Raw genomic sequence first — 57,671 nt, 5'->3', positions numbered from 1 at the left:
GTGAAAAGGATCCATAGAATAGAAATCCGCCTTCCCGAACAGTTTTTCTTGCTCTTGATAATACATGGATGCTATCTTCTGAAAGCTCCGGTCTGTCGGTTGCAAGACAGAAGGACGGTGATAGCCGCACCAAAGAGGAAGTTCAGCAATATCGAGATGCAATTTCTTCCCTGCATTATGGGGGACCATACCTGCATAACCTGGGAATACAGGGCGCATGCCATACGCCTTCATCCGATCCAAAATCTTCTTCCCCAAAGACAGTCGGAAAACATACCATGAATCAGGATTGGGACCTCCCCAACCTTCCAGATTCCCCATTGCCCACCATGCCACAAAAGCAGGACCGGCAATAAAACTATTGATTTCTGCCTTAGTATACCCCAATCGATGGAGGAGATTATACCAGACACACTCCTCGCCCACAATATCCAAAGGCATATTGATGCCATGCAAAGCCATCCAGTCAATCTCCTGTTGCCACCTGTTCCAGTCCCAGAAAGCCATCGTATAAGAGAAAGTACAATAATTCAAATAATAGCGTTCTTTCAGAGTTGTCTCGTGTCGTTCAGGTTGTTTGACAGGAGGAAGAATCCGAGGCAATTTAGCTTTCATCCCGTTCCATGAGAGGTGTATGCCGGCATAGTATTTCAGGTACCAGTTGATGCCTGTAGCCACACAGATATAATTATTGCCGCAGACTTTTATCTTCTGTCCGGACTGACTGAGTTCAAAGTAATCTTCAAGTCCATCCTTCTTGATTTCGATGACAAACTTTTTTGATGCACCTTTATCTATCCGCTCCAAAAGTCCGGTGATCGGATTAGCGAAGGCCACAACTGGAAAAAGACACATTACAATAAATCCTATTAGTTTTTTCATTATTTGCTCACCTTTTAGTCGATCATCCGATTTGCTTCGGAAGACCTATTTCCTTAACATGCCTCTCAAAATTCTCACGATCACTTATAGCTCCATTTTTAACACGAGCACGATAATTATAGATCGTATTCACAGAATAGTTCAGAAATTCAGCGATTTTACTACTGTCCTCAATGCCGAGACGAATAAGAGCAAATATACGAAGTGGGGTATTTAATCTTGAAGGATCTGCTAATATAATACGACTTTCAGGACGAAGCAATGCATTGAATTCCTCTATGAAATTTGGGAACAAGCGAAAAAAGGAAGTATCAAAATTCGAGTATAGTTCTTTTAGTTCTTCCTCTTTCCATTCTATAGAACGAGTCTCTTCTAAGAGTTCAGGTATCTGACGATTTCTAAGACCACGATTGACATGCTTCCTGAACTTATCCATTTTTTCAATATATTCCGAACACATACTCTGGAAACGGCCTATATATTCTTCCTTCACTTTACTACTATCAGTTAATTTCTGATTAAGCACGGACAACTTGGTATTCGTTTTCGTTAATTCAAGATTTAAGGTAGATAGTTGTCCATTTATATCACGAAGATTACTTTGGGCGAGAGAGAGCCTCTTACGCTGGCGGTTAACAAAGAAAAGAGAAAGTAATAATAAAACAGCTAAAATACTAATCATAACTATCAACCAAAATAATTGGTAAGTTCTGCGTTCTATTAATAGTTTATAATTATTAGCGACAGAAGTCAGCAAAGGTGAAATCTGCCAATTACGTTGTCTTGAACCGAATTTAGCGGCACAACTACTTGCGAAACTAATATAACGATAAGACCGGTCAACCTCGCCTTGAACCATCATCTGATTAGCAATCTCCCACATGGAACCTTGATCCATGACTCCATTACGGACATCTGATAAAGCTGATTGGGTCAACCAATACATCATCTGTAGCGTATCCTTTTGAGCTTTATATTCAAGATAGCGATAGAGCGCCACTAAAGCGTAACGATGTGAACCCTTTTTTACTTGTCCTAACCAAGCTGTATTTAATGCCATAGAACGTTTTAGTTGATGCGCATTCATCAAATTCAATTCCTTTATCTGATAATAAGGGTCTGAATACGGCAATATATACTGAAACATCAGATTCTGAAAATATTTCGCTTTTTGGGCATACAATGCCCGAAAAGTTGCTAACTGGGCATAATAGCTTAATTCATTATATACATTATAGTATGCCCAATAATAGATGCCGCGTCCTTTACGAGTCAAATATTCTGTTCGCACACTGTCAAGGACATTAAATGCCTCTTGATACATTCCAGTCTTGGAACACTGCAAAGAAATCAAAGATCTATATTCTTCGGCCTGATTTCTATGCCCCATAGCTAACGCCAAATTTACACACTGATTAAGATGGAAAATCGCAGAATCATTGATAAAAGGAATATATTCATATGCCAAATCCCTATGTATAAGAAGACGTTCTGATAAACTTTGCGCTTTCTGCAGTCGACCATTGAGCTTTTTTATACGTTTCTGTCGGATAGAAACATAATAGTTTATATGTGCAATAGCATTATCCAGACCTTTGTACATAGGGTCCAAATTTATTTTCTTGGCACAACTCAATAGCGGGAAGAGCAGAAAAATCAGAAATAGCATTATCTTAACATGAAGATGCTTCATATCCGAGTACCTTTTGAAGCCATTTATACCAAGCCTCTCTAGCAAAACAACATAAACTGACAAATCAATGGTATTATCTAATGCAAAAGTACAATAAAAAGATAAGGGGACAAAATCTTCTTTAAGAAAATTTGTCCCCTTGACTGTCAAACGGTCATACAATTATTTCTATTTCATATTATTTCTTTTGAAATACTCTGATGTAATCCACTTCCATAGTAGTAGGTAAAATAGTTGGATCCACTCCCTGCTGACCTCCCCAACTACCTCCCCAAGCCAGATTTAAAATCAGATAAAAAGGATTGTCAAAAGGCCAAGCATCCTTACCACTTCCATCATTTTTATACGTCAATAATTCTGTATGGTCCACATAGAACGTCAAATGGTCAGAAGTCCATTCAAGACCATAAATATGGAAATCACTCTGCGCTGTAGAAACTGTTTGACGGGCGCTTTCAACAGCTGTTCCTCCATTATTATATTTCTTGCAATGGATTGTTGAGACAACCACATTTGGATCATATCCAACTTCTTCCATTATATCTATCTCTCCATCATCAGGCCAGGTCTTATTATTAACCGGCATCATCCAAAACGCAGGCCAAGTGCCCTTGCCTTTAGGCAACTTGATACGAGCTTCTATGTAGCCATATTTCCAACCTGTATTCCTACGGGCATAAAGACGAGCACTTTTTATGGTACCGTTATCATTTACCAGATTTATCTTCAATTTTCCGTCTGAAACCTGTGCCACCTGATCTTCCTGTACATAGTTTTGAAGTTCATTATTTACCCAACCTGCACCCTGTACTTCATAAGACCAGTCATTCCCTAACTTAGAACCATCAAACTCATCATTCCAAGCTAGAGAGTAACCCGGCAATGGAGATTGGATGTCAGAAGCCAAAGCAGCAGACTGAAGAATTTTAATACTATCACGCGTGCCTCCACACCAAACTATCACAGTTCCTCTTCGCTCTAATGGAGACTTATTAGCTAACACTTGAATAAGAAGGGTTGTATCCCGTGAAATGCTATTACCAGGAGTGACCGTCAACCAAGAATCATTAGTATAAGCTACGAAGTCATGACTGGTCTTTATTCCGACTCGAATAGTCTGTGCTGCCGTATCAACTGAGAAGGAGGTTTGCGTCAAAGAAACATCCTCGGTCGGAGACGCATATTTGGTATCCTCGTCACTATTACTGCAACTCGTGAATCCGAGTGCTGAGATTAAGAGCATGCTAAAAATCATTATCTTTTTCATTATTGTTTCCGATAAAATTAGGTTTATCATCTTTATTTTTAGGTCATTCAAGAGCAACCTTGGAACTTGACATGACTTCTAGTCTTAGTCACTTTGCCGATTTCTGAAAAACTATATTATAGACTTTCACCTGTTCACCAGCAGGGTTGCCACCAAAATCAAATACCAATTTCAAGGCTTTAGCAGCGCCATTAGGCAAAACTACGGCAGGGACTTTCAAAGTATATTCCTGACCAGCTAACAAATCGACTCTTTTCTGGAAATAGAAATTATCATCACTAGCAGTATCCGTCAATTTTACTGTTACACCTTTAATGTCCTTTGTCGGTAACAACTTACATGAGAAATCGTAATTCGTATCCGCATCGCCTGGAATAGTCGTAATAAGATGAACCTGTGCCTGCCATTGTTCTGAGGTTGCCTCAGACAGGTTGATTGTATATGTTCCCTTGTCAACCATCAACTCGGGATCAGCAATTTGAGTCCATCCTGGAGCATAATAGAAATACGTTGAAAATCCACTAGTGCCTTTATCATCCACATTCATTTTCCAAATATTCATAGGAGAATCATAAGTATAGACTGTTTTATCCTGATCTTCCTGAGGAGCCACAATTCCGTCACAAGCATGCTCCTGAAGATCTATGTCTGATATTGTCACTTTGGTACCGGCCTGATTCCCTCCAAAATCAAGTACAAGATCCACATGAGACATATCTAGACCAGGCATATCACTTTTATAGAATATATATGGCACAAAAGCCTTAAGTTTAATATTATCCAAAAAATAATAGGTGTCGTTATCTCCAGACTTAAAGAGTTTAACCGTTACATTGTCATGATCTTTTGTTGATAATAATTTTGCAGAGAAATCATAATGGTTAGCAACATTAGTAGTCATATCCGTATGAAAGAACATCTGAGCCTGCCATTGATCCGTTGTCGCTTCTGACAAAGTAACAGTATAAGCATTCCCGTTCGATTCCATTTTCGGATCTTGTATCTGGGACCATCCAGGAGCATAATAATAAGTATTTGTGAATTTACTATTCTTAAACAGATTACAATCGCTTAGAGCATTATAGCCTTGGAAGCCTTCATCAGAACAAGTTAAAATATAATGCCAAGCTATATTTCCATCATCCCATATTAAAACCATTTTGGTTCCAAGCAAACTCTCTATACGTAATTTCAGATCTCCCTTATAAGCATCATCGGCTGGAATATAAGGGAAAAGTGTACCTGCTGGCATGGTCATAAAGACGTCATTCCCTTCGGTACTTAAAGTATAGGTAGTCTTCTGTTTTTCCACCGGTACCATATAGTCCTCACTTTGATGATACTCTGGAAAAAGTGAACAACTCTTATTTACATAAACTGTTCCTCCTACTCCAGGGTCATAATTATAAATCCCATCCTTTGAAAACGTAATCCGGTCATCATATATCCCCTTATCGCTTTTTTCACCAGGAGAAGCACTGTATAAAGATGTGCCGTCAGTCCCAGAAGGACCATAAGCCAAATGCCCTGCCTCAGTAGAAGCTACCCGCCAAGTACCTGCTGCCAACATACTCTTCAAATTGTCATAATCTGTCAGAGTATTCTGAATATGAAAGGATGCTTTTCCCATCCCTTGTGACATACCGTTATGATTACCCACACGATAATAAATCAGATAATCACCAGCATTAGACCAAATCTTATTCAAAGGATTCAAAGTCGAATAAACAGGATTTTTTGTGACTTCTTTTCCATCTACAGGAATATACCATATTGGATAGATCCCATTACCTTCCATTTGAAAAGTTACATTATTCGTTGAGTCTGCTACACTTATTTTCACCTGGGCATCCTCAGCTAAAGGTAGTCCATTTTCGTCCAAACCATCATAAGATTCAGGAGAGCAAGATACCAATGCTCCAGCGAATATTAAACTTGCACTAATATATAAATAGAATTTCTTCATAAAAATATACGCTTTAATATTTATTTTGAGTTAACGTATTCTGAGCTGCATCAATCTCACTCTGTGGTATCGGCAGATATTTTTTACTCTCACTCCAAGAATTTGTCCGATAGCCATAAGTATCCGGTACAAGAACAGAAGCAGCCTTTCCTGTACGAATCAAATCCCAATAACGTTTACCTTCACCTACAAATTCAAGATGACGCTCTTCTACAATATTGTCAATAGTAGCAGCCTTATTATCTACTAGTCCCGCCCTATGATGCACTTGGTTCAAGTATTCCTGAGCCTGAGCAGTAGAACCGTTCGTACGAATCAATAATTCTGCTGCATTAAGCAAAGTCTCTGCATAGCGATAGATACGCAAATTATTATTGAAATTCAGGTCTGCATCGGCAATCTGTTTGGCATTGTTAGCAGTCTTGGCAATATATTTACCCAGGAAGAATCCGGTATCCTGATAACGCTTGGTATAGGACCCTTGACGAGCATCAAAGCAAGTAACATCACGACGCTTATCATCATTTGCAAATCTGTTATAGGTCTCCTCAGGAACAGGGCCAAATCCCCACCCGTTTTCAACACCTTCTGGACCAGTTTTCCAATCCGTAGGACTAATTAGGCGAGGCAATACCGTACCACCAGCAGCATTTACATTAGAATATGATCGAACTGCCTTATCGTCTTTATAGTTAATCTCAAAAATACTTTCTGAAGACCATTCTCCACTCTCTTCAAAAATATTTGAATAATTCGGATTCAAGGCATATAATCCACTATTTATAATTTCCTGCATATATTCAAGGGCCTTGGCATAACGGCTGTCATCATTTTGATACATAACCATTTCTGCATAAAGCATATATGCCATAGCCTGAGATACCCTGCCGAGATGTGTTTCATCCCATTTCATCGGCAGTTTTTTAGAATCAATTGCTTCCTCCAAGTCTTTGATTACAGCCGCATAAACATCATTTGCAGACTTTTGTTCGACAAGATATGGAGCATTGGGGTTAGTCATATAAAAAGGAATATTACCGTAAAATTTCCACAGTTGGCAATAATAAAAAGCTCTTAACACTTTGGCCTCCGCAGTATATTCGGATAAAGAGTCAGCAGACAGATTAGATTGATTCCAGCTAATATAGGTTATCATATTGTTTGCATTACTGACTCCCTTATAACTCTGATCCCATATCCCTGTCAAAGCATCACTGGAATTAGCTGTAGATGAATAATTGGCCATTTTGTGCAAAAATTGGTTATCGGAAATACCAGCTCCGCCTACCCAAATATCATCTCCCATTACATCACTACATAGATTAAGAGGAGCATATTGCTTACCATTCCAATCGTATTCACGCATGGGATTATATGTTGCCACTAAAGCTTCTGACAAATGGTCGTAGGTACTATAATATTCCTGAAGTGTCGCTTTGTCAGGCGGGGTTACATCTAAAAAACTATCCGAACACCCAGTCAGTCCAAGAAAGGTTACTGACAAGCAGCTCATTGCTATGATCTTATTTCGTTTCATAATATATTAATAATTTGGATAAATGATTAAAAACTGATATTTAGACCAATAGAAAAAGTACGGCTTTGGGGATAAACACCATAATCGACCCCCAAGGAGGTACCGCCAGAAGATATTTCAGGATCATAACCAGCATATTTTGTAAAAGTAATCAGGTTTTCTGCTGCTATAAAAACACGAAGCCTATCACACATAAACTTATGAGTAAAGTTTTTTGGAAGGGTATAACCTAACTCGATATTTTTTAATCTCAGATAAGAACCATCCGTGATATATAAGTCTGAACTTTGCCAGTTAGTTCCATCACCCACCACAAATCGAGGATATTTGTTACTTGTACCCTCACCTGTCCAACGATTCAACATATAAGAAGGCAAATTAGCAGGACGGATATCCGTGCGTCTTGTCGCATCATAAATATCATTGCCTATTGTCCCCTGCCACATCATCATGAAATCAAAACTATGGCAAGATGCATTAAAAGTTGTCCCATACGTCCAATCAGGCATACCCTTCCCGATCTTAGTCCGATCAGAAGCTGTAATAGCACCATCACCATCAACATCTACAAAGCGAACGTCACCTGGAACTGCATTCGGCTGAATCATCTCATTCTTAGCATTTTTATAATTTCTTACCTCCTCCATATTTTGGAATATCCCATTGGTCTTATATCCATAAAAATACGGGAAAGGCAGCCCATTCTGAGCACGTGTAATAGTTCCAGTATTCTGCATGGCATCTAATTCCAAGGAACCTGCAGAATTACCTAAATTTACAAGTTTATTATGAAGATAACTAGCATTTGCTTTCATCATAAAATTGAAATCAGACACACGGAACTTATACCCCATTTCAAATTCAACTCCTGTATTTTCCATATCCCCAACATTCCCTAGCGGTGCAGCCGATCCCACGTAAGAAGGAATAGGCATTGAGATAATCATACCACTTGTTTTTTTAACATACCAATCAACTGTAAAAGTCAGGGCATTACTGAGGAATCCCATATCCAGACCAATATCGGTTTGCTTACTCGCTTCCCATTTTAGATTAGGATTCGGCAAAGAGCCTGCCTGAACGCCATTGATTTCATTTTCATTTCGTCCGAAAACGCCATTATACCCTGATGCCGTCCAAGCAGCATATGTAAAATCACCAATATTATCATTACCATTCTTACCCCAGGAAAAACGAAGTTTCAAATTACTCAACCAATCTGGTGGCGCTAAATAAGGCTCATTGATAATATTCCAACCCAAAGAAAAGGACGGAAAAGTAGCGTAACGGTTATTCGCTCCAAATCTGGAACTACCATCACGTCGAATTGTGACCTGTGTCATGTAACGCTCATCATAATTGTAACTGACACGAAAGAAGCAAGAAGATAACCGATGCTCATAAGCAGGTCCTCCACTGGCTGACATTTGCCCTTCACTTTGTAGAGCACTGGTATTGTTCATATAAGGTTTATTCAAGTCTTTTAAATTCTGTAATTGCCCGGAGAGATTATATCCACTATTTTTAAAAGCACTTTGACCAACTACAGCATTAAAACTATGGCGACCATATTTTCTATCCCAAGTCAAAACGTTTTCGATCTGCCATACTGTTCCTCGATCACTATAAGAATGAGCATTGGTAATATCAGCTTTATTATTGCCAGAAAGATAATACTTCCGAGTATAACCATCTGCTCCCCAGAAAGAAAGATCAGCGCCATAAGATACACGATAGGAAAAGCCATATCCGAGATTTAGATTTGCTGCAAAATTAGCCACAAACTTATGACTCCAATTACCATCACCAGGAAGAGATAACATAGCCAGCGGATTATTCATTTCATTGTAAGACGCACCAGGGACAGTGTATAGATTACCATGTTTGTCGTAAATACCATATTCTTTGCCACCATATTGTTCCAATTGATTTTCTGCGTCAGTTCCACTGACTGTCGGAGTCAAGATTGGAGAAAGATAAAGTGCACTTCCTAAGACACTACCATATTGAGAATTTGCATCAATAGACTTACTTTGTACCCTAGCGTATGACAGATTAACCGTAATGTCCAATTTATTCAGCCAGTTGCGTTCATTAATAACATCAAAAACATTGTATTTCGTATTACTACGAAGTGTCAGTCTCCTGTAATTGCTTCTATCAAAATTGCCTCCTACAATACCGTCCTGATGATAATATCCCATCGAAAGGTAATAATTGACCCTATCAGAAGCACCACTGACATTTATTTCATGATTAATGACTGGTGCATCATTATTAAATACTTCTTTCTGCCAATCCGTTCCTTTTCCATATGAATAAGGATCCGCATAAATAGGACTCTGCCCTGCATTAACCAGTCCTTCATTCATCATTACAGCATATTCTGTTGCATTAAGGACATCGCGATGCCTCCATGGTCTCTGCCAGCCAGCAGAAAAATTATAATTGACACGAGGCTTTCCACTCTGTCCACCTTTTGTAGTCACGAGAACAACTCCATTGGCTGCTCGAGTACCATAAATAGCTCCCGAAGCAGCATCCTTCAGAACCTCTATACTTTGAATATCACTAGGGTTTAAATAATCAATACCTCCTTCTATAGGCATACCATCTACAATGTAGAGAGGATCGCTATCATTTATAGTTCCAATACCTCTAATACTGATTTTTGCTGCTGCCCCTGGTTGACCAGATGAAGAAGTAACTGTGACTCCTGCAGCAAGGCCTTTCAGGGCATTATCCACACGCACGGGATCTGTCCCTAACAGATCCTCTGCTGAAACTTTGGCAATTGAAGCCGTTACAACACTCTTTTTCTGTACTCCATAACCAATAACTACAACTTCATTTAATGCAGTAGAATTATCATTTAATACTATTTTTAATCCCGGAGCAGCTTTCACTTCCTTAGATTGGTAACCGATATAAGAAACGACCAATGTTGAACCTATATCAACCGAAACAGTAAAATGACCTTCCAAATCCGTAACACTGCCTTTCGATGTTCCTTTTTGAACAACTGAAGCGCCAATAATTGGATTCCCCTGATTATCTACAACACTACCTGAAAAAGTACGTTGCTGTGCAAAGCCAATTGTATTTGTGAGTAAAGTTAACAAGAAAAATATAAATCTTATCCGTTTCATACCGTGATGGTTTTAATAGTTATTATAACGATTTAAGGGTTTTCTCACTTTATAAAATTTTCATGGTACCCTCTCAATTAGGTCACAAAGATAGGAAACAATCTGTAATTTTTATTTATAAAGATAAAAAAAGTGGAAATAAGGAGTATCGAATAAAATGCAAGTTGCATGTAATCAAGTGATTATATGATTTTAACAAAGACAAATGAGTGGATAAAATATAACTCAATTATGTGTTATTCGATATCTGTACTTATAAAATGACTCAACCAGAATTCTTCTTTATCCTTCCAGTTAATGATTCTATTTCCATTATCCAAATCCAATCCTTGGAGAGAAAAATAAACCCAATTTTTGCACAACTCATAAAAATAGTTTACCTTTGCAGATGATGAGGGTTCCATAGTTCAATGGATAGAACGGAGGTTTCCTAAACCTTTGATCCGGGTTCGATTCCCGGTGGAACTACATTGAGCTGTTGCTCTTATGAAAGACCACAAAATCTAACCTCTAATTTTTTTTATTTATGCTCGGAGCTATTATAGGAGATATAGCAGGCTCTCGATTCGAAGGTCCTGATGCACCTGCTCCAAAAGCCGGTTTCCAGTTATTCGCCGACGACAAACGTTGTGGCTACACAGATGACACGATTACGACCGTTGCCATTGCTGATGCTATCCTGAAACATAAATCGTATCAGGACAGTCTGCGCTATTGGTGCCGAAAATACCCTCATCCTGTGGGAGACTATGGCGGGAAATTCCAGGATTGGCTGGAGTCGGATCACCCTCTGCCTTATGGTTCGTATGGCAATGGCTCGGCAATGAGAGTGAGTTCTGTTGGTTGGCTCTTCAATGACTACCATCAGGTCCTGGATGAAGCCAAGAAAAGTGCTGAATGCAGCCATAATTCAGAAGAAGGCATTACGGGGGCACAGTGTGTCGCTACCTTAATTTATTGGCTTCGCACCTGTCGAATCCGAAGAGACCAGATAGAGAATGCGGTAAAAAGAAATTTCGGTTATGAGATTCCCCCCTTGAAAGACATCAACAGGATTGGACGTACAGGACATTTTGATACGACCTGCAAGGAAACAGTACCGTGGGCTATACGATGCTTCCTGGAGAGCGAGGATTTCGAAGACGCCATACGAATAGCCATAATGGCTGACGGTGATACAGATACGAAAGCAGACATTACAGGAGCAATCGCCGAAGCTTATTATCAAGTCCCGAAAAATTTAGCGGGAAAAGCATTCGCATACTTACCCAAAGATATGCTGGATGTCATCGAGAAATTCTATACGACAATCCAAAGTTTTGTCATCTGAACGATGGTGACATGATATCAGTCCAAAATATTTGATACGCACCTCCACAACTCGTGGAAGGAAACAAGACTCCTAGGTATCAAATGAAATCAGCCCTCATTCCTTTCCGGAATGAGGGCTGATTTCATTTAAATACTAAAGGTTTATGCTTTGTCCTCAGCAAGAGCTGCAGCTGTAGCAGCCTCTGCCTGCTCATGAGCCTCCTTATCACGAATGTGCTTTCCCAAAACGAGATAAGCAACAGGAGATGCAATGAAGATAGAAGACAATGTTCCGAATATGACACCGAGTATCATTGCAAACGAGAATGAGCGGATGCTCTCTCCACCGAGGAAGAAGATACAAAGCAGTACGATCAAGGTAGCTGCCGATGTATTTACTGTACGGGCAAGGGTCTCATTGATGGAATCATTGAACAGTCCCTGCAAATCACTCTCAGCCTGTTGAGGATGCAACCTAAGATTCTCTCGTATACGGTCGAATACTACCACCTTATCATTCATAGAATAACCTATTACTGTAAGGATAGCTCCGATAAACGTCTGGTCCACTTCCAAAGAGAATGGCAGAATGCCCCAGAACAACGAGAATACTCCAATCACCAACAAGGCATCACAAGCCAAAGCGACAATAGATCCCAAAGAGAAGGCGACATTGCGGAAGCGAATCAAGATATAGAGGAAAATAGCAAATAATGCCAGCAAGACACTGATGACTGCACCGTATGTAATATCTTTAGCAGAAGAAGGTCCGACCTTCTGACTGCTGATAATACTTCCGCCTTGGCGGATATCAGGATTCTTGAATTTAGCCAGACTTGCCTGAGTAATCAGGTTGGCTTTCTTCAAACCTTTATACAAAACAGCCTCAGCCTGATTGTCTATATCCGGATCACTACTCTCAATTTCCCAGTTGGTAGATACTCGAATCGTCTTATGGTCTGTACCCAAAGCAATAGCCGTTGTCGTAGCCTTGGAACCATCCTTATTGACAAAGGCATTCTCCAGGACATCACGGACCTGTTCAGGCTCCACAGCTTTCTCAAAGGTGACAACATAGTTCCGACCACCCGTAAAGTCAATACTGCGACTCATACCACGGACTGCAAAACTGACGATGCAGACAACGAGTGCAATACCCCAGATAATACGACTCTTCTTAAAGGCAGCCATAAAGTGATAATGCGTATTCTGCATCAGGTTCTTGGAAACAGCCGTATAGAATTTTTGATGCTGCCAACGGTCATGCTTCATCTGGTGCTCATAAACCAAACGTGTCAAGAATACAGCAGTAAAGAATGAGCAAATCAGACCGATGATCCAAGTTGTAGCAAAACCACGAATAGGACCGGTTCCAACTGCCAGCAAGATGACACCCGTAATCAAGGAAGTCACATTACTGTCGAAGATAGCTGAGAACGCGGCTTTGTAACCCAGTTCTATAGCCTGCTTGATACCTTTTCCTCTTCGCATCTCCTCCCTGACTCGTTCATAAATCAGCACATTGGCATCGACGGCGGTACCCAACGTCAGCACGATACCCGCTATACCCGGCATTGTCAGAGCCGACTGGAATGATGCGAGAATACCCAAAGTAAAGAACAGATTGACAATCAGAGCGCCATTGGCGATCATACCAGGGATGACATCATACATCAAGCACATAAAGATCATCAGCAGTACAAATGCAATGATGAACGATACAAATCCCTGATGAATGGACTGTGCACCGAGAGAAGGACCGACGATTTCCTCCTGGACAATATGGGCAGGAGCAGGCATACGGCCAGACTTCAAAGTGTTTGCCAAATCTTTTGTCTCCTCAATGGTAAAGTTACCACTGATCTGAGAACTTCCACCGTCAATCTCCTGATTGACACGAGGAGCAGAATAGACAGAGCCATCCAAAACAATGGCAATTGCCTTTCCTATATTTGCTTTGGTCATCTGAGCCCAATCACGCGCACCTTCCGAATTCATCGTCATGCTCACGACAGGTTTGCTGAACTGGTCAAACTCATCTTTGGCATCAGTGATGACATCACCTTGTAACGGAGCTTGTCCGTTGGCTGTGGTCACCTTCAAAGCATATAATTCAAATACATTCTTGGCATTGACACCCTCAGCAGGTTTAGCACCCCAGAGCAATTTCAAATCACTGGGCAGGACTTGCTTTGCCAAAGAAGAATAGATAATGCGATCGACGGCAGCGGTATCACGTACATTGGCATATCCTACCAAAGCGAGAGACTGGGCACCAGTCAACTGTAAGCGAGCCAGCAAAGGATGCTGTCTGATAGCTGCAGCCGTTGCCGCTGTCTGTGAAGCCTGATTCTGGTTTCCAGCCGATTTCAGTTTGAACATCGGTTTAGCCACCTTGGCCACTTTCTTCTTGGCCACTTTCTTTTCTTTCTGCGATGTAGAATCTTTTTCTGCGACCATCCGCTGATCCAATTGCTGCAGGTAAGGAGCAATCTCTTCAGCATTATAAGTATCCCAGAATTCCAGATTAGCACTTCCCTGAAGGAGTTTACGGATACGTTCAGGTTCACGGATACCAGGCATTTCTACCATGATACGTCCTTCCTGACCTTGCAGTCTCTGAATATTAGGTTGGACAACACCGAACTTATCTATACGTGTACGAACGACATTGAAAGAGTTATCAATAGCGGACTGGACGCTTGAGCGAAGGACTTTCTCCACCTGACTGTCCGAGCTCTGTGGTGACACCTTCCCTTGCAGTTCCTGCGTAGAGAAGATCTCAGCCAATTTATGTCCGGGAGCATTCTTATGGTAAGCTTTGATGAAAAGAGAGATAAAATCACTCTGACTCTTTTCTTCCTCTGCCCTTGCTTCAGCCAAAGACTTGGTAAAGGCCGGATCAGTTTTATGATCAGCCAGCATTTCTACGACATCAGGGACAGAAACTTCGAGAACGACGTTCATACCCCCTTTCAAGTCCAAGCCAAGGCCAATCTGAGTCTCCAGACAGTTCTTATAGGAATAAATGCCCAGATACTTTACAGAGTCTTTATAATCCTGCGCGGCAATAGGGTCTTTAATCTTCGCCGCCTGATAGTCATAATAGCTCGTGGCTACAGAGAACGACAGGTAGAAGATACTTGCAAGCGTCAGCAAGACGGCTATACAAATTACTAATCCTTTGTTATGCATTTTTTAATTTATATTATTAATTATTGTTTTTCCTATGGACTGATGAATATCATCCCTTTCCGGCATGGACACAATACCAGTCAGACGTGCAAAATTACGTATTTTTTGGCATTTATAAAAATTTAAAGCCCTTTATTATTCATTTTTTAGTGTTTCGTTGCCTTTAGCCCCTTATTTTCATCTGACTGACCTTGAAAGGCCCCTTTCGGACTCAGCCAACAGTAAATGGGATAATGGTCTGACTCTTTGATCCGACGATCGACTTTCGCCTGATATGGACGCCAGTCTGAAGAACACAGAATATGATCTATCCGGAAGAGCATGCCACTCCTATGATAACTCAATCCCGGTCCATTTCCGGTCGCGACATAGCAGTTGACCAAGTCTTTCGAAATCTGATAAAGGGAATAAGAAATAGGATTGTCATTGAAGTCTCCACAGACGATAACGGATCGCCCTTTCCTTTGCTCTGAGATAAACCGGCACACCGAGTCCACCTGAAGTGCACGGATAGCAGCTGCTGAGGACAATTTGTCGATCAACCGGTCTGATTTCTCCGGACCGCCTTTGGCAACAATGCCCCCTTTGACAAGGTTCTTAAAGTCCGCCTTATCCTCAGGGTCGAGTTTATTAGATTCGAAATGGTTATTGACGACAAGGACCTCCCTGCCCTTGATATTCAGGACGCAGGAGATACTCATATTCCCTTTAGAGGGATAAGGGATGATTCGCTTGTGGCTCATGGGAAACTTGCTGTATATCGCTATCCGGTCACCACTCCCGCTCTTGGTTTCATAATAGGAATAGGGGTAGATCTTGCTAAAAATGGCATTTGCAGAATCAGCGTCCAAGCCGTTTGCTTCCTGCAGGCAGACCAAGTCTGCCTTTGACGAGGCGATATAACGGATGACAGGATTGGTGGAAGCCGTATCAGGTCTAGGCGGGAAAAGCCCATATTGCTCCACATTATACGACAACACTTTAATATTATCCTTGGGAATATCCAAAGGCCAGTTAAAAGGCGTATAACGCCGTACAGGACCGAAACACAGCAGAAAACCGATGACCGGGATGATCGCTTCACGGACACGGAAGATCAGCCAGAAGAACAGAAAGAGCAAATTAAAGAACAGGAAAATGCAAAAAGCCATCCCCCCACAAGCCAGCACCGGATGCGACACAGGATCTATCCGGTCAGAATAACCGGTCATCAACATCATCAGTATCGTTGCCACATTAGCACCTGCAATGACCTGAAGCGTAAATTTCTTCATCTTTTTACCAGCCATCTCTTTTTAATAATCCGAAAACAACCCTTGAGACACGACAATCATCTCCTATTTATGATTACTCTCATCGAACAGTTCCTGCTTTTCTTTTGTCGTCAAACTGTCATAACCGCTCTTTCTGATTTTATCCAGGATACGGTCGATTTCTTCCTGATGAGCTTTCTTGCGAGCATTATAGTTCCAGTCCCGGTTTTCTTCTGCAGGCTGTGATGATTCCGGTTTTTGCTTATGCTTCCAATGGAAGCCGAATTTGCTTTTCTCGGTTTTCTTTTTTCCGAAACCACTGCCAAAACCGTTGCCCTGAGTTGAGAAACCTCCACCATTTCTATTGCCTGAACGATTCCTACCTCCAAAGATGTTCCTCACTCTATCAAACGCTTCCTCACCATTCGACATGCCACCTTGTCGTCCGGGATGCTTGTTCCAATAGCGGATCATCAGGAATCCGAAAAGCATACCTCCCAGATGTGCGAAGTGCGCGACCTGATCACCCGGAGTGGCCAAGGCAGAAAAGAGTTCGATGGCCACATAAGCGATGACAAACCATTTCGCTTTAATCGGAACAGGAAAAGGAAAGATAAATATCTTCTCATTAGGCAGCAACATCCCGAAAGCCAGTAAGACGGCATAGATGGCACCTGAAGCGCCAACAGTTGTCATGGCATTCAAGTCACTCGGACTCACCATGCTCAAGGTATAGCCCATCGATTGAAGTTGGACCGTAAGGGAAATATATTGTGCCAACTCCTGGCAAAGTCCCGCACCTACACCGCAAGCCAGATAATAAAAGAGGAACTTCTTGGCCCCCCAGATATTTTCCACTACGCAGCCGAACATCCAAAGTGCGAACATATTGAAAAAGATATGCTCGATATTGGCATGCATAAACATATAGGTAACCAACTGATAAATATGGAAGTCAGAGGCCTTGAAGAAATGAAGTCCTAATATATTATTCAGAATCAAGTTACCACTGGGATCGTGACCGTATAGCACACAAGCCAGGAAGGCAAGTATATTCAGAATCAGCAGATTCCTCGTAACTCTCGGTGTATGAAACATAAATCGTCGTCTTATTGATATTACAACCGCAAAATTACGAAAAATATCCATTAAAACACCTTTAAAGAGACGGTTTTAGGGCTTTTTTTCTTAAATTGGTCATTTTTTTTATCTTTTTGTTTGAGATATCAAATCTCTTTCCTATATTTGTCGGAGATTTTAGGATAAATCATTATTTATTAATTAATTAAATATATTTTAGGTCATGAATAAAACAGAATTAATCGACAAGATCGCCGCTAAGTCAGGGTTAAGTAAATCTGACTCTAAAAAAGCACTTGACTCAAGTATTGAAGTATTGAAAGAAGCTCTTGCCGCAAATGACAAGGTCCAGCTTGTAGGCTTCGGCACATTCAGTGTGAATGAGCGTCCTGCACGTCAAGGTATCAACCCTGCTACAAAGCAGAAGATTGAGATCGCTGCCAAGAAAGTAGTGAAATTCAAGGCTGGTGCTGAATTATCAAGCGTTGTCAACAAATAATTTTTCCAAAAAAGAACGTTTCAATTGAATCGTGTCTTTTTTGCAGTTCAAGAATGATAGGACTGGAAGATCGTTCAAGACTTACCAGTTATCCATTTAAAAAACACACAGATAACTTTTAGTATTAAACCACAATGGTATCTGGGCATTAATAATCCCCTACAATGGGCAACCATTATAGGGGATCATTTTATTTATGCACAGAGTATCGCACCCATCAAGGTTGTTTCCCGATATAAGCCAAGATGCCGCCATCGACATAAAGGATATGTCCATTGACGAAATCAGAAGCATCTGAAGCCAGGAACACAGCTGGTCCCATCAGGTCCTCAGGCGTACCCCACCGGCCGGCAGGAGTCTTGCTGATAATAAAGCTATCAAAAGGATGACGGCTTCCGTCAGCCTGACGCTGTCTCAAAGGAGCCGTTTGAGGCGTAGCAATATAACCCGGGCCTATCCCATTGCACTGGATATTGGCAGCACCGAACTCAGAGCAGATATTACGGGTAAGCATCTTCAGGCCCCCCTTTGCTGCAGCATAGGCAGAAACAGTCTCTCTACCGAGTTCGCTCATCATCGAGCAGATATTGATGATCTTACCATGGCCTTTCTTGATCATTCCGGGGATAACGGCCTTACTGACAATAAAAGGAGCATTCAAGTCAATATCCACGACCTGACGAAAATCGGCAACAGACATCTCCAGCATAGGAATACGCTTGATGATTCCGGCATTGTTGACCAGGATATCAATCGTTCCCAGTTCTTTTTCGATCTTGGCGATCAGATCTTTCACCTGTCCTTCATCGGTACAGTCAGCAATATACCCTTTGGCATCGATGCCCTTAGCCTTGTAATCAGCCAGCGCCTTATCCAGATGCTTCTGTGAGCGGCAGTTGAAGGCGATCTTTGCGCCTGCCTTGGAGAAAGCCTCAGCAATAGCGAAACCTATGCCATAGGCGGCACCGGTAACAAGGGCGACTTTACCCTCCAATGAAAAGTTTTTAGAAAATGTATCCATCCTTCTAAGTTTTAATGATATGTTTAACGAGATATTATTTCAAGTCTGTAATCGCAAAGAAATCCTGATCACCATAATCGAGGTTTTCACCTCCCATGCCCCAGATAAAAGTATAGTTGTGCGTGGCAGCAGCTGAGTGGATGCTCCATTCCGGAGACAGAACGGCCTGATGGTTTTTCATCCAGATATGACGTGTCTCATGGGGTTGTCCCATCAGATGACAGATACCCTGGTCTTCAGGAATTTCGAAATAGAAATAAGCTTCCATTCGCCTACTGTGAATATGGGCCGGCATCGTGTTCCAGACACTTCCCCGATTCAGTTCTGTCATCCCCATCTGCAACTGGCAAGTAGGCAAGACCTGATTGACAATCATCTTATTGATCGTCCGCTCATTGCTCATGTCCAAGAAACCCAGATGGACCTGCAATCCGTCAGTCTTCGTAATTTTCCGACAAGGATATTCTTTGTGTGCGGTCGTACTGTTGAAATAGAACAAGGCAGGTTTAGTGGCATCTTTGCTGGAGAAAGTGATCTGGCGGTCACCACGGCCGATATATAAGGATTCCTTATAACCGAGCGTGAAAGTCTCATCACCCACTTTTACGACACCTTCACCTTGTCCCACATTATAGACGCCTATCTCCCGACGGGTAGTGAAGAACGGAGCCTTCAAAGGTTCTATGGCTTCCAGCAAAAGAGTTTCCTTAACAGGCATGGCCCCCCCGACAATCATCCGGTCATACATCGAATAGACCATATTCACCTCATTCGGGACAAACAATGTCTCTATCAGAAATTCTTTTCTCAGACGAGTGGTATCATAATTCTTTGCATCCAGAGGATGGGAGGCATAACGCAATTCATAATTAGTTTTCATTGGCTTCAAGTTTGTTTATTCATAGCAAGACAGGCATCAATCATTTACAATCAATTGTAGACGGATCCCTGCAATTCCATGCAAAGATAGACAAATAAATGAGAAAATGCAAAAGAAATCATCAAACATTTATCTAAATGAAAGATGAGATCACCCTTATCGGATCATCTCATCTCCAAAAGAAATCAAATGACTGTCGGAACTTTCTTCTGAACACCTTTGGCTATCTTCATCGGAGAGGACAACTTGATATTCTCAACAGACTCCCCGATCATCACTTGATAACTCCCGGGATCCAATACCCATGTATTCGTCCCTTCGTCAAAGGAAGCCAGATCCATCGGACGGAAAGTCATCGTGAGTGTCTGTGACTCTCCAGGTTGCAAGACACGAGTTTTGGCAAAAGCCTTCAACTCTTTTCCGGGTTTCTCCAGATTTCCTTTAGGAGCAGCCACATAAAGTTGGGCGACCTCCTTGCCGGCGACCTTACCGGTATTGGTAACCGTCACGACAGCCTTGCAAAGTTGTTTACCATAATTGACTTTCAGACCTTTGAAAGAGAAAGAAGTATAAGACAGACCATACCCAAAGGGATAAGAGACCGGTTTGTGGAAGGTATCAAAATAGCGATAACCTACCCAGATACCCTCTTCATATTTGGTATAACCAATTGTCGACTTGCTTTTATCGAACACACCGCCATTGTCATCTTTAGGGAAATTCTTTGATGAAGGAATATCTTCATAAGCTATTGGGAATGTCATCGGCAGACGCCCTGAAGGACATACTTTTCCGGTTATCATGTCAGCTATCGCATTGCCGCCTTCCTCTCCGGGTTGCCAAGGAAGGAGGATCGCATCAGGTATATCCTTCCATGAAGCCGTCTCAATGACACCACCGATATTCAGGACGACGATGAATTTCTTTCCCTTAGCATGAAAGGCATCAGCTATATTCTTCATTGTATTCAACTCACCTTTACTCAAACTCCAATCCCCGGGACGATTATGACGGTCACTACCCTCACCAGCGTTCCGCCTGATTGTCATGATGGCAATATCATCGACAGAAGCCCGATGCTCAGCATAAGTCTTCCCGAAATTGATATCATCGTCTGCATCCTCGTAAATCTCAGCCATTTCCTCATCCGGCTGATAACCGGCAGCCTTCAGACCCTGATAGATATTGACGACATAAGGTTTGTTCACCTCACCGGAGCCCCAGCCATTAGCCAGAAAGCCTTTATATGAACCTACTCCGAAAAGAGCGATTTTCTGTCCTGTTGCAAGTGGAAGTGTATTCCCGTCATTCTTCAGAAGTATGATCCCATCTGTAGCTGCCTTTCTGGCGACCAAAGCATGAGCTTTCAGATCAGGAGCATTGGAAGCTTTATAGTGGCGGAAATGAGGTGTCTTGACAATATAATTCAACATATTCCTGACATTCCGGTCTACAATAGCCATAGGCAGTTGTCCCGCTTTGACGGCATTGACGATATCCTGCACCTGAGTATCCCGACCAGATTCCATCAAGTCATTCTCGGCATTCACCTGATCTACTGTATTGCGGCGGTCTGTCCAGTCAGTCATCACCATCCCCTTATAACCCGTTTCTCCTCTCAGCCAGTCGTGAAGCAATGCTTTGTCGGCCTGGGTATAAGACCCGTTCAAAAGATTGTACGAAGACATCACCGTCCAAGGATTCCCGATCTTAATCGCCAGTTCGAAATTCTTCAGATAGAGTTCACGAAGCGCCCTCTGTCCGACAATGGAATTGTTCTGAGTACGGAACGTCTCCTGATTATTACAGACAAAATGCTTTGCAGATGTTCCTACGCCATTAGACTGAACACCTAAGATCTCATTTCCGGCCATAATGCCACTCAGCACCGGGTCCTCTGAAAAGTACTCGAAGTTTCTCCCGCAGAGCGGATTGCGGTGAATGCACATGCCTGGAGCCAACAGCACATCACAGCCATATTCCAGGACTTCATTCCCCATATTCTTACCGATAGCCTCTGCACTTTCGGTATTCCAAGATGAAGCGACGAGAGTTCCTACAGGGTTCCCTGTAGCATAATAAGTACGTTGGTCGCCCTCTCGTTGAGCTGGAATACGGACACCTGCAGGACCGTCTGTCAGGACAGTGCAGGGTATACCCAAACGAGGGATGGCCTTGGTCATACCGGCGGCTCCGATAGCTGCTTCGGGCAATTGCTGCCCTTTCTTACCGTCTACTACGGCATAGTTTCCGCCTACTAGCAATTCCGCCTTCTCTTCCAGCGTCATCGCTTTGAGGACCTCATCTACGGAGTTCTTGCCCAATTGAGGCGCATGACTCTTGTCCGTCACCCCTGCCTCTCCGGCAAGGGCAAGTCCAAAAAATAAAGTTAATAAGATTGTCTTTTTCATGAAATGTATTTTTGAATTAAGTAATTCTATTAGCAATAACCGACTGTAAACTCCGTACGCATGATGAGATATCAACTCGCTCCTCTTGTTGTCTCCCGTCCTCACATTCCCAGATATTCAACGAAGTGAAAGGATCGGACAGCACCAATGCTCCGTTACTATCCGTTTCACCTTATCTTCTGCAGAAATAGCGAAAGAAGATTTCTATCAGGATTCATCACTCAAGAGAAAAGGATTTCATTCAGTCAGGATTAATTCAGAGGACCTAATCATTAAGGTTCTGTCTGACGCATAAAGCACTTCACCTCTTTATTTATAAATTGCAAACATTCAGGTTGCCCTTACTCATCAGCAGAGAAAGCTGAACATTTACTTGCTAAAGCGCTGCACATCAAACTTAATTGTTCAAATGTAAATATAATGAATTCAAGTTGATTATCCAAATTTTTATTGACAAACAATAAAGAAAAAAGATGAAAACGAAAGGAAAATCCGAGAGATATACACTGGTATACAGAAACAAAAAAGGCTAAACTGCTTTTCTTGACAGTTCAGCCATCTTATTGTTGTCCTAGGCGGATTCGAACCACCGCTGACAGAACCAAAAACTGTAGTGCTACCATTACACCATGGGACAATCTTATGATTTACGCGGCAAAGTTAGCACTTTTTTGCGCTACTACCAAATTTTTATAATCTTTTTTGCAGTCCTCCAGTCATGTCCATCAGTCAAGCTCCAACTCAAAAGGAAGACATGCCGGTCAACTGATAAGTCACTTCACGGTAATCAGGAAATAATTCTTCTTACCCCTTTGCACCAACAGATATTTACCGTCGATTAAATCTTCAGATGTAATGGGACGGTCAAAAGCCTGCAGTTTCTCTTTGTTCAAGGATACGCCGCCACCCTTCACGAGTTTGCGCATATCACCCTTACTCTGGAATATAGCCATTCCTTCCTTATTCAGCAATTCGACAGCCGTACCTCCAAGGTTATCTTTCGAGAGTTCATAATGAGGAACCCCTTTGAACACATCCAGCAAAGTATTTTCATCGAGTTGGGCCAGATCATCTTTTGTGGATTTCCCAAACAAGATACGACTCGCAGCAATTGCCATCTGCAGATCCTCCTTGGAATGAACCATCGTCGTCACTTCCTCTGCAAGTTTCTTCTGCAGAATGCGTTGTCCGGGATCCTGGCGATGCGTGGCAATCAATGCATCTATTTCCGGCCGCTCCAATGACGTAAATATCTTGATATATTTTTCGGCATCTACATCACTGACATTGAGCCAAAACTGATAGAAAGCATAAGGGGTCGTCCGGTTTCTGTCCAGCCATACATTTCCGCTCTCCGTCTTTCCGAATTTCTTACCGTCAGCCTTCGTGATCAGCGGGCAAGTCAGACAGTAAGCCTGTGCTTCAATGCCCAAGGTACGACGGATCAGTTCAGTACCAGTCGTCATATTTCCCCATTGGTCATTTCCCCCCATCTGGAGTTTGACGCCCTTATGCTGATAAAGCCAAAGGAAGTCATAGCCCTGCAGGAGTTGGTAAGTAAACTCCGTGAAAGAGAGACCGTCGCGAGCTTCGCCATTCAAGCGTTTCTGAACGCTCTCCTTAGCCATCATATAGTTGACTGTGATATGTTTGCCCACATCGCGGACAAAATCCAGGAAGGAATAATCCTTCATCCAGTCATAATTATTGACCAGTTCTGCCCTATTAGGTTCATTGCTGTCAAAATCCAGGAATTTAGAGACCTGTTTTTTAATACATTCCTGATTATGGTATAAGGTATCAGCATTAAGGAGATTACGCTCCTGGCTTTTGCCGGAAGGATCGCCAATCATACCCGTAGCACCTCCAAGAAGCAGGAAAGGTTGATGTCCGCAGGCTTGCAAGTGGCGGAGCATCATGATACCGCAAAGGTGTCCGATATGCAGGGAATCAGCAGTAGGATCCGTACCCAGATAAGCAGACACCCTCTCTTTCTGTAAGAGTTCTTCCGTCCCCGGCATGATCTGTGCCAACATTCCACGCCACTTCAATTCCTCAACAAAATCTTTTGCCATCGTATGATTCTTATTTTTATATCGTTTATTATCTTTTTTCTAATTAAGGAGAGCGCATCAGAAACAGAACAGTCCCCAGCCCTCTCAACAGTTGTATGCCCCGAAGGCGAAATACTATCCCCGAAAAAACCGCACTTACGGTACCGGATCATATCCGGAGCCTCCCCAGGGATTACAACGCAGTATTCTTCTTATCGCCAGATACAGTCCTTTAAGCGGTCCGTATTTCAACAAAGCCTGTCGCGTATATTCCGAACAAGTCGGGGTAAACCGGCAAGTAGGAGGAGTAAACGGAGAGATCACTTTCTGATAAAAGAGAACAGGTAATACCAACACCCAGGTTATCAGTCTGGATATCAGGTGAAAGATCACCTTTATTACGGTTACTATCCCTCTAAAGCCCTTTATCATATCCGTTCACTCATCTGCTGGAGCAAGGATATCACTTTTTTCTCTATTTCTGCCGTATCATGCAGACGCGTATCCTGCCAAAGGAATGCCATCAATATCTGACTTCCAGATTGCTCCGGCAAATTTTGGAGCAAGATCTGTTTGTTTTTCCGAAAAGCTTCCCGAATCTGTCTCTTCACGCGATTGCGCTTGACCGCCCTTTTGAAACAACGCTTGGGGACACTGATCAACACCCGTTCAGGCAATTCCCCGTCAATGCGATCTCTGACGCGATACACCACCCTTAGAGGGAAAGCAGCAAGAGAACATCTGTTGCCCTTCGAAAAGAGTTGGTCTATCAGCAGTTTGCCATAGAGCCGCTCATTCTTACGGAATGTAAGCGATCCTTCGGACATGACAGATTTATTTTTTCTTATTTTCTTTTTTCAGATAAGCATCCAGGGCACTGGTCATAGACGGATGCTCTGCTGAAGGAGCCTGAAGATCCAGGCGATAGCCCTCTTCTTTGACCGTCTTTGCCGTTGCCGGTCCAAAAGCTGCGATATGAAGATCACCCTGCACCATGTCAGGGAAATTCTGCTTCAATGCCTTTACACCTGTAGGACTGAAGAATACGATCATATCAAAATCGAAGCTCTTTTTCTCCTCCTCTGTAAAATCATTGCTCACCGTACGATACATCACACACTCGGTATGATTCAGTTTCTTTTCATCCAACAGCCGTGCGATCTTGCCGCTGTTGACACTACTCAGAGGAACAAGGAACTTTTCAGCCTTGTGCTTGAGCATCAAGGGGATAAGATCGTCTATTTTACCGGTATTACCGAAAAAGACTTTTCGCTTATGATAAGGAACATATTTCTGGATATAAAGTGCAATGGTCTCTATTACACAGAAATACTTCATATCTTCTGGAATTGTAATCCGCATTTCCTTAGCCAGTTTGAAATAATTGTCAATGGCATGTCGAGATGTAAAAACAACGGCTGTATAATTCAACAAGTTTACTTTCTGCTGGCGGAATTCTCTTGCAGAGAGTCCTTCAACTTTGAAGAAAGGGCGAAAGACGCAATGCACTTTAAACGTTTTTTCCAAGTCGTAGTAAGGAGACTTTTCGCTTGTTGGCTGGGGCTGAGAAACCAAAATTTTCTTTATCATCTGTCCTAAAAAGTTATTTTCATTTCATTACCAATCATCTTCCAAATGCCCCATAAGACTATCATGGGGATGACTTCAAGCATACAAAAGTACAAAATATTTTGCAGAATGGCACTGATTCTCCTGAAAAAGATGATATACGTCTTGTAGAATGTAAACAATTTGAATAATGCGACTATAATACCGGCATATATCACCCCCCACTCCAGTGGCAGTCCGAAATAGGCCATCAGCATGATCATCGGGAAGAGTGCGACTCCCTCCATAGAGGTCAGGAAGAAATAAGCATGAAGCCATTGCACATTCCTCCGTTTCTCGAAAAAGATCCAGTTGATAAACCAATAGACCAAACCTTTCAACAGGAAATAGACAGCCAGTACCCCTGTATATATTCCGATGATCTTATATCTAGAAATCGTAAAAGTATCACCGAAAACGGAACGAGTATACAGGAAGAACGTGAGAGCAAAAAGCAGACACGTCTGGAGGATGAAGAAGAACTGGAATCTGAATTCATTCGATGTTTCCGGCATCGCAGTCTGCTCCATCCGTGGCGGGAAGAAGAAATTCTTTGCCTGACTGTAAAAGAATGTGCGGCATTTAGCGAAAGCGACGCCTGCCAGGATGAAGCAACCCAACAGTAAAGCTGTCAGCAGATCATCCCCTGCAATCGTATAGGGAACAGGATCACCTGCCACACCTAATCTGCCTCCCGGGAGTTCAGGATGAAACATGGAATCTTTAGAGAAAAAGGATTCCTTATAGTAGGTTGGAAGGATGACATTCTTCAAACTCTTCCCCACCTCTTGTCCCGGAAGATGAAGCGTATCCGGCATATTGCTCCAATGCACCATTCCCGGATGAATATACCGCTGAATGGCCGAATCCTGTTGCTCAGGAGTGGCAGTCTTAGGCAACCACTTCAACACCTGTGCAGGAGTCAGTTGATGCTGCGCCCGCTGCACGCCATGGAAGCCATGCTTCGGAGTCGAAAAGAGCGTCATGGAACCCGCTAATGCCATAGATTATAAACCAAATTCCTTTTTAATTCTTTCTACCTGATCGAGTTTTTCCCACGTGAAGAGTTCCACTTCCATTGTCTTCGTTTCATGATAACGGGAAGTAAACACCTTTTTCACGATCTCATTCTTACGTCCCATATGTCCGTAGGAAGCCGTCTCGAAATACATCGGTTGGCGCAATTTCAAGACGCGCTCAATGACCTTCGGCCGCAAGTCATACATCTGAAGGATCTTCCGGGCAATCTCCCCGTCTGACATCTTCACGTGGCTCCTGCCATACGTATTCACATAGACGCTCACCGGTTCTGCGATGCCGATGGCATAAGCCAATTGGACCAGCATCTCATCTGCAACACCTGCAGCGACCATATTTTTAGCAATGTAGCGAGCGGCATAAGTGGCAGAACGGTCCACTTTAGAAGGATCCTTTCCTGAAAACGAGCCTCCTCCATGAGCGCCTTTACCGCCATAGGTGTCTACGATGATCTTACGCCCTGTCAGACCCGTATCTCCATGAGGCCCTCCGATGACAAACTTGCCCGTAGGGTTAACGAAATACTTGATCTTGTCGTTAAAGAGTGCCAAGGTCTTCGCCCCGCAACGCTTCTTGACTTCAGGGATCAGGATATGGAGCACGTCATCCTTGATCTTGGACAACATTCTGGAATCATTCTGATCAAACTCATCATGCTGAGTGGAAACGACTATCGTATCGATCCGCTGCGGAATATTGTCATCGCTATATTCTACTGTCACCTGACATTTGGAATCAGGACGGAGATAAGGCATCAATGTCCCTTCCTTTCGGATATCAGCGAGCGTCTTCATGATCAAATGAGCCAGATCGAGTGTCACAGGCATCTCATTCTCTGTCTCGTTCGTCGCATAACCGAACATCATACCCTGATCGCCTGCGCCCTGGTCTTCTTCCTTATCCCGAAGGACACCCCGCATAATATCAGGGCTTTGCTCGTGAATGGCAGAAAGGAAGCCACAAGAGTCACCGTCAAACTGATATTCCGATTTTGTATAACCAATACGCTTTATAGTATTACGGGTAACCGTCTGCAAATCTATATAGGTCTTCGAACTCACTTCCCCCATGACAATGACCTGGCCGGTAGTGGCGAAAGTCTCAATAGCGCAACGCGCATTCTTATCATAGACAAGGAACTGGTCGAGTAAAGCATCAGAAATCTGATCGCACACCTTATCAGGATGGCCTTCCGAAACAGATTCTGATGAAAATAAATATGACATATTTTCTCTAATTTTATATTGTACCTTTTAATCGTGCAAAGTTACGAATTTTCCGGGTAATCACAAACCGTTTACCCCTTTTTAAAACCAAATCCGGAATAATCCACATATAAAAAGTCCAAGGCGACTAAAAAAACAGAGAACGGACTTTACAGATCAATTTCCATCTTTCCGATAAGGCGGAAAAGGCTTTTGGTTTCTCGGATGATGCTGAAGGATTTCCCGCCTCAGGTCTGAAGTCTCAAGATGCGTGTAAATCTCTGTCGTCCCGATATCTTCATGTCCCAACATGGCCTGTATGGCCCGCAGGTCTGCACCGCCCTTCAACAAAGCCGTAGCAAAGGAATGCCGAAGGGTATGCGGAGAGATCGTCTTCTGTATGCCGGCCTCCCGAGCTTGCCTTTTTATCATGATGAGGACCATCACGCGTGTGAGGTGATGTCCCCGGCGATTCAGGAAGACATATCCCTCTTCACCAGGCTGTATATTCATCTGGCGACGGTCAACGAACCACAGGTTCAGTTCCTTGATTGCCATATCGGAGATCGGCACCAAACGCTCCTTATTTCCTTTCCCGATCACCCTGACGAATTTTTCATCCAGATAGAGATTGGAAAACTGCAGGTTGACCAGTTCAGACACACGAAGTCCGCAAGAGAACAGGACTTCGATGATGGCCTTGTTGCGCTGTCCCTCCCATTTGCTGAGATCGATAGAGGCTTCCAACTGATCCACTTCCTGAGTAGTCAGGTATTCCGGCAGGTGTTCACCCACTCTGGGAGACTCCAGGAGTTCAGAGGGGTCATCTTTCAAGTAACCGTCCAGTTGCAGATACCGGTAGAAAGAGCGCACACCGCACAAGATCCGCGCCTGAGACCGGGGACTCTCCCCAAGATCATGCAAACCGGCCGAAAATTGCTCCAAATCTTCAAGTTGTACCTCAACCGGACGCATCCCCTTCTTCTCTAGAAAACTCAGGAGGAGCAGGACATCCCGATGATAAGCCTCAACTGTATTGGGAGAATAACTCCTTTCGAGTTTCAGGTATCTCAGATAACCTTTCAGCATTTCTTTCGAAGAATTCTTTTCCATTATCAAACCTCAACAGTTTTCATCTCTTCCACCCACTTTTCAGGATTTTTCGCTATATTTGCAAGGGAGAAACGAATCATGAACAAAGGTACAATTTATTTTTGAATATGAAAATACAAATCATCAACGGTCCGAACTTGAATCTCCTAGGTATAAGAGAACCCGGCATCTACGGCAAGAACTCCTTCGAGAGTTATCTTCCGAAACTCAAGGCAAAATACCCTGAGATACAAATAGACTATTATCAGAGCAACATTGAAGGGAAATTGATCGACAAGATGCAGGAGATCGGATTCACCTATGACGGCATTGTCCTGAACGCCGGTGCCTATACGCACACCAGCATTGCCTTGCAAGACTGCATCAGGAGTCTGAAATGTCCGGTCATTGAAGTGCATATTTCCAACATCTTCCAGAGAGAAGCATTTCGCCATCAATCGATGATCAGTTGTGCCTGTCTGGGTACGATCTGCGGATTCGGGCTCGCAGGATATGATCTGGCCATTGCCGGAATCCTCTCAACAAAAGAGAAATGACCGCTTCTCTCTGAAAGACCACTCAAGCCGATGAAACCAAGTCAGGAAAGACCTTCTCTTATCAATCCCAATGACGAAAGGCCCGAAGACAACCGTCTGGACCAATATATCCGCGAGCACAGTGAACCCGAGGGCGATTACCTATACCATCTCTGGCGGGCCACGAATATCCATACCCTTCACGGGAGAATGGCCAGCGGATACCTCCAGGGAAGGATGCTGAAAATGTTTGTCCGCATGATTCAACCGAAGAACATCCTCGAAGTCGGGACTTTCAGCGGATATAGTGCCATCTGCATGGCAGAAGGGCTCTCTGAAGGCGGAAAGGTCTATACCTATGAGATCAACGACGAAATGGAAGACTTTACCCGCCATTGGATAGAATGCTCTCCTGTGGCCGATAAGATCATTTTTCGCATCGGTGACGCAAACAAGGAAGCGCCTGCATCAGGCATCATCTTCGATATGGCTTTCATAGACGGAGACAAACGGACCTATATTGAGACCTATCAAACTGTTATGCGGATCCTCAGACCTGGTGGATTTATTCTGGTTGACAATACACTTTGGGACGGTCATGTCATCGACCCCCAATATGAGCATGATGCCCAAACTGCCGGAATCCGCACATTCAATGACTATGTTGCCAATGATCCTCATGCCGAACAAGTCATCCTTCCTGTCAGAGACGGACTGACCATTATCCAAAAGAAAGTAGAACCCTGAGAATCGTTTTAGCGGAAGGCAGGGAATGACAATCCCTTTTTACGAGTCGTAAGCAGCAACTTTATTTCCATGAAAAACACAGACGAACCACTTTCCCAAAATGTAACTGGCAGGAACCGTCTTCTCTCACCATCTTCATTAAAAACGAATTCTCAAGTGAACAAGTCCCCTGAGGATAGAAAACATTGATCCCCAGTTGACCCGTTTTGAAAAGAAACCGTCTGACTCACGTGTCGTAAGACAGGCTATTTCAAAAGCCTTTTACTCAGATACCTTACCGGATAATAGACGGCAAGCCATCCTACAATAATTACCGTCAGGAAAATGAGCAGGACATCAGTATAATGCACGCTCACCGGATAAGAGTCGACGATGAAAGAGCCTGCGGTCCGACCCAGAGAGACAAAACCATAGGTCTGCTGCAGCCAGCACAAGAGCAGCCCGAGACCAATGCCTACAATGGCACCGATGACAGAGATCATCCTGCCCTCAAAAAGGAATACCCTTATAATCTGCCGGTCACTGGCCCCGAGATTCCTCAATGTCACCACATCAGCTTTCTTATCAATGATCAACATGGACAAAGAACTGATGATATTAAAGCAGGCTACGACCAGAATAAAGGTCAGGAAAAGATAGGCCATCAACTTTTCCACTGTCATAATCTTGAACGTATCATCCTGCTGCTCAAAGCGGTCGAGAACCCTGTATTTCTTTCCTGCAATTTTCTGCATTTTCCTTTTCACGGATTCCAGATCAGAGCTTTGCTTCAATCTCAATTCCAAAGAAGAGAGCATACCTTGCTCCCCAAACAGATTCCGTGCAAAGGATATAGAAGTCAGAATATAGTTCCGGTCATATTTAGCCTGTTTGACAGAAAAGATCACCCCCGGTGAGATGAGTGAATCTACGACAAAGCCCCCTGCGGGATTCGTCATATCCAACTGTCCCTCTTTCACTGGGGCGTATATCTTCATGTAGCCGTCCCAGTCAGCCCCGGCATTCAATTGCTGTGCCAGTTGTATTCCCAGCACGCCATATTGCAGATTGGCAGCATGGAGTTCAAAACTGCCGTTTCCATAGAGGATATCCGTAATATGAGACAACTGAGGAAAATTATCCTCCACGCCTTTTATCGTGATCATCGCCTGTTTATCATGGTAGATCGCCAAAGCCTGGTCCTCCACACACTCTGTAGCAACTTCCACCTGAGGCATTTGACGTATCTTGGTGAGCACAGGGTCATCTGAAGGAGCCGTCTTCCCCATCGTAGGGACGACTTCCAGTTGTGGGTCAAAATTAGTAAACAGGGAAGCTATCAGATCATGGAAACCATTGAACACGCTCAGTACGATAACCATTGCCATCGTGGCAACAGCTACGCCGATCACGCTAATGGCACTGATGATATTGATAGCATGGGTACTCTTCTTGGAAAAGAGGTATCTCCGGGCTATGAAAAAAGGGAAATTCATATTTATCAATCAAGTAAGACAGAGAGTGGTTTATACCGTCTCAAGCGAAAAGGAATTTCAAAACGTTCGCCTCAACTGTCACCGGGCACACTCCTGTCAGACAAACCATCCATTATTCCTTTTTCAGGATCTCATCAATGTGCTCCTGATAATCCAGTGTATCATCAAGGAAGAACCTCAATTCCGGAATAATCCGCAATTGTTTTCCTACCCGTGTCCCGAGGTTATAGCGGATCGTCTTTTCATTCGCACGGATATTCTTCACGATTTCATCTGCCTTTTCAGGAGGGAAGATGGAAAGGTAAGCTGTACAAATACTCATATCCGGACTAATCTTCAGATTCGTCACACTAATCAGGATACCATGTGTACTGCGTGTCTGTTCCTGGAACAGTGTTGCCAACTCTTTCTGTAAGAGTCGGGCTATACGGTTTTGTCTTGTTTCTCGCATAATATAATCCTTCCTAATATTCGTTTTCCGGGGCTCTTCTTAAAGGAAAGACACCCGGCACTTTATCTCACACTTGGCAACCTCTGCAGGGGTTACAAAGTGGAATGAATGTCATTTACAACCACCCTGAACGGTCAGAGAGTCCTGATCCAAGTCTATATGGCTGACAGGAATCTCTTCTTTCAGGAAGATCTTAGCACTGCCTTTGAATTTTTCCGGGTTCTCAGTTGTAAAATAGTGGCAGGTCCCATGCTTTGTGCACGCCCTGTCTATTTCCTGATGACGCTTCATATAACTGACGAGGCTTGTAGCCACAAACTTCCCCTGCGGTACGAGTTGTACATCCGGTTTGACATATTTGGAAATCTTCGGCATCAGCAGGGGATAATGTGTGCATCCCAGGATAATCGTATCTATCTGCGGATCTTTCTGCATCAGTTGATCGATGCGGTCCTTCACGAAATAGTCAGCCCCCGGACTGCCTGCCTCCCCGTATTCGATCAGAGGTACCCAGAAAGGGCAAGCGACGCCGGTGACCTTGATCTCAGGCCAAAGTTTCTTGATTTCCATATCGTAGCTACGGCTCAGCACCGTCCCTTCAGTAGCTAGAAGTCCCACATGATTATTGGTCGTGAGTTTTCCAATGACCTCAGCGGTCGGTCGGATGACCCCTAAGACCCTCCGATTGGGGTCCAGTTGGGGGAGATCCTGCTGCTGGATAGTCCTGAGAGCCCTGGCGGATGCCGTATTGCATCCAAGGATAATCAAATGGCAGCCCATCTCAAAGAGTTTGATGACAGCCTGCCTAGTAAACTCATAAATAACGTCAAAGGACCTATTGCCATAAGGCGCCCTCGCATTGTCTCCCAGATAGATGTAGTCATATTCCGGCAGGGCCTGACGGATGCCATGCAAGACCGTCAACCCGCCATAGCCGGAATCGAAAACACCTATAGGACCCGGTGCAGAAGGTAAATTTATTGTCATACTTGTTTTATAACTATCCATAACCTCAGCCTCTATTCTATCTCCGGAACGCGGTCGAACAACTGTTCAACACCCTGTCCCGGAGTCCATCGGGACTCAATGCAAGGCAGACTCCAGAGCCTCCGTAACATCTACTCCCAGAGAAGGATCGACATAAGGCACTGCGTCATTATCCGTATTCAGGACGAAAGACAAGCCTTCCCGTTTCCCGATGGTATCTACCGCCGACATGATGCTTGCCTTGAGAGGCGCCATCGCGTTCTGTTCAGCCTGAGCCAACAAGCGCTTGGACTGTTCCTTGAACGCCATATTCTTCTCCATCAGATCCCGGAGCTCAGCCTGCCGCTTCACCAGGATAGAAGGAGCGAAGTCTTTCTGTCCTTCCAAGAACTCTTCATACTTGCTGTTAAACTCATCCTCGGCACGTTTCATTTCAGCGTTGTACTTGTTTCTCAAATCACTGAGACTTTGGCGGGTCCTGGCATACGCCGGCATCGCCTGAAGAACTGTCTTATAAGAGAAATAGCCAAAGCGCTGTGCCTGGACAGGAGCATTCATCACAGAAGGCTGACTCTGCGCACAGACTGCACTCGGCAACAAGACCAACAGCAGATAAAACAACAGTTTTTTCATATCCTAAAATCCTCCCCTTCGCTCACCTGATCAACAGATAGGCAGACGTACTAAAAGAGTCAAAAGGGCAGACCCCGATGAGAACTGCCCTTAGATAATTTAATATAACAGAATACCTTATTTCATTTTCAGGATCTCAGCTTTACATTCAGCCGTCACGTCCTTTACAAGTGTTGCACTGATATAAGGCATAGAACCCTTCATAAAGATAGAGGTATAGCCACCTTCTTTACCGACTTTCTCAATCACCTGAGACACCTTGGCCTGAACAGGTGCAAGTTTTTCCTGCTGTGCTTTCTGGAAATCCTGAGATTTCTGTTGAGCAGCCTGCTGATATTTATCTCCCAGGTCCTGCAATTCTTTTTCCTTTGCCTGTTTAGCTGTAGCGTTCATTGTAGAAGCACTCTTCTGGTATTCATCATACTTTCTCTGAACCTCAGCCTGCATGCTCTGCAGATCTTTCTGATCTTGATCATTCAGGTTTTTCAATTCTGTCTGCGCTGCAGTATATTCAGGAAGAGACTGAGCGATAGCATCCAAATCAACGACACCAAACTTCTGTGCAAAAATTGACATTGGCATCATCAACATCAACATAAAAAGTAACTTTTTCATTTTTCTTTATTTTTATAATTTAATTGCAAAGTTAATATTAATCCGGTAAATTGCAAAGTTAATACTAATTATTTGAATATCCTAATTTCTTCAGGACTTCATCAGAGATGTCAATTTGCGGTGAACCGAATATGATACTGGAATTACTGCTGCGGTCTACGACCAGAGAATAGTCATGGAGCTCGCAGATGGTCTTTACTGCATTATAGATTTTCTGCTGAATGGGAGTCATGAGCGCCTCGCGCCTCTTGGCCAACTCCCCATCAGGGCCAAAATAGGACTTTTTCAAGTCATTTGCCTGTTTCTCCTTGTTGACGATAGCCTGCTGGCGAGTCTGCTTCTGCTTTTGGGAGAGATAGGTCATCTCATTCTGGTAGTTTTTATACATTGTACTGGCCACAGAATTAAGAGAATCTATCTCAGCTTTCCATCTGTCGCCAAGTTGATCAAGTTGCTCGTTTGCACGTACGTATGTAGGGATGTTTTTCAGAATATAGTCCATATCCACAAGTGCAAATTTCTGAGCGCTTGCCGTCATTGCCATCAGGACAAAGAGGCACAATGTAATTACCTTTTTCATTTTCTAATCCTTTCTGTATTACACTTTATACCGTCATTATATTCTCATTGTAAACGACCTCATCTTCATTAAAATTCCTGTCCAAGGATGAAGTGGAACTGACTTCCGCCCTTTTCTCCAAAGACTTTGTCAAAGCCATAGCCCCAGTCAATACCCATCAATCCGACCATAGGCAGATAGATTCTGACACCGACTCCGGCAGAACGCTTCATGTCGAATGGGTTGAATTTCGTCGTACTCGTCCAGGCATTACCTGCCTCCATGAAGGTCAAACCATAGATGGTTGTGTTTCCGAGAAGGAACGGATAACGGAGTTCGAGCGTGTATCGGTCATAAGCATATCCTTCGGATCCATAAGGTGTAAGAGAGCCATTCTCATATCCACGCAGTCCTATCGTTTCCTCAGCGTATCCTGTGGAGTAGCCGCTCATACCGTCACCACCCATGTAGTATGTTTCAAACGGACTCTTCTTGTATTTATTGTATGAACCCAGAAGACCGAGTTCCACACGAGTCATCAAGACGAAGGTCTTCGGACTGCTGCTCAAAGCGGTATAGGTCCGAGCCTTGAATTTCCATTTGTTGTATTCTATCCAGCGGTACTTATCCTGCATCTGCTTGTCGTAGTCAGGATCATTGTAGTTGGTGGCAAGATTCTTGTAGTCTTTATTATCCCAAACACTCCAAGGCGGTGTGAGCGTTACGCTAGCCTGGAAATCAGAACCGCTACGAGGATAGAGTTGATTATCCGTTGAAGTACGACTTAGGGCAATCGTCAAGTTCAAGTTGTTGGCTTGTCCGTTTGTCATCAGGAAATAGCTCCAGTTCTTCAGCATATACCGGGTATAAGCCAACTGCAATGAAAGGGTGAAATAATCATCCGGCCAGCGCAGGCGTTTTCCCCAGCCTATGTTCACGCCGAACATTTTGACATATTTGTCAGGGTCATAATAATCTTCATAACTGTTCGTGTAACTACTGCCATAGCCATACATGTAATTATAGTAATTATTCATATAAGAACTATTGTAATAGTTGCTTGAGACGTCTGTCTGTTTGGAGAAGTATGCGCCCACACTGAATTGTATAGGCCGTTTGCCTCCAAACCAGTTTGTCGAATAACTGACATCATAGTTCTGGTAGTAAGAACCGTTCGTCTGTGCGCCGATACTCAGTGTCTCACCATCTCCGATAGGCATAATGCCACGGTGTTCCTTGTTCTTGTTAAACAGGTTTCTGACAGAGAAATTATTCAGTTTCAAAGCAACACGTCCGATGACACCAGTTTGTCCCCAACCCAGTGAGAACTCGATCTGGTCATTACTCTTCTGCACCAAATTCCAGTTGATGTCAACTGTACCATCTTCGTAATTCGGTTTGACATCCGGGTTTACTTTCTCCTGATCAAAGAATCCCATGGAAGCAATTTCACGAGCTGAACGGGTGAGCGCTTCCTTAGAGAACAGGTCACCAGGTTTCGTACGCAATTCACGACGGATGACATTTTCATACAGACGGTCATTGCCATTGATCCGGACATGATCCAAGTGAGCCTGTTGGCCTTCATAGATACGCATCTCCAAATCGATGCTGTCACCTACGATATTAATTTCTGTAGGCTGAAGGGTATAGAACAGATAACCGTTGTTCCAGTACAGGTTACCTACGGCATCATCATCTTCCGTCAATCTCTTGTTCAAGAGTTTCTGATTGTAGACATCGCCCTTCTTCATTCCGAGTACGGCACTCAGGTAATCAGTAGTGTATACCGTGTTGCCGACCCATGTAATATTCCGGATATAATATTTCTTGCCTTCGTCAACTTTCACATAGACATTGACATGCTTGGGGTCAAAATTCCAGACACTGTCTTTAAGGATCACAGCGTCGCGGAATCCCAGTTCATTATATCTGTCAAGCAGGTTCTGCTTGTCTTTCTCCCAGTTCTCCTGAGTGAATTTCTTGCTCTTCAGGAACGTACCAATTTTGTTCGCTTCATGTGTCTTCTTAAAGGCACCTTTACGCATAAAACCACCCTTGATTCCACCATCCGACAAATACTTGTTGCCTTCTATGATAATCTGGTGGACTTTGATCTTCTCTTTCTTATCTACAAGGACATCCAGAATAACCTGGTTCTTGTTGGCAGGATCATCCCGCTGATTGATCGTAATGTCAGCGTTCTTATAGCCTTTATCATCGAAATATTTCTTGGCGAGGATCTTTGCACGGTCAATCATATTCGGCGTAATCTGACTCCCCTTGAGCAGTCCGAGTTTCTTTTCCATATCCGTCCGCTCACTCTTCTTCAATCCGATATAATTGATTGTCGAGACACGGGGGCGTACAGCCAGGAAGATATGCAGATAGATTTTGTCACCCACCAGCGAGTCAGCAGCAATCTGGACTTTGGAGAAAAGACCATGCTTCCAATACCGCTTGACGGCATCCGTGATCTCCGTTCCCGGCACAGTGATCTGTTGCCCGACAGAAAGCCCGGATATACCGGCAAGCACATAATCTTCATACCCTTCTACACCCGAGACATTGATTCCGCCGATAGTCACTGTACGAGGTGTACCCGCATAGGAGATATCAGGATTGACAATTTTATCTTGAGCATCTGCACTCACCGTCAATCCAAAAATCATGACGAGTAGAAACAACACCTTCTTTATATGGTCCATACCAAATATATATATCTTATTCAAATTCATTCCATCACTTTTGAGATCCCATTCCCCACACTCTCCACTTATGATCAGTAGGTTCTCACCTGAATATCCGGTGTATCCTCATTTAACTTCTTCAAATTCATCTTCGTCAACAGGACTTTTGCCCAACTTGTTCTTTGCCTTATTTTGGATGTCCCCAAGGTTATCAGCGAGACGGACATCTTCTTCATCATCTTCGATCTGAGATTCAGTCTTGCCGAATCTACGCTGCCGTTTCTGATAGCTGAGAATAGCCTTATAGAGGTTCTGCTCTCTGAAATCCGGCCAATAAGTATCACAGAAATACAATTCTGTATAGGCGATCTGCCACAGGAGGAAATTGGAAACGCGGAGTTCTCCGCCTGTACGAATCAGCAGATCCGGGTCAGGCATAAAACGGGTTTCCAGATGTGAGCAGACTGTATCTTCCGTGATGAGTTGGTCCAGGTCCTGATCCGAGTATTTATCCAGACCTTTTTTCTGCAGATCCCGCACAATATCCTTGACAGCCTTTGTCATCTCCCAGCGAGAGCCGTAGCTCAAAGCCACCACCATCGTCATGCCACTGTTTGCAGCAGTCGTCTCAATAGTCTCATTCAGTTTGTCCTGAACCTCTGCTGGGAGGCGCTTCACGTCACCGATGACCTGGAAGCGGACATTATAGTTCATGAAGATATCATCTTTGAGAGAAGACAGGACCAATCCCATGAGAGCTTGGATTTCAGAAGTCGGCCTATTCCAGTTTTCCATGGAAAAGGTATAGAGCGTGAGGTATTTCACACCGAGTCGGGCACACTCAGCAGTGATATGGCGGACAGTGTCTACACCGGCCTGATGGCCGTAAGTCCGCTTTTCCCCACGTGCTTCTGCCCACCGCCCATTGCCATCCATGATGATGGCAATATGCTGTGGAATCCGCTTCATGTCCAGTTGATTTTTCAAATCATTCTGTTTCATCCGATTCTTCTTTATCACTGTTCAGGCCTTTGTTGTCGCCCCGCCACAGTCTTCCCGTCAGCAGTTGTTGAGAAGAAATTCCTTTAAGATCCGGTTCAGTATGTAACGTCAGACTGGTCGATCCAGCCTTTACTGTTATGTCGTCCCCGCCAGATATTACCCGTAGACTGGTCGATGATCCAAAGGTTATTGTTCTTGTCAGAAGTGAAGGCATATCCCCGGTGCAATGTTCCGATTGCGCGAGTGAGTTTTTTCGTCACTGTTGAATCCACATGCCAGGTCAGGCCGTGATCGATACTACTGTAGAGTTTCAAGTCACTGCCAAGTCCTTCTATGTCACTTCCGTATGCTGCAGCCAAGAGTTTGTCAGGCATCTTGCCCTGAACAAACTGCGTGCTATATGATTTCTGGTACCATGCAGTAGGTGAAGCAAAATACCAATTCTGCAATTCTGTCCCCCAGCTATATTCTGCAGCCACATTCCATACGACCACATGATTGTCACTGAAATAATTGCCGACAACGGTCATCATATCCGTACTGTCATTGGTCAGAGAGGGCAGGCATATACAACTTACATTCGCTGTTGCCAAACTGTCAACCGGTCCGTCCACATTCTGTTTAGACCAACTGGCGCCATCATCCTTCGAGTACATAAAACCTGTTGCTGTCGTGCCGAAAAGATCTGCTGTGCCTGCACCCAGCAGTGTTGTCAAGGAAGGAGCAGAACCCACCTTGCTCCATGTGCGGGCATCACCGGAACGATAGATGTTACCATTGCTCAAAGCATAGAGATAACCGCCCTTCGCCACGATATTATGATAGTCACTCCCCTGCAAGACGGAAGGAGAAGGGATTTCGGTCCAGTTTCTCCCATCAGAGATCGATGTAGAGAAGATCTTCAGATTACCGTTCTGCTGTCCGAAGACAAACATGCTATTGTTGTTAGCTACAGCTTTCATTTCAGAGAGTGCAGCGATCCCGGCGTTTGCGCCCAGATGGCTTAGAGGGAAAGAATCCGCAAATTCTTTATGGAAACTGACCTTAAGCGTATAGATCACATAAGCGGACATAGAGGAATTGAAGACATAAAGATGTCTTGGTACGGAAAGATCCAAGGAATCGGTACTTTGATAATAGACGACATTATTCAAGTCTGTAGATTCCTTCTCATGTCCCGCACTGTCCAATTGCAGTATGCCGATGACACCACCGTTCTTACTGCCAATTGTCACTACTGCTTTCTTCATATCCAAGCCTGCAGGGAGGGAATCAGTGTTATAGATAAGGTGTGAAGCCTGATTTATACTGAATTTATAACCTGAACAATTCACCGTATCCTTTTCTCCATTGGACATCGTATCTACAAGAGAATTCAAAGTCCCTACTGAGAATGATGTGATGGCTGTATCCTTGTAATATGTGACATCATCGTCGTTGTTTAAGCAAGATGAAAGCGTCAGAACTGCCCAAAGCATGACGGCGAATATTGACAACGGTTTTTTCATTGTACTCTTCAAAATATTTTTGCTTGCAAATTTACACAGTTTTATTTAGATTAAACGCCTTTTGAGAACATTATTATATAAATTATGGCTTATGAACCTGTTTTTTAAGTTTGTTTAGGGAAAACTGCACCTTTATAACGGAGAAGGGGAAGCAACGTCAGAATTCCATTCCTCCGGGAAGGGCACTTGGAAAAATCTCACAGGATGTATGAATCAGATTAGGAACAGAAGAACAAAAAACATCCCGTTTCCTCTCACGAAGAAACGGGATGAGTATTTAATTTAGAAAAATTCTAAGTTGATCTCAACTTATCAAAGTTTTGGACCGGCAGCTACAAGAGCCTTGCCAGCTGCGTTGCCTTCATACTTCTTGAAGTTCTTGATGAAGCGGGCAGCCAGGTCTTTAGCCCTCTTATCCCATTCAGCCGGATCCTTGTAAGTATCACGAGGATCGAGGATATCATCATTTACACCCTCAAGATGAGTAGGAACAACAAAGTCGAAGTAAGGCAGTGTCTTCGTAGGAGCCTTGTCGATCTCATGGTCAAGGATACGGTCGATGATGCCACGGGTATCGCGGATAGAAATACGCTTGCCTGTACCATTCCAACCTGTGTTGACCAAGTAGCACTTAGCACCACTCTTCTTCATGTGGCGAACCAACTCCTCAGCATACTTTGTAGGATGCAACTCCAGGAATGCCTGGCCGAAGCAAGCAGAGAATGTAGGTGTAGGAGCAGTGATACCACGCTCTGTACCAGCCAACTTAGCTGTAAATCCAGAGAGGAAGTAGTACTTAGTCTGTTCATGGCTCAAGATAGAAACTGGAGGCAGTACGCCGAAAGCGTCAGCACTCAGGAAGATCACCTGCTTAGCAGCTGGTCCGTGAGAGATAGGACGTACGATATTCTTGATATGATAGATTGGGTAAGATACACGGGTATTCTCCGTTACGCTCTTGTCAGCAAAGTCGATCTTGCCGTTTTTGTCTACTGTTACGTTCTCAAGCAGAGCGTCACGGGTAATTGCGCCATAGATGTCAGGCTCAGCATCCTTATCCAGGTTGATGACCTTTGCATAGCAGCCACCCTCGAGGTTGAAGACACCATTGTCATCCCATCCGTGCTCATCATCACCGATCAACTTACGTTTAGGATCTGTAGACAGAGTGGTCTTACCTGTACCGGACAGACCGAAGAAGATAGCGGTGTTCTGATTGCTCTTATCTGTATTAGCAGAGCAGTGCATAGAAGCGATGCCTCTCAAAGGCAAGAAGTAGTTCTGCATAGAGAACATACCCTTCTTCATTTCTCCACCATACCATGTATTAACGATAACCTGCTCTTTAGAAGTAACGTTGAACAGAACAGCTGTCTCAGAGTGGAGACCCAGTTCCTTCCAGTTGGTTACCTTAGCCTTAGAAGCATTGTAAACGATGAAGTCAGGTTCCTGTTCGAATTCAGCCTCGGTTTGAGGACGGATGAACATATTTGTTACGAAGTGAGCCTGCCAAGCAACCTCTACAATGAAGCGGACCTTCATACGAGTATCCTTGTTAGCACCGCAGAAGCCATCAACGACATAAAGTTTCTTGTTAGAAAGTTCTTTCTTTGCAATGTCTTTAACAGCCTTCCAAGTAGACTCGGAAGCACGGTGATTATCGTTATGATACTCCTCAGAATCCCACCATACAGTGTCATGAGCCTTGGCATCATCCACGATGAACTTATCCTTAGGAGAACGACCGGTATAGATGCCTGTCATTACATTGATTGCACCAAGTTCTGTTTCCTGACCTCTGTCATAACCTGTGAGTTCAGGTTTGGTCTCTTCGTTGAACAACACCTCATAAGAAGGATTGTAGAGAACCTCAGTTGTACCTGTGATCCCGTACTTTTCCAATACTGACTTAGTAAATTGTGCCATTTTAAAATTTATTTTTAAAAAGTGAATTATAATCTTCTTGACCTTTATACGAACCTATCAGGGCATCATCCCTTCAAATCCATTACAAAGATAGGAAAAAAGTGGAGAAACGCCAACTTTCTAAAAGCAAAATGGCAATTTATAGAGGCTTTTTAGGTTAAAAATGCTAAAAATGCACTTTGCCCCTCAATATTTGTCATTTAGACTTAGCAAATAAAGACACGCCTTTTCGTTCTGTAAGAAATCGGCAAAAAGGTCTCCCAACATGATAGGGGGCTTTCTACCGACAACCCCCTTCTGTGATTTACACCTCTTATTATAAGTGTCTCTCCCTTCGCTATCTATGTCGTATTTCAAGTCCTACTTCTCGCGCAATCTCCCGAATTTCCGAAAAGTCATTCTTATTTTCCTCTTTCACTTTACGTTCTTCCGAAAGTGGGGCTAACTGAATTTCATTGCCACTTTATTTTTCTCATCCTCTCTTTCGGACAGATTTTATTGTGTCTTACCGGCAGAACCGATATGGTCTGATTTTTCACCGATTTGGAGTTGAAAGACAAGAAAAATCAACTTTTTATTTAAGGGATAGTCCTGGGCAACCCAGCAGTCTTCCTCCAACAAAAACAGTCCTAGCTTATCTTTAATTTTTTATAGAAACAAGTTAGGAAAGGTCTCCGTTCAGTCATCTGACTCACTGATGTTTCCACCCCCAAAAAGCGATCTCAAAACCTCTGAAAAAGAAGATTTCGTAGTTTCGAGAAAGAAGGCCTCGTAGTTTCTCGAAAGTCAGCGCTATGTTTCTCGAAAGTCGACGGTCTCTTTCTCGAGACTACGACCACACCCTTTTTCCGATGAATCACAATAGATAACTCTTATTGATGGATAAGATTTTCCGAATGTCTCATTTGTTTTTCACTGCATCCAAAATAACAGGAAAGGAATCTTCAACCATCTCCTTGCAGAAAGAGCATACCCGTTATCAGAAAACTAATTTCCTTGGGAATAATTATCCGTCATAACAGGAAAACAATCAGAGCACTTCAACACCCAGAAAACTCTCCGCCCTTACTTCAAAGTGGAACAGTATTATGGTCGAATCGATTCCCGTCTGCCGGCTACCGCAAAATGATCTCATTTCGGAGTGGGATAGTTGTATTGGTCAAAGTATCTGAAATTGTGAGGTGTGGAATACCAGTCTCCTTCAACAGAAACGCCCAACGAGAAATTCTTGTTATGATAAGTGACACCACCGCCAATAACATTAGCGCCGGGAGCCCCCATACCATAACTCATTGCGCCATAACCGGGACCCATGGCATAACCATAAGGGTAACCCATGCCACCATAATAGGGGTTATAGCCATATCCCCAAGGTTGCTGATACATGCCATTATTTCCCTGCAGAGACAACTGTCCGTAGATGTAAGCCTCCCAATGCGGGTCGATCTGATAATCCAATATCCCGTAAAGACCTGCATTAGCATATTGGTCACTGCCCCAGTTGTAGTGATTAATGTATCCGCCTGCGCCCAACCAAAGACGGTTGTCTTTCGTCAGCGGTGTAAGATACAGCACATCCATCGTCTGGGAGAAGCCCCCGCGATGAGGGACGTTATGTCCGAAAGTGGCATAGGCAGAAGCACCTAAATTGACATTCAGTCCCTGATGAAGACCGAAAGCAAAATTGTCAATGACCTGAGGCTCGATGGCTTTTGCCAAAGAAGGATCAGAACGGTTATAGGAGTCATCAGAATTCCGCGCAGAAGGTGCTGACACGGTATCAGCGACCATCTTTCTCCAGATTTCTTTCTGGGTATTCAAATCGGCTCTTTGGGCGTATGCGCCAACAGCCGAAACCACGCATAATATGATAAGTAAGACTTTCTTCATTTCTGCAGCAAAGATATAGAGAAAACGGAAAAAACGTTCAACGGAGGTCTTAAAAAAAATTGAAATCTGTCATTTTTATCTTCCTTTTAGTTTTTTTTAAAGGATTCTCAGTCCAGGGAATAATTATCCTATATTTTTTTCTTACCTTTGTAAGAATTTTAGGGTTTTCCATCCTATTCACTTCTCAAATTCAAGGAGAGTCATCCGCTCTCCGACGACCTCTGACAGGACGAACGAAAAAGAGATAGGATCATTGTGCACGCCACTATGTTTACACCATTCAAATCGCCTGTTTGTTACGGTCTAATCCAATGATTCGCCAAACAAAAATCATATAATGGAAATAAAAAATTTAAGTCAGGACAACTCCATCATCAACCAGTACATGGTTGAAATACGTGATGCGGAGTATCAGAAAAACAGGCTTCTGTTCAGGAACAATATTATGCGTATCGGAGAATGTGAAGCATACGAAATTTCCAAGACACTTCAATACAAGAAAAAGGAAGTGGTCACACCTTTAGGTACCTCAATAATCAACGTACCAGCCAACAGAATCGTTTTAGGAACGATATTCCGGGCAGGTCTGCCCTTCCATACTGGATTTCTGAACATTTTCGATCATGCCGAGAACGGTTTCGTATCTGCCTATCGGGAATATACGGACAAGGCGCATCATAACGTCGGTGTCCATGTGGAATATCTTGCCACGCCAAGTATACAAGACAAGACCCTCGTCATCGCCGATCCGATGCTCGCGACAGGCGGGAGCATGGAACTCAGTTATAAGGCTTTCCTGACCAAGGGAACGCCAGCTTACATCCACATCGCCTGCATCATCGCCACACCGCAGGGGATCGACCAGATCAGGTCCGTCTTCCCCTCAGACAAGACAACAGTCTGGTGCGCAGCCATAGATCCCGGGATGAACGAGCACAAGTACATCGTACCCGGATTCGGAGATGCGGGAGACCTTTGTTACGGAGAAAAGATCTGAAAATTTGCTTCAGTACAACACCTAAGTGATCTGAAGTTGTCAGGGCAGACAAGCTCTGACAGCCTCAGAAAACGTATTCTCATCAGGCATCTCGACATCAGAATAAATGAAGTGGACTCTACCCTGCCGATCGGCGATATAAATACGCGGTATATCCTGACTGGCGAACAGGTTATAGACTTTCCTATCCTGTTGTGCCGAATAAGGCAAGTCCAGACCGGCGGTCGCCCAATAACTGCTGACCGCTTCAGAACTTTCTTCCCGACTGATTGCCAGCCACTTCACATCAGGATTATCCTGATACACCTTATAAGCTTTCTCGATCTGCGGCAGTTCCTGACGACAGTCACTGCAATCCGTATTGAAAAACACAAGAACTGAAACAGAACCTTTCAAAGAAAGATTACTATATTGAATGCCATCTGATGACATGACCGAGAAGACAGGAAGTGTATCCCCCACCTGCACGAGGGAATGATCACCTGCACTCCTGACGCTTTCGGAATCTGAGCATGATGCCAACAACCACAACAGCATACAGACGGGCAGCCATTTTCTTATACTCATACAAATTTATTCTTCTTTTTATTGAACTGTTACTTTCCGCGTATCATCCACCACTGCATTCTGCAATCGCACAATATAGGTACCTGCAGCCAGTCCATCAACAGAATATTCTCCTTTGGCTTTCACCTCAGACCGACGTATGATTCCGCCTTTATCATCGGATATGAAAACAGAACAGGACCGGGCACTTCCATTTGCCACCGTCAGCGTATTGCTAGAGGTTGAGACAATGATAAGTGACTCATCACTTGAAAAGACAGAACTGGAACTTGTACTGGAAAGAACAAACCGGTCTACGGTCTCTCCTCTCGTTGCCGTGAACGTATAGGATTGCCCGTTAACAATCTGCAACATCTTACCGGTCAGCAAATCCTTGAGGTATATTGGCCCTGAAGCCATATCTTTTGACAGAGCAAAATCTAAAGTATAAGTTCCATCTTTATCGGGAACGAATCCGATAACCGTCTTATTGAAACTCGGAACTGTTGCCACCTGCAATTTACTACTATCCGAAGCAGCAACATACAACTGTGCACTGTTTTCATCTGCTATCTTACGTCCGTCCCAGCCATTATCAAAACCATAGGTGGTCTCTTTCTTGTTGAAGACCCAGACACGGTCTGCAGACTGATCTCCAATGACATCCATCACCAGTGCAGGTATTTGTTTGACGGTTAAACTATTCCCGGTTGCCGGAGCATCAACTTTATTGTCAGTTGCAGTCGTTGCACTCCTGGTAGCAATCTGATCACCTGAAGCATTCGTGATCGTTTCGTTCTTCACCAGTTGGGAATAATCAATAGAGAGGTTACCTGCCTTACTGGCAAGAACCATAAAGGTCTGAGTTGAAGGAATCATGGCGGGCAGCGTTGTCGTAGAGCCGGAAGGTGTCTGACCTGCAAGTTCAAAAGGAACAGCCAGATATTGTCCGCCTGCGACTCCACTGAGATTAACGGAACTCCCGTCCAACTTCCGCCATTGGTCACGGGTACCTGTATTAAACAGATAAACTTCCTTTTCCTGATCCTGATTGTCAAAGGTCAGGGCACTTGCAATGGGAATGGCAGCCGTATACGAGTTACCTATCAGATTGGCTCCGCTATAGTTCACAGCGTCAGTCTTTGTCAGGGGCACCGTTACATCCCCGACATTGAGTATACCCGTAAAACTGTAGACGCCCGTAGGGAGATCATGAGCGTCATTTGTCATCTCATACCCCTTAAACGCCTTGAGTTGCGTATCAGGAGCATAAGGTGCCGGCTGCCATTTATTTCCGTTATACGCTTCCACCCACTGATTGACCGTTTCATTCCCGCTGACGTTATCAGCAGGGAACAACGCGCTTTGCACAGGGATGCCGAAATATTGCCATTGCTTCTTGTACAACCCACACTCGTCACAATAATGTGCCTGGTTATAGAATTCTGCTATCACCTCAACATTCTGATTCTTAGTCGGGTCAGCGAAGAGCAATGTACCATTCGCCTGACTGTTATAAGGATCCGCTTTGACAACGATAGTCCCTTTGTCAGCATTATCATCCTGAACTGTTCCATTGATCGTGAGTTGATTGCCCATTGTAACCACCAGATTCATGTCAGAATTATTGATCAGATTTCCAATCACACGACCTCCATTACCTTGATCTGTACTGTCCAGATACAAGTCATTTATAGCTGCACCTTTCCCATTACCATCATCACCGCTATTATTATCCTTAGTGGCAAATTCTACATCCCATCCTGCTCCCGGCACGAAACCGGCCGTCCAGTTATTCGCGATACTCCAGTCCGTACCGTTCGTACCATACCAATAGTTGTGCCATTTTAAAATCGTACTGCTACTATTATTATCTGAATTAGTATCAGGGATATAGGCAAGTTTTGCAGTATTTGTCCATGAATTGTGAGTTTGGTCAGGAGTTACATTAATTGTAATCGCTGGGTAAGCGAACTGAGACTTTAATAGATCCGTTCTAGTAAAGGTATAAATATTATTGGATACAGAAGTCGTCCAGCCATTTGCCGCAATGCTTCCACCAGATTTTCCGTTATAGTCCGTTACAGTCAATCCGGCAGGAATGACATCAGTAACGGTAACAGGGGCATTAGTGTTGGCAGGCTTATCTATACTGCTAATATTAGTTACTTGGATGGTAAACACATTACCACCAAGTTTAGCCATACCGTGATTGTCCACTCCCTTCTCTATTTTCAAGTCTACTTTCGGATTCAGCACCGTTGTACTTACCGTAGAATAATTATTGCTCAAATCAGTATCGGTGATTCCTGAAGGTGAAGGGTCTATGCTAACATTATTATTAATGACTCCTCCACTAGGAATATTTTTTATTGTACCGACAATTGTAAAGGAAGCCGTACTGTTTTTCGCCACATTCAGGGTTGTTGCGAACGGATTCGTGAATCCTGAAGTTACAGCGATACCACTTGTAAATCCTTCAGCAGTGTTATTGATAGTTCCCTGGTTGTTAAAAGTAATGGATTTAATTTGAAAGTCGTTGACGGGGGAAAGAATATTCCCTGTGCCGTCTTTTATCGTATCGTTCAGCAGAATTCCATTTAAGTCGGACCCGGTATCATTTGTAACGTTGACAGTATATGTCAAATCATTCCCTTGCATCTGACTAGTCTGATCGACACTTTTCTGCACACGTACATTGCCTGGAGTAGTAATGAGCACATTTCGGATTTCATGACAGTTAAAACCGCCTCCTGTAGAGGCCGCAAAACCTAACTTCAACTTATTCGGAATCGGATCAGTTGTAGTATATGTCAACAGTTGCGTGTAAGCTCCACCAAGCGTAGTAGTCCAATAAACGGTAATCTGATATCGAGGAAAAGCTGCGGTACCAGTAGGTGTAATTAAGATTTTCACTTTTCGGTAGAAAGTAGCATCGGTGGGTCGTGAGGTCGTAACTGTGTTATAGTCCATTGAAGTAGGACCATTAGTAATAGGAGAATTTTGCAATTGTTTAGAAGTGAGATACTTCCAACCTGATGATGCCGGACCTCTAAGGGTAATAGAATTAGGTTGTACCGTCGATGAGACCCCTCCATGCCTTCCATCATTATTAGTGGCAAAATTTCCATATTCATCAATTCCTATCCCTAAATAGGCACCAGCTAATCCGTTATTATCATCATTATAATTTGCATAGCCCAATGAACCTCCGTATCCTCCTATACTGAAAGGAGCGGTGGCATCAAACAAGAACACTGAGAATCCATCTGCACCATTATACGAATCCGAAGACTTTCTCCACGCCTTATATTCAAACTCAATAGCTACCCCCAATGTAGAGGGGAAAGATTTGTTAATATAAGCATAACCAGCTCGATTTCCTGCTGATTCTGTAAGTCGTAACCAACCTTGGTTAATCGGATCACCGGAATTATAATTATTTCCAGATGTCAAATAAGCATTTTCATTGCCTGTTCCTTTTCCCCCCAAGATAATATCACCTCCTACGGAACTCCCCTTAAAGTTTTCTGTAATCGTAAACTGGGCCATACCATGTTCTGTAAATAGGAGAAAGCCAATTAGGATTAAAAAGAATTTAATTATAAAAGTATGGCAAGCATATTTTATCATTCCCATCTTACATTTTTAGTTAACATTCATTTTATTGCAATATCCATCCCTTAGTAGAAAGGGACGACTTCAAGGTCTCATCCATTTTACCTTCCGGCATCCAAAGACTACCTTTAACAACATTTTTAAGTACTACTACTATTTTCGCACATTCGTTTTCCGTGAATGAATTTCCAAAAATCCACAATCGGTTTAATTGTGGATTTTTCGAAAGATCGAGGGCTGTAATCCTATTATTATAGCATAACAGTCGCTCTAAAAGCAAGTTTTTCGTCACATCCAATGCTGTCAATTGATTGCCCGAGCAATCCAATGAAGCAAGATTGGTCAGTCTCGAGATGTCCAGGTCATTCAATTTATTATTGTAGCACCAAAGGGACAGCAAAGCTGTATTTGCGGAAAGATCAAGTGTACTGATCCGGTTTTCCGAGCAATCAAGTTTCTCCAAAAGACTGTTTTTCGATACATCGATACCCGTCAGTTTATTCTGCGGACAATTCAGAATTTTCAAGTATGGGTCTGCACTGACGTCAATAGCCGTAAGCGAATCAGCCGTACATCCCAAATAGGTCATATTACCGTGAATAGTAATTTTCTTTAGTCCTTCAGGAAGGGTATAGTCAACATAATCCTCAAAGGTCTTCACATCTTCCGAAGCATCCTTTGCCCGGATACCATCGCCATTGAGGTCTATCCACACTCCTGAACGCGAAGCAGACTCAGCATCTATGGCAAGGCTGATTTTCCCGTCATTGCGGGAAGTCATCAGAGTCGTCACCCCGGTACTGTCTGCAGCAGTTGTGGAAGAGGAAGCCTCATAGGCATTATCTTCGGAACAGCCTGTGAAGAAAAGCAGCAGTCCGAAGCACAGATAAATATATTGATGTCTCATAAGAGTCATTCTTCTTATCCTGTCCATTATAGATCTATATTATATGTATACCAAGTATTGCGCACGATTTTGTCGGGCAGCGGAAGTTTATACCATTCCGGCCCGAATTCAGGAGGAGGAAGGGGGCCTTCGTCAGTACGTGGGAGTTCTATCTCGATGGCAGAGCCGGAGACATCACTCTCGTTAATATAGGTGATGATCTTCAGAGACGCCACCCCACCTGTTGCGGATAAAGTATAACCTGTTCCCGTATCGGAAGTAGAAGAACCATTCAGTGATGCCCCCCACAGTGACCAGTCATCTGTATTGGGCCAAGCATTGTCAGAACTGCTGGCAAAGGTTGCCGTTTTTTCTGACGGTTTGATGACATAGGTGTTCTGATCAAAATTGACGAAGCGGTATTTATATTGGTCTAACTTGCCGTCTGTGATTGTCGGGACAGTTTGGAAAGGCGAGCTCAACGTGACATTGAGTTCTATCTTAGCGATGGCGCGTGTAAGGGGAATCTGATCCAACTGGCTATCCTGAATGAAATCATGGGTAGCATTGCCGGTCATGAGTATCGGTGCCTGAATATTGTCAGACCAGGGCATAGCCGTATTTCTGAACACACTCTGCAACCCCTCTTCAGTCGTCACCCCATCCAATTGGCTTTTCAAATCCGCACAATTGGCAACGATATAGACATCGCGTTTTCCGGCTTCTGCCTGAGTCAGGTCCAAATCTACCTTGTTATCTGACGTACTCCAGGTTCCGCCTGTAAAACTCGCAGAGCTCACGGCATATTTCTTAAGCGTCTGGTCAGTTGAGGTCGGGAACAAGAACACATAAAGGTCAGTTATTTCGTTTTCTGCAGAACTCCCAGTCACGGTTGTTGCCCGAGTCGCAGAGGTCTCAGACGTGTTCCTGCCATCGGTCACGTTCATCGTATACCCCGGTACAAAAAAAGACAGTTCTATCTTTTTGCTGTTTCCGGCATCTCCTCCGTCAACGGAATCATCAGACGAACAAGCGCCAAGTATCAGACTTGCGAGCAGCAGGATGATCAATCTATCAGTTCTCATCTTCATTCCTTATTTACTAAAAGTCTTTACCACTTTATTATTATAGTATACTTCCAGATAAGCACCAGACTCAGGTTCAGCATTCAGGTCAAAAGAAGCCGTAGCTCCGTCAGCCATCTCAGTAAAATCCTTTTCCGTTGTACCGTCACTGAAAGTCGTAGAACCTACGGTCTTGAGTTGGACGTCAAAAGGAGGACAAGCCTGGAACGTATTTTTTATGGTCACAGAAGTCCCATCCACTTCCACATTATAGCCGTAACCCATATATAAAGATTTATTGACAGTATTCCAGTCGTCCACGCTATAGAGGATTTCTATTGTCTGCAGGTTGTTGATGGTATACCTATAATTATGGTTGCGGTAGATGGTGTAGTCAGGGGTATAACCTGAAAATTGACCGGTCGCCTTCTTGAGATAGTCCGTATTGATATCTGTATCGTCAGTGATGATCGGAATATCATAGGTCTGTCCTGCTGTGGTCTCTATTGTAAAATAGTTGATCGGTTGATTGTTTCCCCCTGTTTGCCAGGAAGCAGACGAGATAACTGATTCCGGCATATAACAATAGTAAGTATTTTCGGAACTCTCCTTGGTCAAAACGATGTCATCGCTATAGGAGGTTGCCGGAGTAGTAGAAGGATTCGTCAGACAGTACTGAGCATTGGCGTTGTGCAGAGTCACCTTCTTCACACCGAGATTGCCCTCTGAATCACCCAATGAAAAACTGACCTCCAGTTTTGCGGTCACTCGAATGAGTTTTACTTTGTCATCCGTATGTGTAGTGCCATTGTCCACGTAAGTGGGTCTGAACGGTACCGGTTGATAGATGCTACCTCCCTCTGATACGGTCTGATTGAGATAGACCCGGGACATCGGGAAGCCCTTGTCCAACGCAGCCCCCTGATATAAGTCCGGGTCTAAGTCTCTCACCTTATTCATATATGTTGTTTGCAGATCTTTCTCATTGGTGATACTCTGCAATGCCGTCTTCATGTCCGGCACATTTGCTATAAAATAGAAGTCGCGTTGTCCGGGAGTCAATTTCACCACAAAGGTATTGCTACCGGTCATGGCGATATCAGCCTCGTCATATTCTGCCACCTTCTCTCCTGTAGACGAATCGAATACCAGCATGGAAAGGTCATGCACACGGTCTTCATAATAGGTACCGTCTGTATTGATCGTACCATCCTCGTCCAATCCCCCCGTAGCACGTGTAACAGAGAGATAGACAAGAGGTGTTGATTTGCCTGCGGCATCTTCTGAAGTGTCAGAACATCCCGAGAACAAAGGCAGCAAGGCTGCTAATATCAGATATATATGTATTAATTTCTTCATCATCTTTTTTAACAAGGTGAATTAAAACCATTAAAGTCCCAATTCAGTATCATAACTGTGAACCAGCCAGTTGTTGACCAGAATATCACAAGAGAAATGGGAAGCACAACAATCCTTCAAGATGAAACGGATGACAAAATCATGCTGGCAAGCCATATTGATGTTCGTCTGCTGCTCATACAGCAAGAGGATACTGCCGATCAGGTCTCCGCTGAACAAGGTCTTGTTTTCTGCAGGATCACTCAAGGTCAGGAGATTGTTATAACCAGTCTTCAAATCAGTCATGGCAAAGTTCCAAGTCACGGAATTGTCTGTATATTGAGTGCTTAGGGCAGGATAGTTCCAGACCTTACTGTTCAAGGGCATACTGCCGTCTATATTCATTGTCCCGTCAGCAGAAGTGACACCGATAGCGAAATCTTTCGGAGAGACATGATCTTCGAGCACTGTCTCGTCCAATTCCACTTTCACAGTCACGCGATTGGTCATCTCACTGAGGTTAATAGCCGTCTTCTTATAGACTGTTCCTTCTTTGTCGGGATCAGGCAAGTAAACCGCAGAACTCTCCCCCTGCCAGAGTCTTGTACCACTCAGATCAGGAGCCGTATTCGAGGCTGATTTCAGTGTCAGCATCACATCTTTCTTAGTCGTGGTTCCATCGATGAAGTTACTCGTCGTAAACTTGTCATCAACGCCTGCCCAGGCGATGAAGGTAAAGTTACCGTTTGAAACTGGCATTAAGACCGAATAGTCACGGTCCAAATTGACGTTTTTCTCTGTGACCGACGTCACAAGTTTATCATTTTCGTCGAACGCAAATACAGTGAGCGAGGGAACGCTCCCGATGAATGTAGTATCTGATGCACAAGGTGTCTTAGAATAAAAGTTAACGTATACACCTTGGGGACAATGCTTCAAACCGTCATATATAAAGGAGTCGCAGCTCCATAGCATTGTTCCCAACGCGCATAGCGCTATCAACATCTTGTAATGTAAAATTTTCATGCTTTGCGTCTTTAGATTTCTTGATTGATTTAAAATCCGGAGGAAGAGGAATTTCTTCCTCCGAATTATATAGAATTATAATGTGGTTGATAAGCAAATCAATAATCATTGCCCATGTCAATTCCGTAGCTGTGAATTGTATAAGGTAGTACGGTTATTGTAACAGACAGATAAGTATCGTTTGTTTCCAATGGGTCTGTTGGTTTAATTGGATTATCTGGATTATCAGGTATATTAGGATCTGCAGGATTATTCGGATTTTTAGGATTAATTGGGTTATCCGGCCCGACAGGTTTTGTTGGATCGTCAGGAGAACCTGGATTTAACGGGTTGTTGGGAACACCGATTGTCTTGAAACCTGAGATATACACATTATATACTTGATTGCGGACAGTAGGTGACATGCTTGCTTTTTTGTCTCCATCTTGTTCAACTGTACCAGGAACAGCATCCGGATTCAGCCATAAGACATATTTGGTAATAGCACCTTTTGAGCCATCTCCTTTATAGCAAGTGGATTTTTGTCCATTTGCTTCTGCAAGTGCTCGTGTACTGTAAAATAAACCGTCATTCTGTCCTAAATAGACATCATCTCCAGCTTTATAAGTTCCATTTTCTACATCCTTAACACTGTCAGGAGTGAATGTAGCCCGGATTTCAAAATAAGTGGTATTGCCCTTATAATATCCAGTTGAGGAATGAGTTACCGGTAAAACAAATTTTTCAGAGGTTTCTGATGACAAGGCTCCTGCAATTGACTCATTTGTATTGCCAGCGATAGAGGTTACCTCAGAGAAAGAGTTTAATCCAGTATTATCCATTAAGGTAGCACCAAGAGTCGCATCTCCACTATATATTGCAGATGGAGTCAAATAATCTGTCTTCTGGAGATTGAAAAAAGACTGACCACTTTGGCCCACGCCGTATTTTACATCACTAATAGTGATAGTACTAGCTTTTTTTCCGCTGGCATCATAAAGTTGGATGTTTTTGTTGATATCCTTAGCCATAGTAACAATAGCGCGTGAAACTACACGCTGCACTTTTACTGATATCAGATTTGTAGTACCGTCCTTAGCTTGTTGTTCTGTTATGTCTGGTTGGATTGCAACGGTCGTTGGTGTAACATCATTGGTCATCATAATGATGTCCTTGGTATCTGTCGAATTATAAGCTGAAACTTGGTTGGCAATGGTACTAACTTCACTTGCAAACGCTGCGTCAAAAGTGTTAGGTTTTGTGGCCGCATTTATCAACGTTGTAGTTACTTTGTCATGTACATCATTGACAACAACATATGCTTTTACATTTTGACCTGGGGTTGCTTTTACTGCTAAATTAGGAGTTAAGACCCCATCATTACTAATTCCGTTAAATTGTGATGTACCAAAAGTCGTGTAATCAATAGTCCCTAAGGTTGTATTGTATAAGAATACTGTAATACTTTTGATCTCATCACGTCCGCTCCATGTCCCAACGGGATTGTAATCGTTTGGTAACCCTGATGATGCTCTTGTACCTGATGAAGTTGGGAATGAAATAGATAAACTAGCATACGTCGTTCCCTTTTCTGCCGCCGTCTGTGAATTGGGCAGACTGTCATCACTGCTGCAAGATGTCAAGGCCAATCCTATTGCCAAGACACCGAGCATAAATAAACTTTTAAACCTTTTCATAATTTAAAAAATAAAATGAACACTTAATTTTTGAATAATATATTTAGTTTTGATTTTCTACTTTGTCTAATTCTTTCAGGTTATGGACGGCATTTTCATCTCCCGCTGATTGCGCTTGGTTGAAATACTCTTTTGCTTTAGTGAAATCACCTTTCTTGGCATAAGCTACGCCAAAATCATTCCAAGTCTTAGAGTCAGATTTGAGTTTCGCCAATCTTTCCAAAGCTGCTTCCACATTACCGCCCTCAATATCGGCAGATGCAGAATTCAGGATGGATATCTCATTGTCAGGATATAAGCGGGTAGAGATATCGAAAACGTCCTTAAAATCCTTACTGCCTGCAGGATAACTCCGGGCAACCATATACATTTCATTGAGACTCAAGAGTTTGGGATTGGTCTTGATGATTTTCTTAGCTTCTTCTACGCTGAACGGACGCACCTTATATATAATAGTGTATTCGGTGCGGCGTAGAGCAGGATAGAAATCGTCCAACAGAGTACGGTAAGTACTGCCTCCTGAAAGTTTCTTCAGCCGGGCATCCCTGGCGTCCGGATTGCTCACACGTGCGATAATATTCAGCACCGCTTGCTTGTCTGCCAAGTCAGAAGTATCTACAGAAGCCTTCAGCCCATTCCAATCTTCACCATAACTCCTCACGGTCAACTGGTTTCGGGGGATTCTAAAATTGGAAGTCAGATAATTCGCAAAGGATTCTGCACGATTCTTTGCCAAGACCTTGTTATGAGCCACGGAAGCTTCAGGAGATGCATAGCCTGCAATGTCTATCTTCTGGATAATGAAATCGGAATTATTGCGGATTGCATTGACTATCCGATCCACCTCATCCAGTTTCCCGGCATTACCTTTATAGTTCCGATGAAGTTCTGAACGGTCCACTACATAATTGAAAGTTGCCGAATGTCTGTCACTGCGTGTCTTGACTTCTGCCTGAGGCATCACATACGTGAGTTGATAGGCCGGCACATAATCTCCAGGGAAAATGCGGGGATTCAAGGAATCCGACAGACCCTCACCCACATTGCAATCCGCACAACCCTTGACTTCTTCAGCCAAGACCAAGGCAGCATTTTTCATCCACCCGGCCTTCTGAATCTCAGCCTGATAGGGAATGACCTGTCTCGCGTCATTGTCTCTTTTGACAATGGAATAAGGCAGACTGTCTGTGCCAAGTTCGAGAGGATGATGGAACAACTGTTTCCGCTTTAATATGCGGGTACGTCTCCGCCCTGCAACAACGACAGGTGCAAGTGACACATTAGTCTCATCAGTGTTGGACCGAATAACAGGTGTAAGAATGAGCATATCGTTGGATGGGACATCAACGCCGTCAACGACGATATCCATTGATAATTTCAAATTACCGTTTTGGCTGGTGACCTTCTGATTTTCCGCTTTAATACCCTGCAGATAAGAAGTCTGGGCATTGACAGGAAGAGCGAGCGCTAAAAGAGCGTACGCCAGAAATAAAGAGAATATAGATTTTGATTTCATCTTCGTAGGATTATTTTAGAAAATAAATCAGAGAAATGCCAGCCTTGGTTACACCCCAATAATTATAGTTGCCTGTGGACAACTTGGTTCCACAAACTGTACAAGGGTATTTATCATAGTGTACACGAGCATAACCGGCACCGATATTCATTTCCAGATTCCATCGCTTGCTCATTACCCATTGATAGCCATAGCTCACACCTGCGCCATAGAACCAACCTTGATACCGCTTGTCTTTGAGCGCCTTGAAGGCAATAGGGAAATCCCAGTCAGACACATTGAACTGTCCTCCATGGGCATGTATGCCGATAAAATGACCATTGAACTTTTCACAAAACCAATAGCGGGCTTCAGGCTGCACCATCCAGTGCTTCATTTTCTTATTATCACTAAAAGTCCATGGATTGAGGTTACCGGAAACATCCAGTGTCCACTTCCTTGACAAAGCGGTCTCTACTCCTACATTGATTGTGGAAGTAGCATCGTAAAGGAGATTTGTCTTCACGCCCAGTTCCTGAGCATTGACACCCGTTGATAAAAGGCACCCCTCTAAAGCGAGCAGAATAAGTCTTTTCATATCAATTCACAAGTTTATTTTTAGCTTATCGGAAAAAGTCATTCACTTTTCATCTTAAAGTTTATACTGTTTTGTACTCTTTGTTGCTTATCCGAAAATGCCTGATTTTCGCGCCACTCCATGCCGTCCCATTATAATCTACTCAAGTTTCGGAAGTAAGAATTATCAACAACCTGCTATACTGCGATTTTTTCGTAGAAGTTTACAAACCGGTTCATCTTATCAGCCTTGTAGATAATTTTGTACATGATTCCGTCATCAAATCCG

The 57,671-nt window shown here is 43.4% G+C and carries 43 protein-coding genes, 2 tRNA genes and 1 pseudogene (1 of these 46 running past the window's edge); 6 read left to right on the top strand and 40 right to left on the bottom strand.

The window, feature by feature from the left end; translation table 11 throughout:
- From NG821_RS05640 to NG821_RS05615, 6 genes are all read right to left on the bottom strand, one after another.
- Window positions 1-882, bottom strand: the 5' portion of a protein-coding gene (locus NG821_RS05640) for an alpha-N-acetylglucosaminidase (protein ID WP_252760684.1). Its footprint begins 1,272 nt before the window's first position; the window shows 882 of its 2,154 coding nt (coding positions 1-882); the start codon lies at window positions 880-882; its stop codon lies beyond the left edge, outside the window.
- 22 nt (window positions 883-904) lie between these two features.
- A complete protein-coding gene (locus NG821_RS05635) occupies window positions 905-2,485 on the bottom strand; it encodes a DUF6377 domain-containing protein (protein ID WP_252760683.1) in 1,581 nt (526 codons plus the stop codon).
- A 268-nt stretch (window positions 2,486-2,753) separates the two neighbouring features.
- Window positions 2,754-3,818, bottom strand: coding sequence for a family 16 glycosylhydrolase (locus NG821_RS05630; RefSeq protein WP_252760682.1), 1,065 nt, complete (start codon window positions 3,816-3,818; stop codon window positions 2,754-2,756).
- 112 nt (window positions 3,819-3,930) lie between these two features.
- Window positions 3,931-5,808 carry a hypothetical protein gene (locus NG821_RS05625; RefSeq protein WP_252760681.1) on the bottom strand — a complete coding sequence of 626 codons (1,878 nt, stop codon included), beginning with the start codon at window positions 5,806-5,808 and terminating at the stop codon, window positions 3,931-3,933.
- A 13-nt stretch (window positions 5,809-5,821) separates the two neighbouring features.
- Window positions 5,822-7,345 (bottom strand): RagB/SusD family nutrient uptake outer membrane protein, encoded by a 1,524-nt coding sequence (locus NG821_RS05620; RefSeq protein ID WP_252760680.1) that lies wholly within the window; start codon window positions 7,343-7,345, stop codon window positions 5,822-5,824.
- Between the two features lie 26 nt (window positions 7,346-7,371).
- Window positions 7,372-10,494, bottom strand: a complete 3,123-nt coding sequence (locus NG821_RS05615; RefSeq protein ID WP_252760679.1) for a SusC/RagA family TonB-linked outer membrane protein — start codon at window positions 10,492-10,494, stop codon at window positions 7,372-7,374.
- A gap of 396 nt (window positions 10,495-10,890) precedes the next feature.
- Between NG821_RS05615 and NG821_RS05610 the strand changes: the two genes are divergently transcribed.
- Both NG821_RS05610 and NG821_RS05605 read left to right on the top strand, forming a co-directional pair.
- Window positions 10,891-10,962 (top strand) — tRNA-Arg (locus NG821_RS05610).
- 58 nt (window positions 10,963-11,020) lie between these two features.
- Window positions 11,021-11,824, top strand: coding sequence for an ADP-ribosylglycohydrolase family protein (locus NG821_RS05605; protein ID WP_252760678.1), 804 nt, complete (start codon window positions 11,021-11,023; stop codon window positions 11,822-11,824).
- A 143-nt stretch (window positions 11,825-11,967) separates the two neighbouring features.
- On the opposite strand, the gene secDF is transcribed toward NG821_RS05605, so the two are convergent.
- The 3 genes from secDF to NG821_RS05590 form a co-directional block, all read right to left on the bottom strand.
- Window positions 11,968-15,000 carry a protein translocase subunit SecDF gene (gene secDF, locus NG821_RS05600; RefSeq protein WP_252760677.1) on the bottom strand — a complete coding sequence of 1,011 codons (3,033 nt, stop codon included), beginning with the start codon at window positions 14,998-15,000 and terminating at the stop codon, window positions 11,968-11,970.
- Between the two features lie 146 nt (window positions 15,001-15,146).
- Window positions 15,147-16,274, bottom strand: a complete 1,128-nt coding sequence (locus NG821_RS05595) for an endonuclease/exonuclease/phosphatase family protein (RefSeq protein ID WP_252760676.1) — start codon at window positions 16,272-16,274, stop codon at window positions 15,147-15,149.
- A 63-nt stretch (window positions 16,275-16,337) separates the two neighbouring features.
- Window positions 16,338-17,351 carry a rhomboid family intramembrane serine protease gene (locus NG821_RS05590; RefSeq protein ID WP_252760675.1) on the bottom strand — a complete coding sequence of 338 codons (1,014 nt, stop codon included), beginning with the start codon at window positions 17,349-17,351 and terminating at the stop codon, window positions 16,338-16,340.
- 205 nt (window positions 17,352-17,556) lie between these two features.
- On the opposite strand from NG821_RS05590, the gene NG821_RS05585 reads away from it, so the two are divergent.
- Window positions 17,557-17,832, top strand: coding sequence for an HU family DNA-binding protein (locus NG821_RS05585; protein ID WP_252760674.1), 276 nt, complete (start codon window positions 17,557-17,559; stop codon window positions 17,830-17,832).
- Window positions 17,833-18,049: 217 nt separating this feature from the next.
- On the opposite strand, the gene NG821_RS05580 is transcribed toward NG821_RS05585, so the two are convergent.
- The 11 genes from NG821_RS05580 to xerA form a co-directional block, all read right to left on the bottom strand.
- A complete protein-coding gene (locus NG821_RS05580) occupies window positions 18,050-18,853 on the bottom strand; it encodes a gluconate 5-dehydrogenase (RefSeq protein ID WP_252760673.1) in 804 nt (267 codons plus the stop codon).
- A gap of 34 nt (window positions 18,854-18,887) precedes the next feature.
- Window positions 18,888-19,733 carry a 5-dehydro-4-deoxy-D-glucuronate isomerase gene (gene kduI, locus NG821_RS05575; protein ID WP_252760672.1) on the bottom strand — a complete coding sequence of 282 codons (846 nt, stop codon included), beginning with the start codon at window positions 19,731-19,733 and terminating at the stop codon, window positions 18,888-18,890.
- A gap of 185 nt (window positions 19,734-19,918) precedes the next feature.
- Window positions 19,919-22,144, bottom strand: coding sequence for a beta-glucosidase (locus NG821_RS05570; protein ID WP_252760671.1), 2,226 nt, complete (start codon window positions 22,142-22,144; stop codon window positions 19,919-19,921).
- Window positions 22,145-22,710: 566 nt separating this feature from the next.
- Window positions 22,711-22,781 (bottom strand) — tRNA-Gln (locus NG821_RS05565).
- A 136-nt stretch (window positions 22,782-22,917) separates the two neighbouring features.
- Complete coding sequence (gene tyrS / locus NG821_RS05560) at window positions 22,918-24,219, bottom strand: tyrosine--tRNA ligase (protein WP_252760670.1); 1,302 nt, start codon at window positions 24,217-24,219, stop codon at window positions 22,918-22,920.
- Window positions 24,220-24,354: 135 nt separating this feature from the next.
- Entirely contained in the window at window positions 24,355-24,630 is a 276-nt protein-coding gene (yidD, locus tag NG821_RS05555; RefSeq protein WP_252760669.1) for a membrane protein insertion efficiency factor YidD, read from the bottom strand.
- Entirely contained in the window at window positions 24,627-25,025 is a 399-nt protein-coding gene (gene rnpA / locus NG821_RS05550) for a ribonuclease P protein component (protein ID WP_252760668.1), read from the bottom strand. The genes yidD and rnpA overlap by 4 nt, the downstream gene beginning before the upstream one ends.
- Window positions 25,026-25,032: 7 nt before the next feature.
- Window positions 25,033-25,788, bottom strand: coding sequence for a uroporphyrinogen-III synthase (locus NG821_RS05545; protein WP_252760667.1), 756 nt, complete (start codon window positions 25,786-25,788; stop codon window positions 25,033-25,035).
- 5 nt (window positions 25,789-25,793) lie between these two features.
- A complete protein-coding gene (locus tag NG821_RS05540; protein ID WP_252760666.1) occupies window positions 25,794-26,810 on the bottom strand; it encodes a DUF4271 domain-containing protein in 1,017 nt (338 codons plus the stop codon).
- A gap of 3 nt (window positions 26,811-26,813) precedes the next feature.
- Window positions 26,814-28,070, bottom strand: a complete 1,257-nt coding sequence (gene metK, locus NG821_RS05535) for a methionine adenosyltransferase (protein ID WP_252760665.1) — start codon at window positions 28,068-28,070, stop codon at window positions 26,814-26,816.
- 156 nt (window positions 28,071-28,226) lie between these two features.
- Entirely contained in the window at window positions 28,227-29,162 is a 936-nt protein-coding gene (xerA, locus tag NG821_RS05530; RefSeq protein ID WP_252760664.1) for a site-specific tyrosine recombinase/integron integrase, read from the bottom strand.
- A gap of 107 nt (window positions 29,163-29,269) precedes the next feature.
- Here xerA and aroQ point away from each other — a divergent pair, with 107 nt between their 5' ends.
- Together aroQ and NG821_RS05520 are read left to right on the top strand one after the other, a co-directional pair.
- Complete coding sequence (aroQ, locus tag NG821_RS05525) at window positions 29,270-29,698, top strand: type II 3-dehydroquinate dehydratase (protein WP_252760663.1); 429 nt, start codon at window positions 29,270-29,272, stop codon at window positions 29,696-29,698.
- A 30-nt stretch (window positions 29,699-29,728) separates the two neighbouring features.
- Window positions 29,729-30,424 carry an O-methyltransferase gene (locus NG821_RS05520; protein ID WP_252760662.1) on the top strand — a complete coding sequence of 232 codons (696 nt, stop codon included), beginning with the start codon at window positions 29,729-29,731 and terminating at the stop codon, window positions 30,422-30,424.
- A gap of 245 nt (window positions 30,425-30,669) precedes the next feature.
- Here the strand turns inward: NG821_RS05520 and NG821_RS05515 are convergent, their stop codons facing one another.
- From NG821_RS05515 to NG821_RS05465, 11 genes and pseudogenes are all read right to left on the bottom strand, one after another.
- Window positions 30,670-31,899 carry an FtsX-like permease family protein gene (locus NG821_RS05515; protein ID WP_252760661.1) on the bottom strand — a complete coding sequence of 410 codons (1,230 nt, stop codon included), beginning with the start codon at window positions 31,897-31,899 and terminating at the stop codon, window positions 30,670-30,672.
- A gap of 112 nt (window positions 31,900-32,011) precedes the next feature.
- Window positions 32,012-32,350 carry a 30S ribosome-binding factor RbfA gene (gene rbfA, locus NG821_RS05510; protein ID WP_252760660.1) on the bottom strand — a complete coding sequence of 113 codons (339 nt, stop codon included), beginning with the start codon at window positions 32,348-32,350 and terminating at the stop codon, window positions 32,012-32,014.
- Between the two features lie 111 nt (window positions 32,351-32,461).
- The gene (gene murI / locus NG821_RS05505) at window positions 32,462-33,337 is read right to left on the bottom strand and encodes a glutamate racemase (protein ID WP_252760659.1); all 876 of its coding nucleotides are present in this window, start codon (window positions 33,335-33,337) and stop codon (window positions 32,462-32,464) included.
- A 96-nt stretch (window positions 33,338-33,433) separates the two neighbouring features.
- On the bottom strand, window positions 33,434-33,970 hold the full coding sequence (locus NG821_RS05500; protein ID WP_252760658.1) for an OmpH family outer membrane protein: 537 nt from the start codon (window positions 33,968-33,970) through the stop codon (window positions 33,434-33,436).
- 117 nt (window positions 33,971-34,087) lie between these two features.
- Window positions 34,088-34,585 carry an OmpH family outer membrane protein gene (locus NG821_RS05495; RefSeq protein WP_252760657.1) on the bottom strand — a complete coding sequence of 166 codons (498 nt, stop codon included), beginning with the start codon at window positions 34,583-34,585 and terminating at the stop codon, window positions 34,088-34,090.
- A 64-nt stretch (window positions 34,586-34,649) separates the two neighbouring features.
- A complete protein-coding gene (locus tag NG821_RS05490) occupies window positions 34,650-35,165 on the bottom strand; it encodes an OmpH family outer membrane protein (RefSeq protein WP_252760656.1) in 516 nt (171 codons plus the stop codon).
- Window positions 35,166-35,233: 68 nt separating this feature from the next.
- Window positions 35,234-37,852 carry a BamA/OMP85 family outer membrane protein gene (locus NG821_RS05485; RefSeq protein ID WP_252760655.1) on the bottom strand — a complete coding sequence of 873 codons (2,619 nt, stop codon included), beginning with the start codon at window positions 37,850-37,852 and terminating at the stop codon, window positions 35,234-35,236.
- A gap of 213 nt (window positions 37,853-38,065) precedes the next feature.
- Window positions 38,066-38,821 (bottom strand): annotated as a pseudogene (locus NG821_RS05480) (isoprenyl transferase); the annotation flags it as partial.
- Window positions 38,822-38,931: 110 nt separating this feature from the next.
- Window positions 38,932-40,344, bottom strand: coding sequence for a DUF6242 domain-containing protein (locus NG821_RS05475; RefSeq protein WP_252760654.1), 1,413 nt, complete (start codon window positions 40,342-40,344; stop codon window positions 38,932-38,934).
- A gap of 312 nt (window positions 40,345-40,656) precedes the next feature.
- The gene (pckA, locus tag NG821_RS05470) at window positions 40,657-42,270 is read right to left on the bottom strand and encodes a phosphoenolpyruvate carboxykinase (ATP) (protein WP_252760653.1); all 1,614 of its coding nucleotides are present in this window, start codon (window positions 42,268-42,270) and stop codon (window positions 40,657-40,659) included.
- A gap of 1,131 nt (window positions 42,271-43,401) precedes the next feature.
- Window positions 43,402-44,160 (bottom strand): hypothetical protein, encoded by a 759-nt coding sequence (locus NG821_RS05465; RefSeq protein WP_252760691.1) that lies wholly within the window; start codon window positions 44,158-44,160, stop codon window positions 43,402-43,404.
- A gap of 337 nt (window positions 44,161-44,497) precedes the next feature.
- On the opposite strand from NG821_RS05465, the gene upp reads away from it, so the two are divergent.
- Window positions 44,498-45,157, top strand: coding sequence for a uracil phosphoribosyltransferase (upp, locus tag NG821_RS05460; RefSeq protein ID WP_252760652.1), 660 nt, complete (start codon window positions 44,498-44,500; stop codon window positions 45,155-45,157).
- A 39-nt stretch (window positions 45,158-45,196) separates the two neighbouring features.
- Here the strand turns inward: upp and NG821_RS05455 are convergent, their stop codons facing one another.
- The 9 genes from NG821_RS05455 to NG821_RS05415 all read right to left on the bottom strand — a co-directional run bounded on the left by NG821_RS05455 (window position 45,197) and on the right by NG821_RS05415 (window position 57,404).
- Window positions 45,197-45,724 carry a TlpA family protein disulfide reductase gene (locus tag NG821_RS05455; RefSeq protein WP_252760651.1) on the bottom strand — a complete coding sequence of 176 codons (528 nt, stop codon included), beginning with the start codon at window positions 45,722-45,724 and terminating at the stop codon, window positions 45,197-45,199.
- 18 nt (window positions 45,725-45,742) lie between these two features.
- On the bottom strand, window positions 45,743-49,255 hold the full coding sequence (locus NG821_RS05450) for a hypothetical protein (protein WP_252760650.1): 3,513 nt from the start codon (window positions 49,253-49,255) through the stop codon (window positions 45,743-45,745).
- Between the two features lie 112 nt (window positions 49,256-49,367).
- On the bottom strand, window positions 49,368-50,228 hold the full coding sequence (locus NG821_RS05445; protein ID WP_252760649.1) for a leucine-rich repeat domain-containing protein: 861 nt from the start codon (window positions 50,226-50,228) through the stop codon (window positions 49,368-49,370).
- A gap of 26 nt (window positions 50,229-50,254) precedes the next feature.
- Window positions 50,255-51,292, bottom strand: coding sequence for a fimbrial protein (locus NG821_RS05440; protein ID WP_252760648.1), 1,038 nt, complete (start codon window positions 51,290-51,292; stop codon window positions 50,255-50,257).
- 9 nt (window positions 51,293-51,301) lie between these two features.
- A complete protein-coding gene (locus tag NG821_RS05435; RefSeq protein ID WP_252760647.1) occupies window positions 51,302-52,633 on the bottom strand; it encodes a fimbrial protein in 1,332 nt (443 codons plus the stop codon).
- A 27-nt stretch (window positions 52,634-52,660) separates the two neighbouring features.
- The gene (locus NG821_RS05430) at window positions 52,661-53,635 is read right to left on the bottom strand and encodes a FimB/Mfa2 family fimbrial subunit (protein ID WP_252760646.1); all 975 of its coding nucleotides are present in this window, start codon (window positions 53,633-53,635) and stop codon (window positions 52,661-52,663) included.
- Window positions 53,636-53,733: 98 nt separating this feature from the next.
- Window positions 53,734-55,311 carry an Mfa1 family fimbria major subunit gene (locus NG821_RS05425; RefSeq protein ID WP_262921864.1) on the bottom strand — a complete coding sequence of 526 codons (1,578 nt, stop codon included), beginning with the start codon at window positions 55,309-55,311 and terminating at the stop codon, window positions 53,734-53,736.
- Window positions 55,312-55,354: 43 nt separating this feature from the next.
- Window positions 55,355-56,827, bottom strand: a complete 1,473-nt coding sequence (locus tag NG821_RS05420; protein ID WP_252760645.1) for a DUF3868 domain-containing protein — start codon at window positions 56,825-56,827, stop codon at window positions 55,355-55,357.
- Window positions 56,828-56,837: 10 nt separating this feature from the next.
- On the bottom strand, window positions 56,838-57,404 hold the full coding sequence (locus tag NG821_RS05415; RefSeq protein WP_252760644.1) for a DUF3575 domain-containing protein: 567 nt from the start codon (window positions 57,402-57,404) through the stop codon (window positions 56,838-56,840).
- Window positions 57,405-57,671 lie beyond the last annotated feature (267 nt).

The sequence above is a fragment of the Segatella cerevisiae genome (assembly GCF_024054555.1).
Taxonomy (GTDB): domain Bacteria; phylum Bacteroidota; class Bacteroidia; order Bacteroidales; family Bacteroidaceae; genus Prevotella; species Prevotella cerevisiae.
This window is presented reverse-complemented; position numbering and strand designations above follow the sequence as displayed.

What these genes read in the sequence shown, in the direction of transcription:
- NG821_RS05625 (WP_252760681.1), bottom strand. Translation starts at nt 5,808, where the DNA reads ATGAAGAAATTCTATTTATATATTAGTGCAAGTTTAATATTCGCTGGA.
- NG821_RS05485 (WP_252760655.1), bottom strand. Translation starts at nt 37,852, where the DNA reads ATGGACCATATAAAGAAGGTGTTGTTTCTACTCGTCATGATTTTTGGA.
- NG821_RS05445 (WP_252760649.1), bottom strand. Translation starts at nt 50,228, where the DNA reads ATGAGACATCAATATATTTATCTGTGCTTCGGACTGCTGCTTTTCTTC.
- NG821_RS05415 (WP_252760644.1), bottom strand. Translation starts at nt 57,404, where the DNA reads ATGAAAAGACTTATTCTGCTCGCTTTAGAGGGGTGCCTTTTATCAACG.
- NG821_RS05520 (WP_252760662.1), top strand. Translation starts at nt 29,729, where the DNA reads ATGAAACCAAGTCAGGAAAGACCTTCTCTTATCAATCCCAATGACGAA.
- NG821_RS05490 (WP_252760656.1), bottom strand. Translation starts at nt 35,165, where the DNA reads ATGAAAAAGGTAATTACATTGTGCCTCTTTGTCCTGATGGCAATGACG.
- NG821_RS05570 (WP_252760671.1), bottom strand. Translation starts at nt 22,144, where the DNA reads ATGAAAAAGACAATCTTATTAACTTTATTTTTTGGACTTGCCCTTGCC.
- NG821_RS05455 (WP_252760651.1), bottom strand. Translation starts at nt 45,724, where the DNA reads ATGAGTATAAGAAAATGGCTGCCCGTCTGTATGCTGTTGTGGTTGTTG.
- NG821_RS05545 (WP_252760667.1), bottom strand. Translation starts at nt 25,788, where the DNA reads ATGATAAAGAAAATTTTGGTTTCTCAGCCCCAGCCAACAAGCGAAAAG.
- NG821_RS05630 (WP_252760682.1), bottom strand. Translation starts at nt 3,818, where the DNA reads ATGCTCTTAATCTCAGCACTCGGATTCACGAGTTGCAGTAATAGTGAC.
- NG821_RS05515 (WP_252760661.1), bottom strand. Translation starts at nt 31,899, where the DNA reads ATGAATTTCCCTTTTTTCATAGCCCGGAGATACCTCTTTTCCAAGAAG.
- metK (WP_252760665.1), bottom strand. Translation starts at nt 28,070, where the DNA reads ATGTCATATTTATTTTCATCAGAATCTGTTTCGGAAGGCCATCCTGAT.
- NG821_RS05430 (WP_252760646.1), bottom strand. Translation starts at nt 53,635, where the DNA reads ATGAAAATTTTACATTACAAGATGTTGATAGCGCTATGCGCGTTGGGA.
- rbfA (WP_252760660.1), bottom strand. Translation starts at nt 32,350, where the DNA reads ATGCGAGAAACAAGACAAAACCGTATAGCCCGACTCTTACAGAAAGAG.
- NG821_RS05580 (WP_252760673.1), bottom strand. Translation starts at nt 18,853, where the DNA reads ATGGATACATTTTCTAAAAACTTTTCATTGGAGGGTAAAGTCGCCCTT.
- pckA (WP_252760653.1), bottom strand. Translation starts at nt 42,270, where the DNA reads ATGGCACAATTTACTAAGTCAGTATTGGAAAAGTACGGGATCACAGGT.
- NG821_RS05435 (WP_252760647.1), bottom strand. Translation starts at nt 52,633, where the DNA reads ATGATGAAGAAATTAATACATATATATCTGATATTAGCAGCCTTGCTG.
- NG821_RS05440 (WP_252760648.1), bottom strand. Translation starts at nt 51,292, where the DNA reads ATGAGAACTGATAGATTGATCATCCTGCTGCTCGCAAGTCTGATACTT.
- NG821_RS05585 (WP_252760674.1), top strand. Translation starts at nt 17,557, where the DNA reads ATGAATAAAACAGAATTAATCGACAAGATCGCCGCTAAGTCAGGGTTA.
- NG821_RS05620 (WP_252760680.1), bottom strand. Translation starts at nt 7,345, where the DNA reads ATGAAACGAAATAAGATCATAGCAATGAGCTGCTTGTCAGTAACCTTT.
- tyrS (WP_252760670.1), bottom strand. Translation starts at nt 24,219, where the DNA reads ATGGCAAAAGATTTTGTTGAGGAATTGAAGTGGCGTGGAATGTTGGCA.
- kduI (WP_252760672.1), bottom strand. Translation starts at nt 19,733, where the DNA reads ATGAAAACTAATTATGAATTGCGTTATGCCTCCCATCCTCTGGATGCA.
- NG821_RS05450 (WP_252760650.1), bottom strand. Translation starts at nt 49,255, where the DNA reads ATGGCCCAGTTTACGATTACAGAAAACTTTAAGGGGAGTTCCGTAGGA.
- murI (WP_252760659.1), bottom strand. Translation starts at nt 33,337, where the DNA reads ATGACAATAAATTTACCTTCTGCACCGGGTCCTATAGGTGTTTTCGAT.
- NG821_RS05605 (WP_252760678.1), top strand. Translation starts at nt 11,021, where the DNA reads ATGCTCGGAGCTATTATAGGAGATATAGCAGGCTCTCGATTCGAAGGT.
- NG821_RS05500 (WP_252760658.1), bottom strand. Translation starts at nt 33,970, where the DNA reads ATGAAAAAACTGTTGTTTTATCTGCTGTTGGTCTTGTTGCCGAGTGCA.
- NG821_RS05465 (WP_252760691.1), bottom strand. Translation starts at nt 44,160, where the DNA reads ATGAAGAAAGTCTTACTTATCATATTATGCGTGGTTTCGGCTGTTGGC.
- NG821_RS05595 (WP_252760676.1), bottom strand. Translation starts at nt 16,274, where the DNA reads ATGAAGAAATTTACGCTTCAGGTCATTGCAGGTGCTAATGTGGCAACG.
- NG821_RS05590 (WP_252760675.1), bottom strand. Translation starts at nt 17,351, where the DNA reads ATGTTTCATACACCGAGAGTTACGAGGAATCTGCTGATTCTGAATATA.
- yidD (WP_252760669.1), bottom strand. Translation starts at nt 24,630, where the DNA reads ATGATAAAGGGCTTTAGAGGGATAGTAACCGTAATAAAGGTGATCTTT.
- NG821_RS05495 (WP_252760657.1), bottom strand. Translation starts at nt 34,585, where the DNA reads ATGAAAAAGTTACTTTTTATGTTGATGTTGATGATGCCAATGTCAATT.
- NG821_RS05425 (WP_262921864.1), bottom strand. Translation starts at nt 55,311, where the DNA reads ATGAAAAGGTTTAAAAGTTTATTTATGCTCGGTGTCTTGGCAATAGGA.
- NG821_RS05635 (WP_252760683.1), bottom strand. Translation starts at nt 2,485, where the DNA reads ATGTACAAAGGTCTGGATAATGCTATTGCACATATAAACTATTATGTT.
- secDF (WP_252760677.1), bottom strand. Translation starts at nt 15,000, where the DNA reads ATGCATAACAAAGGATTAGTAATTTGTATAGCCGTCTTGCTGACGCTT.
- xerA (WP_252760664.1), bottom strand. Translation starts at nt 29,162, where the DNA reads ATGGAAAAGAATTCTTCGAAAGAAATGCTGAAAGGTTATCTGAGATAC.
- NG821_RS05540 (WP_252760666.1), bottom strand. Translation starts at nt 26,810, where the DNA reads ATGGCATTAGCGGGTTCCATGACGCTCTTTTCGACTCCGAAGCATGGC.
- rnpA (WP_252760668.1), bottom strand. Translation starts at nt 25,025, where the DNA reads ATGTCCGAAGGATCGCTTACATTCCGTAAGAATGAGCGGCTCTATGGC.
- NG821_RS05420 (WP_252760645.1), bottom strand. Translation starts at nt 56,827, where the DNA reads ATGAAATCAAAATCTATATTCTCTTTATTTCTGGCGTACGCTCTTTTA.
- NG821_RS05475 (WP_252760654.1), bottom strand. Translation starts at nt 40,344, where the DNA reads ATGAAAAAACCGTTGTCAATATTCGCCGTCATGCTTTGGGCAGTTCTG.
- NG821_RS05615 (WP_252760679.1), bottom strand. Translation starts at nt 10,494, where the DNA reads ATGAAACGGATAAGATTTATATTTTTCTTGTTAACTTTACTCACAAAT.
- aroQ (WP_252760663.1), top strand. Translation starts at nt 29,270, where the DNA reads ATGAAAATACAAATCATCAACGGTCCGAACTTGAATCTCCTAGGTATA.
- upp (WP_252760652.1), top strand. Translation starts at nt 44,498, where the DNA reads ATGGAAATAAAAAATTTAAGTCAGGACAACTCCATCATCAACCAGTAC.